The following is a 57,340-nucleotide window of genomic DNA, read 5'->3' as shown; positions in this document are numbered from 1 at the left end:
GACCTCTACGCTGGCTTGGGCCTATTGCCCGCCCCAGTATCAGGAAAATACCGTAGCGCCGGCATTCACTGCAGCCACCCAGACACTCAACGGCCTGGTGTCCGGGGTAGATGCTTCGCTGTCGGCCCTGCTTGAAACCGAGAGCCAGCGCCTGACCTCGGCCATCGCGATCCTGACCAAGCAGAAAGCCCTGGCGGCAAACCAGATCGCAGAAGCTGGGCACAATGCTGCCCAGCAAACGGCGACGGGGCTCAAGGTGCTGGCTCAGACCCAGCGGGTCAAGCAGTCACGCTTCGACTACGGTGGTGAATTCGGCCAAGGCTTTTCGCCTTGCTCGGTCTACGCGACGCGAACGTTGATCAGTGCCCGCGATGCCGACATGGGCACCGAAGTGCGCCAGCGGGTCAAGTCCGAGATCGTGGCGGCACCAGGCACCTACGCCGAGCCCATCAGCGCCCAGGCTGCGCTGGTCAAGGCGCGCAAGCAGTTCTGCACCCAGGACCAGGCAGATTCAGGCTTGTGCGAATCGGTCGGCTCGCTGCCGGGCGCCGACCTGACCGTGGCCACCCTGTTCGAACCCGTCATGGAAAACGAGCCGCTGTACCAGGCGAAAGTCGGGTTCGTCAATAACGTAGCCGGCCTGCCGGACGGCCCGGTGCCAGCATCGGCGGGCAAATCCGCAGCCACCGAAGACTATGCGCTTTCCAAGGCCCGCAAGGATGCGCTGGTGTCGCCGGCACTGGCCAGCCTCAAGGCAATCCAGCTCGACTATTCCGGCGTGGAAGGCACGGAAACAGGCACCGACCTGCCACTGGCCGTGCACTTTCGCAACGAGGTCAAACGCTACTCGGGCAATACGCCTCAATATGACAGCTGGGCCCGGGTCATGGCCGCACAGAACGAGCGAGGTGCGCTGATCGAGATCTTGAAGATCAAGGCGCTGGACCTGGCCATCCAGGAAAAGCAATATCGCCAGTACGAAAGCATGGAGGCTCAACTGGCTTCGCTGGTGTCCATGTCGGTAACTGCCGCGGGTGCGCAAACCCAGACCAGCCAAGCGGCAGCAGATGCCGCCAAGCAGAATGTGCAACAGAGCGTGCAGTGACGGAGCGCAAGGGATGAACAGAACGATCTTGCGCGGCCTCGCCGGCCTGAGCCTGCTGGCGTGTGCCCACGGCGCCATTGCGGACACCTGCATGGTGTCTCCCACCGACAAGGAAATTGTTTCCGGCCGTTTCGGCAAGTTCCGGGGTGGCGGCGCGGCCAACCACGGCTCGGCCAACCAGAAGGCACACATGCACGATGGCCTGGACTTTTCCACCAGCGGTACATCGCAACCGGTGTATGCCACCACCGAGGGCAAGATCACCTTCGCTGGCTCTCGAAGGTCTGCGGGTAATGCGATACTGATCCAGCGGGCCAATGGCGATATCGTCGCCTACTACCACCTCAGCGGCTTCGCCAACGGCATCAAGCAAGGCGTCACGGTCAAGCCGGGGCAGCAACTGGGTCTGTCAGGCAACACCCCCAGTACGTCCATGGTGAAGCACTTGCACTTCACCTATGGCACCACGAAAAAAGACGAGGCCAGGGCCAAGGCGTTCAGGGAAAATGCTCACCGAGGGCCATTCAACCCGGCGCAGTTGCCTTCCGCCGTGGTCAGCCCGCAGGCTGGCATTGGCTGGAAGACTGACCCGGCCCCCTATTTCTGCCAAACTTACGCCATCCAGGATGGTCATCCCGAGCATTACCCAATCCTCGGTAAGGACACCAAGGCGCAGCACCAGATCCTTTTCGGTAATGTACCTTCGGGCGGGGTTGCGCCAGACTCCACGGTTGAGCCTGTCCAGGTGGCAGCAGCCAACGCCGATGCAGCGCTGGCCGAAGCGGATGGCAAGACGCCCGCGATGTACTTGTCCGACGCTGATGGCTATGGTGCCTTGCCGACCGCTCCGATCGGTGGCTACGACACCATGTCGGTATCAGAAATGCTGGCGACCGAAGCCTCCCGGCGCTTCAGCGATGCCGAGTGGAACAACAGTATCACCCATGTTTCCAGCCGCGCCCTGTGGGTCGACTACAACCGGGCGGTAGGTGTCGGCAATTATTTGTCGGAAGCGATTTATCGCAAGAAGGAAAAAGTTGAAGCATTGCTTGCCGTTTACGCGTCGCAGAAATTGGCAGGTCAACGGATTCAGACCGATGGGGCCCAGCAGCGAGCCCAGAAAGGAGCTGTTTCCAGATCCATTGAATAACGCGGCGCCCACGAAAGGTAGACACAGATGGAACCCAAAGAACTCGATAAGCCTGATCAAGCCGTCGCTGATTCTGCTGCCGGGCAAACAGCCCAGCCAGGGCGGAGTTATGCAGGTATCTTGGTCCATCATGGCGCAGCGCCCTTGAACGAAAACGGTGACAGCGAAAACGTTTACAGCATCACCCTGAAAACCGCTGAAGGTAACCTGACCTTCCAGGATCCCAGTTTTGCCGAGCTCATGAACGACTCGTCCGTGCAGCTCGGCGACAGTGTGCGCCTGGATCACCAGGAAGGCGCCTGGAGCGTGCAACAGATAGATGCCGCTGCCTTGAAGGCATTCAATGCGCAGGCTGGTAATCCGCAAACGCCCGGTAGCGCGGAAGCGGCCAGCAGCAGCGCACAAAAAGATGCCGCTGACATTGATCCAAGCGCACTCGATGCGCTGATGAAGGTCGTGGGTGAGATGAAGGCGAAGGACGCTTCACTCGACCCGGAAGAAGTGCGGCGCATCAATGAATCGCTGAATGAACCAGCAGATGCTGCCGGCAGCAAAGCCTCCCAACACGCACAGCGCGAAAGTAACGGCGCAGAAGCGCTGCTGCAAGGCAGTGCAGAACTTGTGGGCGGCGTGGCGTCGTTGACCGGGGCAGCCCTGCAAAGCATTGGCAGAGGTGCAAGCGCCCTGGCCAATGCCTGGCGTGACGGCTCGAAGCCCGCGGAAGTCGAAGCTTCTTCCGCACCAGCAGGGCCTGACGAGATGATGGGCCGAGTGCAGGTCCTGCCCCGTCTGTCCGAGTACCGGGTGGACCAGGTTGAAAAAGCCGCCGGCAATTACGAGAAGGCACATACGGCGTTCTGGAACGCTGGAAACATGCCCCAGGTTCGTGAGCAGATCGAAGCACGTGCCGAGCAAACCGGGCTGACCGTGCCCGAAGTCATCGAAAAGATGAAGCCGGACGGCGAATTCAATGACCTGCATGAGACCTTCGTCGAGGCAGTCGGGCAGTCACCGGATGCCCAAACCCACAAAAAAGCCATGGACAAGGCACTCACCGGCTGGACCCGCCAGTACGGGCGGGCCCAGGAAGAGCTGCTTAACCCCGAAACCGAAGGCAACCCGCATTATGACAAGCTCAAGGCCCGCCTTGAGACCTCCAGCGAAAACATCCACGGCAATGCAGGTAACACTCCGGCATTCGAAGGGGAAACACAGTCGCATCTGGAGCGCCTGCAAGAGTCGATGCAGCGCATCTTCGAACGCTTGAAGGAGATGGTGCAAGGGGTCGTCAACATGGTTCGCAACAAGGCCGGGGGCAACTCCCAGGACAATGACATGGCGCCTTGACACCTGCTCGGGCCGCCAGGCTGTCCGGCCAGCTGATACCTAAATGGAGCCTTCAAGGCAGACGTATTCACCACGCAAGGAGAACGGAATGACCGAGTACAGCAGCTGGAAAGAAATCACCGCCACGCCGGAGGCGCACCTGGATTTCCTGCGGGTGATCGACGGCAAGCTGGAAGAAGGCCTGGGTGGCAAGAACCTGTATGAAAAGCTGTCCAAGGACATCACTGTGGAAGGCAAGGCCTTCAGCCAGGCCTTCCACCTGAACAAACTGGAAGCCAACTCGTACGGCTGGGATACCGACGAGACGCCGGACCCGGTGAAGCTCGAGATCGTCGAGTTGACCTCGAAGATCAAGGAGGCGGACCCAGGCTACGACCTGGCCCACTTCACGATCGGCTATGAGTACATGATCAGCGAGATGAAAGAGCGCGGCGTGGAAGTGAATGCCGGCCTGGACCACAGCGACCCAGTGCCGAAGAACCGCAGCGGCTCGGACTACGAGCCTGGCATGTGACGCCTGGAGGTACCTGTGAAAGCGATCATTTCCCTCACGCTGGCCTTCGGTATGTCGGCTCTGGTGAGTGCTGCCCAGGCCCAGGAAGCCCCCGTGGCCGAGGAGCAATGGCAGGAGCTACCGCGCAATACCACCATCTATGTGCCGGTGCCCAAGCAGGTCACGCCGGTTGCGGCTTATCGTTCGTGCTCGAACCGCTACGAAGGTGAGCGCTGCGATTTCTCCACCCCTCGCCAAGGAGTGATCGAAGGCACATGCCAGGCGCCGGAAATGCGACAGCCGCCCGCCTATGGCTACGAGATGCAGCAATACCCCGCCCAGGTGCGCACAGCCTTGGTTTGTATGCCCGTCGAGGACCCGGCTGCTGGCGGCCCGGACAACCCAGGCCACGAATCGCCCCAACCGCCCCCGACAGCCCCACCAGCGGAACAGCCAGCCCCCTAGCCCCTGAGGGCTGATCCATCAAACCTGGCGCGATCCCAGTAACGGCCTTGTGTCGCGCCTGTCATTCATGATCACGGGGCAGAGTCGTCGACATCCGGTCCGGGTGCAGCCGACTGCAACATGTCCATGATGAACCGCTGCGTTTCCGGCAGCTGCCTGCCGAACACCTCATCCTGCTCAGGGGCGAGCTGGATATCGCCTGCACGCAAACCCCGTGCGACCTGGTCCTGGTAGCGCGTCACAAAACGTTCGCGGATGTCACGCGCTTCGGGGCTATCGCCACCCGTCAGCTCTTCCAGTAGCCCTTGCACCGCCTGCATGAACACCAGGCTGCGCTTGTATTGCAGGTGCTTCAACCTGGACTGCTCGAGCGCAGCTGCGTAATGCATGTCCATCACCTCGAGCCTTGCCTGTAGCAACTCATTGCTGCTCTGCAAGGCTGCCAATGCTTCGGACTCGCTAGCCGTCGGTTTAGCGTCAGCGCGCTTGGCCGCGCCGGCGACCTCGGACAATTGCTGGTACATCAGGTCGATAATGGTTTTCTGGCGCTGCACCACCGTCCGAAGCTGCACCGCTTCCTCGAAGTACTGCCTCACGTGCCCCCTGAGCGGCTCCAGTTTCTCGTTGGCACATGCCACCCCTGCGTCCCAGCCTTGCGCATAGCCTTGAGAGCGCCCCTCATCGAAGCCCTCTTTACGACCTTGCTGGCGCCCCTGGCTGCGCCCGACATGCAGGTTGGAAATTGCATGATCGAGCGAGCCGGTATATCCACCATCCAGGCCGCCACCAGGTCTCCCCGCACCCCAGTTATGGTCCATATGCTTCCTCGCTTAAACTGCTGCCGCCCCTGGCGGCTGGATGTTTTCCAGAGCATCACTCACAACGTCGGGTCCGGCGCGTCATCCTGCGGCGTTGCTGCCGACTGCGCCATCTGCCCATGCTCCCTGTATCGGCGCGTCCCTGGAACATGCGCCGCTAGATTCTGGTCAATGCCAAACCCGATACTGTCCACCGGGTTCAACGCGTGGTCTTTACCTCGCTCCCAGCTGCTTGCTGGGCTTCGGCCTGAGGCAAGGCAAAATCGGCCAGCCGATGCAGGGCAACCGCCACCCAATCGCCACCGAAACGCTTGTCCTCCAGCACCGACTTCAGCGCCAGGATCGGCACACAGTGCCTTGCCTCGCCTTGGACATAAAAAGCAGCCATCCATTCGGGCAGCAAGTGTTTTATATCTTCGTGGGTTTCCACGCTGAACACCAACGCAAGAATACCAGGCATGGTTTTGACCTCCCGGCTGGGCAGCGCGTCAGCCAGCCAGAAGGCCACCTCGCCGAGCTGGCCGGCCTGGATCGGCAACAGGGCAACGACCTTGTGCCCGTCATGATCAACGACAATGCCTGGTTCAAGATCGAGCGTTCGCGCGCCGAAGCCGAGCGCTTCCCGCCGAATGGGCAGTGACTTGAGGAAATGCTCCAGCAGCGTATACATCTCGAAAGCGACCGGAATGTCCTTCTGGATGGCCGGCGCACTCTTGGCCATCACACTGACGAAGCCGCCACCCGCCTGGGCGAGAACATCGCCACTGATGGCCTGCGCCACGAAAGCCTCGAGTTCATACAACGAATACATGGTCCCACTCCCGCGCAACGGCTCGACTAGACTGAACTTCAACCTGCTGGCAGGTCCAAAAACCTCAGTCGTTCGTGTTTTGTATGTTTGCAGCCCAAACTTCAAGGATGTACCAATGACCCATCAGTTTCACTGTGCATTTCATCCCGCGCCGGGCAATGACGGTGGCGTGCTGAACATCGGCCCCGCCTCGGTCAGCATCGACCTGGAAAACCTCTGCCTGTTCGCCAATGTGGTCGGGCAGATCGAAAAGCGGCGGGCGGCCGGCGTAGCCAGGTCAGAGATTCTCGGCGAGTGGGTAGGCAGTGAAGACATCGACTGGGCGCATATCGGCTTTCACCCCTGCCGCGAGAGCTACAGCCTGCGTTACAACGGCGTAGCCTGGGAGGCGCCTGCCGACGCCACCATCGCCGCTGCCGCCGAGGCACGCTTGTTCCTCGATAACATGCGCCTGCAGGCCTGACCTGACGCGGCCCTTGCTGCCTAGCGAGCGAGGGCCGTATTCGCCTGGTACTGACCGAAGAACTTGAATTCAACCCGGCGGTTGGCTGCACGGCCAGCGGGGGTGTCATTCGCGGCGATGTAGTCGCCCTCCTGCCCCTCAGCGCTGATTTTCGCCGCTGCTACGCCACGCCGAACCAGGTACATCTTCGCCGCCTGCGCCCTGAGCAAGGCAACCCGGCGATTTGCCTCCATCGTGCCCACACTGTCGGTAAAGCCGACGATCTTCACCTGCAGCGCGTCCTGCGCCGAGCGCACCAGCACGTCGCCATCCTCGGCGCTGGGGCTGAAGCGTGAATGGCCGAACGCAAAATTGAGCGTCATGTGGTTGATCGAAGTCTGGATCTGGTCCTGCCGCGCCCTGATTGCCAAAAGCTCCTGACGGCTACCATTGGCGTCGGCCTCAGCCGCAGCCAGCCGCACCCGCAAGCTCTGGATTTCGCTGTTCAGGGCATTGATGGTCTGCTGCATTTGCGCGGTGTTCTGCCCTTGCGCCGAGGGTGCCACATAGGGCACCGGCGCGGCCGGGCTCTCCACCAGCTCGAACCCTGCGAAAGCCTTCGGGGCAAGTGCCACCGAGAGGGCGGCAAGTACCAGCGGCAGCAACCTGCGAGGGGTGGAAACGAGGGTGCTCATACATCTCTCCAATATCGCAGGATCACGAAAACGATGGCCGACCAGGCATACCCCAGCAGCAATACCAGGATGCCTGCCAGCAGGTAGATACGCAGGGGGTCCGTGGCATCCTGGCCCAGCGGCTGAAGCCCGGGAACCAGGGTGGCCGGGAACCAGGCGAACAGCAGCGCCACCAACGGTGCGAGCCACAGGCCAAGGCGCAGCTGACGATGGTCGCCCCCGCGCGTCCACCAGGCGTACCAACCCAGGCTGAGCAGGTAGGCAGGCAGCAACATGACGCTCAGCAACAGGGCTGAAAAGGACAATGCCGCGGCGTAGAAGCGCGGCGAACCTTGGGCCATTTCACCCATCAGGGTCGCCACCACCGCAATGGCAAAAGCAACCAGCGCCACCTGCAGAGGCACCGACATCAGCCACAGGGCTGCGCGACGATCGCCCACGGCCGTGAGGCCTGGCTTCACGGCAGGTGGAGGTAATGCGTAGGACATGCCTGGAAACTCCTTGTAAGGGTCAGCCGGACGGCCAGATTCAAAAGAACTGCCGCTGTGTGCCAGCCAACGTTCAACATCCTGTCATCTATCAAAATGACCTGTTAGAAAAATGTCGAAATTGATGGTGAGTATGAATTTGAGGCCTTTTGCCGTCAAGGTTTGAATCTTCGTCACGCGCAGGCTCTCACTTGACCAAGCGCAGGGCGTAGCGCACACTCGAGGCATGTAAAAAACATTTTTCTGACAACCAGAATTGATAGCACTTTGTCATCCAGAAGGATCTGCCGCATGAAAGCTCTGCACCTCGCCCTGCCGCTGCTGGTTTCGCTCGCCTGCACGTCGGCGTACGCCGCAAAGATCGATCAGGCCGAAGCCAATGCACGCATCACTCAGGCACTCACCTGCAAGCGCAACGTTTCGCCTGAACAATTCGAGGCACTGGTCAAGGCGGCCAACGGCAAGGCCATCGTGCAGGCCTCGGACCTATCCGACGGCGAGTACACCGTGCCGAACCCGCTGGACGTTTACGGCCGCGCCGTGACCAAGCTTGCAATGCACCCAGGCTCCAATGGTGAAGGTGACTTCGACACCTACTCCGGGGCGTTCACCGGCGAGAGCATCCAGGCAGTGGCCAAGCTGGCCGACATTCCCAAAGACGAATTCGGCCAGTACAAGAAAGAAGTCGGTAACCACGACCTGTGGCTGTATGAAGATGGCAACAGCACCTACATCAGCTGTTCGTACGACATGCGCACAGTGGTGAAGACCATCAAGAGCACAGCTCGCAAGGCAGCGGATGCGGTACAGCGCGCCACCCAGTAACACCTCGCGAACCTGTATGCGCTGAAAGGAGTCACGCCATGAGCTTCAGGACACTGGCTGCGAAGTTTCTGGAAACGGTCAAGGACGACCTGGGCATCCCTGCCCGTTTACGACGGGTCATTGCCGACACCCCCACGTTACGCATGAGGGTGGATGACCCCGCCGCCGTCATTGCCTCATCGAGCGTGGTGCGCTGGCATGAGTGGTCGCAGCGTATCGGTTTCGGCCAGGGCAGCGAACAGAACGGTGAGGTCAGGGGCTGGCGCGCCAGCGACGGCCATTACCACAGCGAGCATCGGCAGATCGCCGCACTGGCGCGGCTGGGCAAAACCGAAACCCTGCCTGAGTTCGCGTGTGACATCGGTGATGTGACTGGCCTGTCCGCCTCCAAATCCGAGCTGTACCGGTTTTTCTCCCTGCAACAGATGGCCGAGCAAGCCTGCCAGGCTTTTACCCGCGACATGAGCCAGGAGGGGCTTGCGCAGAACCTGCGCTGGCCGGAGATCGGCATCGTGCATGGCAGCAGCGACTTCATGGTGCGGTACGACTGGGATGATGGCCTGTACCTGGCCAACAGCGGCGGCTCGCACCACTTCGTCGCCGCCCGGCATATTGCCGGGCAGTTGCAGCAGCCGGTTGCGCTGCAGGGCCGCCTGGTTCGCAACGGCCTCGATGCCGGGGCTGCCGCTCAGCTCAACGATGAGTACGCCATCTATGCCGTGAACAAGGACGCGTTCTTCAATGATGCACTCGATGCCCTGCGCGACTTCAAGGCCACTCACTACTGGGGCGACCTGCCGCAACCGTACGACGACGGTATGGCGATCTTCCTGCCCAGAGAGGAAGCGCGCTCACGCAAGGTTGCGGAAATTTTCGCCAGCGAAGGGTTTACCGATGTAGGTGAAATGCTGGTGGAACTGGCGTCGCCGGATGCGGCTGTGGAGCGCCGGGCGCGCCAGGAAATATTGCGCGCGCGCATTGAAGCCCTGCCAGGCCTGGAAGCAAAAGCCGGGGTGGCACACCTCTTCGGCAAACACGCTGCAGCCGCCCTGCGCGATGAGCTGCCGACACAAGTGGACTGGCAAACCGTGGAGCAGGCCACCCTGGATGAAGCCTTCGGCATTCACCAACTCGACGCCCAAAGTGTTTACGAAGCGCTCGCCCAACATAGCCCGGGCGCCGTTTCGAGGCATTCACTGCAAACACTGCGCGCCACAGTCGATGGCTACGCGGCGCTGCATGAGCGCCAATTGGCCAACCTGCCTACGCCCGAGGCACCAAGCCCCGACTGAGTGCGGGGACGCCTGGTCACTCCGCATTCAACTCAGCCAGAGCAATATTGTCCAGCCAAGTGATGAATGCGCGCTGCGGCTTGCTCCTGAGCGCGAGCCTGCTCGCAAGCCCACGACAGCGTCGCCGAATCAGGAACATTCTCAGTGATAGCCTTTTTAGCGAGGAACCACAGGGCGCGCATGACAAACAGCGGGTCTTCAGTCAGTCGCGTATCCCCCGAGGCCTGCAGGTAAGCAACCAGCGCCTGGGTCGCACTGACCAATCCCTTGTCCTGACTGAACTGGACCAATGTACCCAGTGCCTGCGGATGCATTGAAGGATGAATCGTCAGCGGCGTGCAGCGTTCGGAATCGAGCAAATCCCAAAACGTTACGCCGTCCTTGCAGACCATGCCCACACGGCGACCACCCGCCATGTCATCGACCTCGATGAAGGTGCCTGGCTGGTATTTGTGGATTTTCATCTTCTCGCCCTTACCGATTGAATGGCCGACCACCGCCGGCAACAGGTGCATTCTAAGCAAGCAGGCAGCAAAAAGCCTTACTACCGTGCTTGGCGAAACTCAGCCTGACCATCAGGGCTCGGGAGCTTGCCAGGTAACAGTTCGCTGCAACTCAAGGGGGACTGGGCGGGCGACCATCGCACGCCCCAGCGGCTTGCCATCTTCCCCGGGAATTTCGTAATCATCCGTCAAACTGCCTTCCGGCCGCTCGGCAATCCATCGCGCTGCCTGCTTGAGGCCATCGTGAAGGAAACCTGCCTGCGCATCTTGTGCCACGTGCTGCATGTCGATTGCGATCAGGACACCGCACTCTCCAGCGAACGTCGGCGCCTCATAGGCAGCCTCCAGCTCGCCCACCACGTTGCCGTTGGTGTCGTGGAGCATGACCGGGTCACCCACACTCAGGGGGCCTCGATTGCGGGCATAGTCACCGGCATCTTCGACAATACGGCTGGCCTCGTACTCGAAGCCTAGGTCCGCAAAGGCCGATGAGCCTTCGTGGTCGATCCGAAGCACTGCATACCTAGGCGGCAGGCTCGGGGTTGGCAGCGGCACCTCTTCAAGGCCGAGCCGTTGAATGTGCGCTATCTCTGGCTTCGAGCCCGCGAGCAATAACGAGAGTTCAGCCACTTGCTTCCTTGACTGCGCAGCCTCTTGTGCCTCGAAGCGTTCTTGTCGAGCCTCTACTGTCCCGCTAAAGCTGCTATCGGGCTGGTAGTCAGGCAACGACGAAGAACCTTCGGCCTTGTCGCTCCACCCGAAGAAGTTCTGACCTAGCTCCTTGCCGATGCGTCGGATAACTGGCTCGCCGCGCGAACCATCATTTTCAAAGATGACTTTCCGGCCGCTCACCGCGTGATCGAAGGGCTGTTTCTGCCACTCCAGGCGCTCCAGAATTGTCCACCCCAGCACATTGGCCGTGCCACGCTCCGTCGGAAACGGTCGATTGTTGAGCACTGTCCAGGACCCGTTTTCCTCGCGCCTGAATGCTTCATTGCCTTTGAGCAATCGAGAATCGATCAACGCATCCTGCAACCGGTCAGGGTGCTTGATCAAAGCGTTGTATTGTTCGATGCGCTTCATTTCTTCCGGCGGCAACGGCCCCAATTCGACGCCAGCAGACTTCAGGCGATCGTACATGAAGGCCAGTGGACCAGCAGCCAGCAAATCGTTGCGGTAGCCGCCCCCAACTTGAGAGTGCGCGCCTGCGAACTTAATCTCTTCAACCCTTGAGTTGTCGTCGTTACGCAACGCGCTGGTCAGCGGAAACGTCGTACGATACTCATGCATTGCCACCAGGTGAGTGGTCGACTTTACGTTCCTGCTTATTTCCAGGTTCTTGTCAGGGTGGCTTTCCGTTATGGGCAAGCCGTAGGAGGCAACAGTGTCGAATATGGCGAGCTTGTTCACCTGCGCCTGACCAGGCGGAATCAGGTACTCCCGGGTCGCTTTCCACTGGCTATCAAGCTTAGGTACACCCCGATCAATGATCTCGTTCGCCAAGGCACGTGCTTGCGCTGCGCCGCGACTGAAGCCGATCAGGTTCAGGTCGACCTGCAGATCCTGGTTCTTGTTACAAAACGCGACAACGGCCTCGTAGGCTTGCTCGATACGGCTATCGCCACCGCGCCCGGTACCACGCTCGATCAGGGCAGTCGGTGTGCTGCGCTGATGGCTACCCACCCCGTCGAAATAGAGCTTTTCTGAAAGACCCAGGTAATGGGCGGAATCATAGGCGACGGGCGCATGGCCGGAGTTTCGGGAAAGGTTGGTACCTTTCGCCGCATCACACTCATAAAGACGGGCCACGTTGGTGTGGCTGCCCAACGGTTTGTCGTTGTCCTTGCTATTAGCCGTACCGTCAAAGTACACGCTAAAGTATACGGTCTTACTCATGTCATATCCCTATGAACAACTGCAAGCGTCAGCCTTCATTCAACTTCAGAATATGGGCCTTTATGGCCGCACCGGCCCGTTCGATAAAGTCGCCGAAAAACGCCTTGCCCAAGGCCCGCAACGGTGAGCCGTCCAATGAATCCGCAGCCGCCTCCACGGTGACAATGGCAAACTGCTCGGCAATTATTTCGACACTACGCTTGCGCATCCAGGGCTCGTCATACGGCTTCTGATACCACGTGGCGATCTGGTATTGAATGTCGTCCCTCTCAAATGCCTGGTACAGATGCTCGGCCAGCGCGATAACAGTTTCACGGATCAGACCGGGATCAATATTGTGCGCTTCAAGCAGTGCCTCCACAGGGGCGTTGGCAACTGCCATTAGGTCCCCAGTGGTGTAGCCTGGCATCGGTGGAAATACGCCGGGAGGCAACTCAACACCCGTGCCCTTGTTGTCGCCCAAGTTGTCTTCGTCTTGCATATGAACATCCTCATGCAACATACCAAATCCAGATTACCGAGGCTGCTTCAGTACTTGAAGCTTGCCCGCTCGGCTAGCCCGCTTGCTGCAACCGCTGAGCAGCAGCATGGTAAAGAATTGTCAGATCCTGCCTGGCACCCATTACTTCATTGTGAAAAACCGCAGAAACAAAAGGCGCCACCTTGAAGAAATCCGGCAGCACCTGCGGAGCGCTGGCATGAATAGGAAAAACCGGATTGGCCGGCGCAGCCAGCTGAAACTGATAACCAAACCCGCCCAACCCCGCGCGTTCGGACAGCGCCTGGGCGATGCACAGCACTGCCACCAGGCCGATTTCCGCCACATCATCAGCGTACAGTTCACCACCATCGTAGATAAACTGCTCACCGCGCACGATGGCCTGGTCTGCCAGGCCGGTCAGAAGCCGTCGAAGCTGGTCTTCCAGTTGATTGTCATCCATGCCAAGCCTCCGCCAAGCGATCCGAGTCAGGTATCAAGATACGCACACGATTGCGCGTCACCGTCCAAGACAACCCGGGGCGAGTAAAATTCCGCCCAGGCTAGCAAATTGCCATCTCTTAACTGCACCCACCCAGTGCCTGAATATCTGCATCCCCACATCGCTGCCGCTCATCGGCTTTCGCCGTCGTCGCCTTTGCCGTTTGTCGAGTCAGCCCCGGCCGGAAGCGCAGCCTCATTGAACTGTTGACCCTGTGCGCCGGCACTTTCCGCCTGCGCGTCAGGCGAGGCGTCCTGCTCTTGAGTCGTGTCGCTCCCGGCGGGGGCTGAGCCACCGCTCAGAGAATCCTGGTACGCCTGAATTCGCGAATCCGCGCCTTCGTTATACGCAGCCTTGCCCTCAGCACCTGCTGTGCTGAAGGCTTGCTTGTAGTCGGCCCCGGCGGCACCTGCTGTAGACGCCAGACCCGCGCCTGCAGTCAGCACACCGTTGGCAACGCCATCACGTACCCGCCCTCCCAGCGAGGCCGCCCCAGACTCGCGGAAGGAATCTACGCCAGCACGCCCAGCGGACAAGGCAACACTGCCGGCCCTGCGCATGGTCCTGCCGGTGGCAGCTGTGCCACCCGCGATGGCCCGCCCCAGCGCTACCCCAGCAGCGTCGGTGCGTTTTTCACCCAAGGTTCGTTTGTCTCCCGACTCAGCCTCGGCTTTTGCGCTCGAGTCGCCAGCGGCCGGTCCGCCAACCCCCTGACCGTTGGCGTTGACCAGCGCCGCTTTGTCGCCGGAACCACCACGGGACCCTCCGCCACCTGACCCACCGCCACCTGACCCACCGCCGCCTGACCCACCACCGGGTGAGGAGCCATCCGGCGGGGGCAGCTTGCCTTGATCACGACCCAGGCGCATGCCCGTGCCAGTACCACTGATGCTCCCCCCTGCGGCAGCAATGCCGCCGCGCATCTGGCCAGTCGCATTGGTCTCACCCAGGTCACCAATACCCGCGCCGATCCAGCGCAGCACCTGGTCAGGCAAGGTCTGCGGCAGGCCGAAGATCATGTACAGCACGGGCAGCAGCGTCAGCCCGAACACCATGAACCACCAGGCAAACGTCAAGAATTCCGCAATGACACCCACTCCCCCCGTCGAGGACACGACTGCACCGCGCATGGCGAAAAAGCCCGTGGCTATGTAGTCGATCACGGGGTCGGACACCAGCACCGCCGCGAACAACCCCAGAATCGCAAGCGCAGGGCGGGCGAACAGTGACAGCAGCAGTAAGTAACCTTGCGTCTGCGACCCCACGAACGTTCTGTCCGGCGTCATGTGCATCACAGCCCATAGCGGCGCAGCGATGATCGATTGCAATACGGCGAGCACCCAACCGACGAATACGATCATGAACAGCGTGTACGGCAGGCTAGGAAGGAAGACACTGAAGTAAAAGGCCAGAGGCTCGATGTAACTGGCCATCAACGCAAGCTGCTTGATTGGCACCTCGATCACCCAGTCCCAAAGCGGTGTGACGATCTTGTCCGCCTCCAGGCCGTTACCCAACACTTTTGCTGCGGAAACCGTACCCGCAAGCAAGCGCACAGCCGTGGTCGTGGTCTTGATCGCGACATCGGCAAGCAGGATCCCGGCGCGCGCAACGCTCAGATAGTCGCCCACGCACTTCATGCGGTTGAGCGAGCCCCCCATCTGTCCTGCCGTTCCGCAGAGCGGCGTCTGCCCGTTGCTGCCGGCACCGGTGGCAATCTGCACCACATTCAGCATCATTCCGTTGACGAACGATGACATCTTGCTGTCCATGTCTGCCCGCAGCGAACCCACGTTGATATCGGTTTTGGGGTCCTTGGGTATGAGGCTGGCAAAGTCTTCCGGCTTGGTAGTCTTGGCCTTGGTGTAAGTATCCTTCTCTTCAGCCTTCTTGTTTATTGCCTCGGTAACGGTGGTCACGCTATTGCTCAGCAACATATAACGCGCATCCACAGGCAAACCGACCAAAGACGGTGCGCCTACGGAGCCGACCGGTTCCGCAAGCACGCCTGCAATCTGGCCGCGTACCATGCCAACGCGCTGGAACCAACCGCCAGCGGCTGCCCAGCCATCGTCGGTGAGGGTTTTCAGGAAGTCTTTCAGCCCACTATCCACCTCACCCTGCTCGTTGTTGACTTCATTGACGAGCGCAGTGGCGATATGGTTCTCCCAGGTCTTCACAATCTGGTTGAAACGGTCGGAATCGACATCTTCCCAGCCTGAATCATTGATGCTCACAGGCCACGAGTCGACCCACGCGTCCAGATCTGCCATCAGGTAGCCGGCGGCTTCGATCTTCTGCCCTTGCACCTGCTGACGCACCTTCTCCAGGGCCTGGGGAATAGCATCGGATTTCGTCTGGGCCATGTACGAGGACAGCTTCACCGTACCGCAGAAAGGCTGACCACCGGCCAGGTTGGTCACCGCATTCCGGTCCTTGAGGAGGAAGGTGGACTCGAACCGGCCATCTATCTCGACTCGTTTGTCGGCAGCCTGCTTGCTGACGCCTTCGCTGATACTTTCGCTCTTGGCCTGAACTTTCGGCACGTCGGCCGGAGTGGGTCCCGCATAGATGGCATTTGCAGCCTTGGCACAGTAGGAAACGCCAATGTACTGGCGTGCGAAATCACGCAGCCCATAGAAGTTTCCTGCCTGGTTGACGCCCTGAACGATACCGTCTGCCGAGAGGACCCCGATGGCCATGCCAGCTTTATAGGTGCCATTGGCAAAGCCGATGCCCCACAGGGAAAACATCAGAACGATCAGCTGGATGAAAGAGAAACCGCTGGTGGTCGGCAGCAACACGGCGCCACCTGCCACGATCCGCACCGGCGTCCACAAGGACGACCAGCTCTTGCCCATTGCCTCGCCATCATTGGCCGTGTTGGTTACCCCCATCACCGCCACGTACGAGACGATCAGCGAGCCGATGATCAGGATGCCGCTGTTGAAGAAGCCGAACATGGTGGCAAGGATGTTCGCGCCCGACTCCACAGAGTTGGGGTCGGTGCCCATGACCAGCGAGTCGATGACCGGGCCGAATATCCTGCCAAGCATCGCGACCGACTGATCGGTACACGCGCTTGGGTCGCTGCATGGAGAAAACGGCATCTGAGCCATTTGTGATACCTACCTGAATCGAGTTGCGGACGGTTGATCTGAATCGTTCGCGACGAATTCCCCTTGGAATGCTCCGTCGTCCTTGAGTTGAGCTGTCGAGCAGCCCGGCAAGCGTTGCCTGCACAGCGTTGCTTTCGAGCCTGAGCCATGGCGTCACGCTACAAGCCGCGACCCATCAGATATCCAAAGCCAGGCAATCTTAAACCAGAAATCACTCATTTATCAAAATATTGTTATGAAAGAAAACTAACAAAAAACCGAAACAGGCCGACAAGTACTTGTAGCTACCGATGCCGCAAGGACTACGTAAGGAAATGTAAAGTCGTGTAAACATTGGCATTTTGCCACCAAATCAGCGATTAAAGGCGAAAAAACCGTGATAACCTGCACATCTGAACGAGAAGAATCCTTGCCGGGTTGATCTTTCTTCAGATGGTGCTTTCATAGGAAACTCAGCCAGTTTTCAGGCGTCAATTTAGCGTTGACCGAGGCATTTCAGGTCGCTTGACGGCGGTTCGGTAGGCAAAGCGCACGCCAGCGACGCTTTGCGCCAAAGGCAGTTGAAGAATTGACGGGAGACCCATGTTACGGGCGCTGGAGCCAGGCAGGCCCGATCAGCACAGGCATTGTGCTCGACGAGGAAGGCCCTGCTTTCAACGAGATCTACTGGGATACTTCAAGTAACCAAAAAAAACGATTTTTAAAGCGCACCCACAAGAATTGTGAAAGCAAAAATGCTAAGGTCATTCAAGCAGATGAACCCTTAGGGTTCGCATGGGTTTACCCGCAGCACGTCAGCGGAGGAGCTAACGAGATCCGCATGCCTGCGCGACGCAATTACGGCGAACCGCGCAGAGAAGCAGATACCGCTGAATGCAGACTGGTTCGGGCGCGTTCAAGCCCTGTGAAAAAACGACGGACATAGATGCAGCTATCAATACGCGATGCCAGCCGATTCGTGATCGGTGCCGGGTCCATGCGAGACAGAGCCATAGCGGCCTCTGGCAACCCGGCAATCAGCTTGGAAAACGTAGCGCAAGCCGCGTTACGGGAAGGTCCTGACGGCCAAAAAATTCGCCAGACGATTGACGCCCTGGGCGAGCAGGAATCGGCGTGGCTGCGTAATACGCCACCGCACACCCTGCGTTCCGACCGGGTCATGCAAAGCCGTAAAGCCGAGGCCGATGCATTCATAGCCATCCATGGCGCGGTGATCAGCGGCGTGGTGTTCGAAGCCGCAGGCGCAGGTGACAAGCGCGAAGCGGAAACCGGCCTGCGCCAATCACTGACCAGCGCCATCGAAGCAATCGACCAAGCTCCCGGCTCTCGAGCCGATCGAGAGGGGCTGCTGGCCAACCTGCGCGACCAAGTGATTGCAGTGGCCTCGGATGGCGACTTCATGAAGCAGCTATTACGCCATAGCGAACAAGCCTATCTGGCTGCCGACCTTGACAAGACATTTGCCCGTTACGCCAATCCTTCGCTGTCGCGCAGCGAGGACCTGGATGGGTACGGCCCCTAAGGACAAAACCATGCCGAACGCGCAGGACTTCCAGAGCTTCACCGCCTCCGTTTTTCCGTCACAAGCGGCGGAAATCGTCATTGCCAAACAGCCCGCACTGGCCGATTACGGCCAACAGCTACGCAGTGCCGTGAATCAGCTTCCACCGGAGGCCTCACGAGCGCTGCTAGGCGAATATGGTACGGCTTCGCCAGCGCTCGTCAGCGGGATTGAAGAAGCTATCGTGCAGCGCGAGTTTGCTCACGACCACGCAGCGCAGCAAGCAAACCTCAATCAGAATTGGCTGAACGCCGCAGATATGCATACTTCCGGCATCGACGAGGCGGTGGCGGCAGCAGACGATGCCTGGAATGCGGCGCCATAAGCGCCGCCCCCCGCCCCACCGATTCACAGAGACGGATTAGCGCACGGCGGCCTGCTGTGAGGCGCTCTTGTAGGTGCGCAAACCATCACGGCACGACATCGAAGCAACCGTGAACTGCACCTCATACTGCAAATACTCGTTCGCCGAGATAGTAGCCGGGCGCCGACCCCTGTCCTTTGTGGAGGTGTAGGCAAGCACTGCATCGCACGTGGTCCACTCACCGGATCGGGTGTTGAGTCTGCTTGCCTGCGAGCGCATCTGCGTCGCGAAACCGGCATCATCCATGACAACCGGAATTCGGTGAGGGGTGGTAACCACGGCCACATGCCGCCCACTTCCCTCGCCCATGAAGCCTGGCGTTATGGTGATGCTGCCATTGCTGTCGATGCGCGGAATTGCCGTGAAGCGCGCAGCAAACTGCTGCGTACTTGCCAGCTGGGCAAGGGTCTGGCCCTTAAGTTTGCCCCAGTAAGCATCAGGTGGGTTGCGCGCATCATAGCTAGGCGCGGCCCTGTCATAAGGGCTACCCGCCAGCTTCAGTTCCGCTTGACGCTGGAAATACCTGTCGCGACATGACGCATTGGTGTTCTTGTCCAGGTCCTGCCCGGATTTCGCACTGTAAAGCAAGGCGCTCGCGCAGGCGAAGTCGTATCGGCCATTGAAATACAGGTAGAGCCCGCTGCCGGCCAGGCTTTTGGTCGGGATCAAGTCCAGCTCGCCGCTGCTTGCCCCGCCACCAACAGCGGTAACAAGGCCGCTGGGCATCATCGAAGTCAGCGAGCTGACCGCTTCGTCCGAGAAACGAATCTTGGTCTTCCCGTCCGGCATCTGCTCGGTCGTGACACAGCCCGCCATTGCCACGGCGGCCAGCACGGGCAGGAGGAATTTACACTTGGTCATGCACGTATCCTTACTTGAAATGTCTGCTTGAGCGCATCAGAAGAACCGCCCCATGTCTTGCTGCTGCACCTTCGCCTGGCGGGTCTCGCGCAGCTGGCGCACCACGTCCCCTGTGCGCATCTCGACAGGTTCGCCACACGGCTCGCCCACCTCGACCACGTAGCCGTCACGGACCGACACCTGCACGAACTGGATGGAACGAGCCGCGGCCATGAGCGCGCGCTTTTCACCCTCGTCGACGAAGATACCCAGCGCCAGCGGCGGCATGCGCGAATCCATGAAGTTCACGCCCTCCACCGACAGGTACAGCCGGTCAGAGACGTAGGCAGCTTCGAAAGGCATGCACGAAGCCCAGGCTGCCTCGAATGGCTGGACACCGACATACAAAGTGTCGCCCTCCAGGGCAAAGCTGAAACGCCCACTTTGCATGGGCGAGAGCAGTATCACGCGGTCGTGCTCAGGATGGCGCAGCACTTCGTCCCGCTTGAAGTTCGCCGTCCAGCGCAGAAAGTTGGCATACCCCACCACCTGCCTGGCCGCCCGCGCTACACGGGCCCGCTCCCCTGCACTTATTGCCGGCCCGACGTCCTTATGGCCCTGGATCCCCATGTAAATCAGTCCTCGTGCTTTTTGCGTTTTTCCAGCATTCCGAAGAAGTCATCCAGAATCTTGTTCAGCATCTTCTGCGGCGTGTGGCCAAAGTTCTTGGCGTGCTCCGACACCCGCTCATGGTTGTCATTGCGCAAGGTGTAGGAGTTGGACGGGTCCTTTTTGCGGTTGCGGAACGAAATCAGCCCGGAACGGCGCGCCATCGACATCATGCGCTCGTAGTCCGTGTGCGAAATGTTGAATTTCTTGCGGATATCGACCTTGGTCAGGCGCTCGTCCGCCTTCATCAACCGCACCGACTCCACCATCAGGTTATGCAACTGGTTCAGCCGCACCAGGTGGTTGAAACCGCTGTCGATTTGCCCCCGCTCTACAGCCCCGCGATCGGTGTCCGGACGCGCCAGGCCACTCGAGAGGTTCTTCAATACGACCTCGTCGGACAAGTCGAGCGGGTTTCGGTTCTTCTTGGTTTCCTTGAAATCGGGTGATTCGCCGCTCAGGTAGTACACCGAGCCTTGTTTGGCGATTTCCACTTCCAGGAACGAACAGGCAACCATGAAGATGTCTTCGGTACAGAGCTTGCGCGACACGCCCTGCTGAATAGCCTCGCGGCTAAGCGGCTCGTCGGCAGCGCGCATGGCGGCCTGGGTATGCTTGGCCCGCTGGATGTCCTGGACCATGTTGAAATACGACTTCAGAGGCAGCACCTTGTCGGACAGGTTGACCAACGGGTGCAACTCTTTGACGGTGTCGGCCAGTACATCTGGCGAGGGGACCAGCAGCGACCTCAGGCCCTGGGCAAGGGACAATAACTTGGCCCCGTCTTTAACTTCATTCGCTGGTCGCATATACGTACCTAAGATTTCCAATCCAAAATAGTCTTAAAGTGCCTGCGCAGGCATACACACTCCGCTCAAGCAGAACAGCAGCACCAGGCTTCGTAGGCCCGGCCCGCTCTCATTCTCCAATCCTGGAAAAGATCCTCCTTCGGCACCGTAAGGCAGCATTCGGGCGACGCGAGAGGGCTCCCCGCCATTCTACGCGCCCGCAAACCAGCGAAAGGCATACCCCATCCGTGAAGCAGGAAGCAATGGCAATCATTGCGGCGCCAGGCACCCAATGTCGCCGCCCTGACCTGGATCAAGCCCCATGGACTGCAGGGTCTGCTTGGTCAGTTCCACCTGCGCCTTGATCGACTCAGGGTCGTTCGCCATCTGCTGCGCGACAGCATTTTCAATCGGCGCCTGGGAGGAAGCAAGATGAGACATGGTCGCCATCACCGCAATTACCACCAAAGGCGGCACCAGCCAGGCCATCGCGGTCTTGCGCCGGCGTGACCTGGCCTGGCTCTCGGCACTGCTTGCGGCCTGCTCGCGCAAGGCCTTGCGCGAAGGCTGCGGCGCTGCACCCTGGTACGGCGAAGCAGTCAACGGAACCGGGCGCACGACCTCTGCTGGCACAGACGCCCTTTCAGCTTCCTGGCGCTGGAAGTAGTCGTTCAGGGCCTCGTTCAGGCATTCCGAAAGGGCCTGGCGTACGGTGTAGGCAACCAGCGCAGGCTCGATATGGGTAAGCGCACCCTTGCGGTCTGCCTCGGCATGAAACACCAGTTGCAGGGCCGCCAGTTCGTGACTGACCTGCAGCCCGCCATCGCCCTCGATCGCCAGGCTGACGCTACCCTTGAGCACCCGCTGATGGCCATCGTCTTCAGCCGCGTCGAAGCCGACCACTACCAGCGAAAGCTGCTGGAACGCCCCGGTGATACGCACGGTACGGGTAGCCCGCTGTGCGTCATGGGGGCTTTGGCTGTCGAACACCACCAGCAGGTGCTCGCCCGAACCGAAGATGCGGATACTGGGGTCGAACTCAAAGTTCGGCACTTTGGCTTTCATGTACTTTGCTCCTTAAAGTTTTCCAAAGATGTCTTCAAGCACGACCGCCTGTGAAAGGCCGGTCATCATCCTTGGCTTCCCTGTACGGTGATCGATGAAGAACGCAGCCGGCACACCAGCCTGTTCCTTGCCGTTGTGTTCGAATGCGGCGAACAGAAACGCCAGGTTGGTGCTCAGCTGTTCGACGGTTTCCGGCGATGGCTCGGAGCGCACCTGCTCATGCTTGCCCAGCACCCGCGCCAGCATCTTCTGATCCTTGGCCTGCAGAATGGTGGCGGCCAGCGGTACGCCGTCTGCCGGGTTACCCAGCGCCGCGGACGGGATCCACTTGATGGAGTGGCCCTTGGCTGCGTAAGCCCTCGTCAGGTTGTATGCTTCGCGGCAGTACGGGCAACGCGGGTCGATGATGATGTAGACGGTATCGCCGATACCCCCCTTGCCTTCCTTGATGCCTGCCAGGGAGTCGACAGTTTTCATCGACTCCGGGATCGCGCCTTTGAAGCTGCCGTCCATGGCGGCGGCTTCGCGCACATTCGGCGCCTCAACGGGTGACATCTGCGGCGCAGCTGGCGCGGCAGCGACCGGGGCAGCAACAGGCGGCGCGACGACGGCCTGGGCAACGCCAGGCAGGAAGGCATCGGAGATATTGCTGCCGGTTTCGGCATTCCAGGCCACGCCGGTGAACAGCACCGCAGAGTCCGGCGTACTGAAAAGCACCACTTGATGGCCGTTCTTTTCAACAGTCCAGGCGGTCAGCCCGCCGAGGCCCACCGGCCGGGCGCTGACGATCCGCCCATAGCGCGACACCCGCTGCGCGGTCAGGTCATCAAGCTCCTGTTGGGCGGGGTTTACCTGTGCAGTGCCTTGAGCGGTGATGAAGGCAGAGAGGTCCGCCGGTTGTGCCGGGGCGGCATGGGCGACGGAAACCCCCGCCACAAGCGCCGCCAGCATGGCGACAGGTCTTGCAATCACACCCTTCATGGCTCGATGTCCTTATTAAGAATCCAATACGACCGTATTCTAACAAAAAAGCAAAAAAAGGCACCAAAAAAACAAAAAAAGGCCATCTATATAGATGGCCCTTTGCTTCTATCCAAACCTTCAAGACTGGCGCTTCAAGCAGCCCCCTCATCGAGCGCTGCCCCTTGTGCCGCGGCATACCTTTCCTGCTGCAGGTCCTCGTAGCGCTTCTTGTCGGCCTCGGAATACTTGTACGCAGACATCGCCAGCTCAAGACCGTTGACTGCCTTGTCCAGCTGGGGCTCCGCCAGTGATACACCCGCTTTGCACTCATACAGGAAATGCGACAGGATCCCCGGCGCTTCCGGGAAACCGGCCTGGCGCCCGATCGTCTGCAGGGCATACCACATGTCACGGTCAAAGAAACGCAGCCAGCGCATTTCTGCGGGGGGCAGCACACCCAGGCGGCGCGCCTGGAAGAACATGGCAAAGATGATGGTGCGGACAAATGCGTGCGCGTGCAGTATCGCACTGGCATTGGGGTGTTTGATGTACTTCTGGATGATCGCCCGAGGCTCTTCCAGCGGCACTTCGGGCTTCAGCCAGGCATAAAGATCGCCCCGCTGCTCGGCCTTGCCGACAGGTGCCTTGAACTGGTCCCAGCACCAGGCAACCATGTAGTCGCTGTCGGCCATGGCCGCCTTGAAAGCATTGTCATCCAGCGCTGTATCGGTGGCGACCACCCGCGGCAACGCTATCGCCACCAGCAGTGTTTCTGCCGGCGTCAGGTTGGCAACCCGGGTCCAGTGCTGGCCCAACTGGCGACGCATCACCTCGGTGGTTTTCTCGCGATCCAGGGTTGGGGCCCAGCTGCGATCCGATTGCTCCTGCCAACCACTGATCAGCAAGTGCCGGTAGGCAAACTGGCGGGAGGTCTGCGACATGCCGAACACGGGGTGGTCCAGCGGCTGTGCGATCAGGTCGAGTTCGGCGAACATGCGCAGGTGCGGGTACTGCGCCTTGTTCTCTTGCACAAAGCTCTTGATATTGTGCGTCTTGGTGAACCTGAGCTTGGGGTGGGTCTTGTTGATACGCAGGAACATGCGCACCGACAGGATCACCATCAGCAGCAGGAAAAAACCATTCATGAACAGCGACGACGAAGTGATTTCACCCCACGCGACGCTGGAAAAATCTCGCTGACAGGCACCGATGATGCCTTCCGGCGCACACATGCGCCCAACCCACTGGTTGATCGAGGCAATACCTGGCAGCGCGGCGAAGTCACCCAGCACACTCGGCAACCACAGCTCGACGTAGCGAATGTAGGTGTACACCTTGGCAATCTTGTCGTGAGCGAAGTACCAGGCACCCCACCCCCCGAGGTAAAGCACCGCCATGATCCCGAGCAAAATGGCGGGGTCATCCCAGGTAAAGCTCTTCTGCCCACCTCCCTGTTGCTTCATTCAACGCCTCCTCTGGCCGCCACAAAGACTCTGCCGGTCATGTCTGTCTTGCCAACTACCTGGCCAGTTCCTTGAGCAAATTGTGCGTGGTACGCACTCGCCCCACCATGAACACTGCGACTCGGCGGCACACCGCCCGCACGGTCATTTTCTTCACCACCTCGATGTAGACCAGGGCAAACGTCATGCACAGCGCCAAGGGCAGCAGAAACTTCCACAGCGCCGGTACCAGCAGCAACATCAACCACGGCAAGGCGGCGCTTGCGTTGATCACGAAAAAACGTGCGGGGGGAGCGCATCTGCTCCAGTGATACCGTCCTGTTGCCATAACTTCTCCGTAAACTCGTTGCAGTCAGCATTAATGGGCAGCCAGCACCTTAGCCGTGGCGCAGGTCGCGGGCAGTCGCCTCGCTGATCAGGCCTGCGGCCAGCAGGCGATCCGCCTCGGCAGCAAAGGTATGCCCTTCTTCACGCACGAACTCGGCAACCCGCTGGGTTACCCGACCCATGTCGGTCAGGTCCATCAAGGTGTCGCGCACCTGCTCGGTAAACCTCAGCCACGATCGCGCAGCGGTGCGTTTGCCATCCACCGTCGGCACAAGCTTCTGCGCCATCATGAAACGGCTGGTATCGACGAGGTCGTAGATGGCGGTGGCACGCTCCTGCTCCGGAAAGCGGGAAATCATCCGACGCATGATCGCCGCCACATCCTTGGCGTGCACCGTGCCAAACACCGGGTGCCCCGTCAGCGACAGCTCCACCGCCGCGCGAATGGTCTCCTGGTCGCGCAGCTCGCCGATTACGCACAGGCCAGGCGCACGTCGCATGGCCTCGCGGTTTGCCCGGTAAAAGTCTTTGAAGTGCGTGGGGATCTGCGACTGCACGAAGATCGAATGCTTGCTCTGGACCTTGTCGTAGGTGAATTCGATCGGTTCTTCATGGCTGATCAGGTTGCCCTTGATCGGCGTGTCGTTTTCCAGGATGAAGCGGTTGATGGCGGCAAAGGTGGTGGTTTTGCCATGGCCGGTGGCACCGGCCACGTAGACGATGCCATCACGCGGCGTGGCCATTCTGACGATTTCCTCGCTCAGGCCCACGTCCTGGATGCGTGGCGGATCATCGGGAATGGCCCGGATGACAATCTGACACGAGGTATCGCCATGGCACGCGATGGGCGAGGCGTTTACCCGATAGGCATAACGCAGGCGCGCACCGCGCGCATCCTTGCGCTCCGGGTCGAACAACTCGTAACGCTCGTTGACCGCCGTGCCGGAGACGATATCGGTGGTGGCGGTGTCCCGGTTGGCCGCCATCTTCAGCAGTTCGTTGACTTCCCCGACATCCAGCGCACGCCGGGTGACCGCATACATCCGCCCGTACTTCTTCACCACCACCGGCAATGCGGGCTGGATGAAAATGTCGCTGACGCCATGGGTCAGGGTTTCCAGCATCATGGCCTTGAACTGGTCGGCGCGATCGAAACGAAACGGGTCTTCGTAACTGGTCAGGCGCTCCAGGCGCTCGATCATCGCACCCGGCTCCAGCATCATCACGTCGTCGTGGAAGTCCTGCTTCATTGCCGCCCCCCTTCAACGCCCGCAGGCTGTCGGGCTGCAGCAGGCGATGGCGCCGGGCTGCCAGCGGCGGTTACCGGCGCACGGCGGGGCGGGTTGGCAATGGTCGAAGTAGCGATCGAACTGCGCCACACGTTCATGTTGTCGTTGAACTCGGGCAAGGCGGTGATGCGCAGCAGGGTTTCGTCCACCGCCATCGACCGCCCTTCCCGGGTAACCGGGATCGCCGCACCGGAGATGATCGGCATGGTGACCTGGCCGTGGCGGGCAAATTCATTGAAACGGCGCATACCATCGATATCGCGGTTCATCCGGTCGAAGCCGTAGGTCAGCATCAGGTTGGCCTGCTCGACCCCTTGTTGCCAGCCCTCGCGCACGGCCAGTTTCCACACCCGCTCTTCCTCGTCGGAGCGCGGCACCAGCGCCGAAACCAACGAGGTGCGGTCGAAGGTGGGCGGCGGGAAGCTCAGGTATTCGCGCCAGCTGGGCGGCACGGAGGAAAAGCGTGCCTGCGACTCGATCTTGTAGGCCGCCCCCGACAAGCGCAGCGTGTAGTCGCCGTCCTGGTTGTACAGGTGGCGCGCTTCGGTGATGACCGGCGGCACGACGCGGTCCTGGATCATCAGGCTGCTGAAGTCATAGACGGTGTCGAACTCACGCTCGCGCAGCTTCAGGGCTTTGTTGATGTTGGTCAGCTGCCACGCCAGGCCAGCCTTCACCCCCACCTGCAATGCCGCATCGAGAATGGCTTCGCCGCGCGCGGCCGATGCCTGGTTCTTCTCGTCACGCATGGCCTCGATAGCCGACCTGGCATCACCGGCGTCACCCTGCTGCTGCACGTAGGCGGGTTTGTCATAGAGGCGCTCGGCGTCCTCGAGAGTCATCGGGGGCATGTCCATCGCCATGTTCAGCCCCTCCCCAGCGCCAGCGGTACCGGCTTGTAGATCAGGCGCAGCGTGTTGGTGCTCTTGTCCAGCACCACATCGGCACCGGTATCGATCTGAGCACCCACATCCTTCAGTACGTTGATCGGCGTTGCCTTGCGCACCCACACGTTGATGGGCTTGAGATCGACGCGCTTGCCGCTCTCGACATAGGCGTAGCCATAACGGCTGGCGAAGGTCTGCAGAAGCTCCTGGGGCTTGCCAATGAAGTCGATATCGACCTGGTCGGTGTCTACTGCAGCCTGCCGCGAAGCCGCTTGCACACGGTCGGCGTTCAGCCGCGAAACGTAGGTGTGCTGAGAATTGACCGCTACCGACACCTTGTCGGCGATGATCCGGCTGGCAAACGCCTCGGTGTCTTCGGTAGTAGGCTTGGCAGAGCTGGCACAACCACCCAGCGCAACCAGTGCCACCAGCACACCGCCAGCCTTGCAGGCGCGTGCACCCATGCGTATTCCTTTCATGTAAAAACTCCTGAAGTTGTCTTGTTCATCGACCCGGGGTAACCCTCGCCCAGAAGCCTTGGCGTTCTGCGGCGGCCTGCGTTACTGGTAGCTGACCACCAGCCTGGCGTGGCGCTGCCGCTCGAGGTACTTGCCCCATTTCACCGCCAGCGGGATCAGGTCTTTCTTGTAGATGTCGTTGAATTTGCGGGTGCGCGAGTGGTAATTGGCGGCGCGGGTCCAGAAGTCCTGGCCATTGTTCTCGTCCAGCTTCTGGCGCAGCAGCCACGCCGCCAACTCCGCGTTGTAGCAACCGCGCCAGGCAACATCGGACTTGGTGATCGCCGGGTATGCGGCAAACACGCCTTTCGGACCCCAGTGGGTGGTATTGATCTGGAAGTGGCCGAGGTCGAAGGTGCCATTGCGGTTCGACACGCTTTGGCCGTTCTTGCCGCTTTCCTTGCTGGAGATGGCCAACAGCACGTTGGCCGGCACACCCTGGCGCTGCGCGGCCTGCACGACGCAGTCGATATCCGCAGGGCGCACGGCATAGAAGTCATCGGCCAATGCTTGCATGGCGCAACACAGCAGGGGAATGAACAGCCACTGGGGCCGTTTGCGCATCATGGTCAGATGATCCATTTCTGGTGCTGGAACCAAAACCAGAACGCGCCCTCGACAAACAGCTGCCCGGTCGAGACCTGCCAGCTGCGATAGGATTTCTTCATGCCGAAGACCCACAGCGCGAAGCCGATCGACAGCCAGTTGAGGGCAATCAGGATGCCCGCGCCGGTCGCCAGCATGTAGACGAACCCGGCAATCGCAGCAGCGCTGGCAATGAAGAACGCCCGGGAGTGCAAGCGGTGGTTACGGGCAATCCGGTCGATCTCGTCACGTTCGATGGTGGTCAACTGCGCCTTGACGCGCTCGTTGCGATAGCGCGCGGCATGCGCCTTGACCTTCTTGACGTCATCCTCTTCAAGCAAGGCGAAGTCGCAGTTGTTGCAACCCCAGCTGTGCAGGACACGCATCTTGCCATGCGGCCCCTGCTCGAACTCCTGGTGGTCACCTTCCGTTTTTAGCAGCACACCCCGCTCGCACTGGGGGCACGCTGGGCTGAAGTTGGAACGCCAAAGTGCCTTGATGTGCTGGTTGCCCATGCGCAGTTGATTCACGCCCAGCGCCGCCATCGGCATGGTGATGAACGCGAATTTCGCAGCTTTCTTCCCTGAACTGAACAGCCCCATCGCCTCACCCTAGCATGCAAAAATTCTTGTTTCTGATTATCTGTCAGATATCTATCGTCGTCAATTTATGACATCAAATAGTATCGCACGCCGACCGACGGCCCTGACGCCCAGCCTTACTCGTGCGGCTGCTCCTTCATCATCACGCGGCACTGGGCCTGCAGGTCATTCAACCGCTCGCGCATGCCGGCCACACCCTGAGCGCCGGGCTCAGGGGTTACGCTGTAGTTCGTTTGCCGGGCAATTTCTGCGCAGGTTTGCTCGATCCGCTCTTGTGCGGCCCACTTGTCCGACAGCGATGCAAAGCCTTCACCACGGGCCATCAGCTGCATGTCGAGCATCTGCTGTGGCACGACCATGGCCAGCTCACGAGCCCATTCATCGTCCAGCTCCTGCTCGTCTGCCGGCGCAACGGCTGGCGTCACTGGCGTCACGGCCAAAAGGTCGGCAACGGCCAGGATGCTTGCCTGGATCCCCTCCGGGCTCATGGGGTCAACTTGTGGCGCGGGCGCTGGAGCTGCTGTAACCACTGCCGCAACTGGCACCTCGGCGGGGGCCTGCGGCACCGGCTTCTCTGCCAGTGGTGCTACAGGAGCCGGCTTCTTCAGGTCGCCGGACAAATACGCCCCGAGCACGCCGAACGAGGCGTCCAGCCGGCCCAGCAAAGGCCGGCCAGGGTCGGCATAGTTATGCTCGAACACACTGTGCATGCGGGCAAAAGTTGGGTCACCCTTCACTACCGCGCGCACCCGTTTGGCGAAAGAGCCATCCTTCAGGCTGTCGACGAATGCCTGGCGCGACTGCCGGTTCTGCGGCAGGTCCGAAGGCTCGGGCGGCTCGACCGGAATGAAATCGTTGATGCGCATTTCCTTCGGCGCCGGGCCGGCCGTGTAGAAGCCCAGGCCACGAATAAGCGCCACGCCACCGGTCTTGCCATTTTGCGATTTCTTGCCGATCAGGAAGGTGAACTCGCCGTTCTCCTGCATGGCGACGTCGTCGTAGTTCAACCGGCTGCGCTGCTCGATGGCAATGTTGTCCGACTGCCGCAGTTGTTCGTTGCCGGCAGTACGCTCAAAGTTGCCCAGCATGGCCTGCGCAGACTCGGCCGCCGCACCCTGCACGCGCCGCCAGGTTTCCGATTCGGTGCCCGAGGTCAGGCGGCCGACGGCGCGAATGTTGGTGTTTTCCCAGGTGGCATCCGCTTCTTCGGCGCTGGATTTCTTCAGCGAGGAGAAGTCCTGCGCGGCGAAGGTGACACTGAAGCCCAGGCTACGCGCCTGGGCCGGGGCCACGGCAAAGCCGACCACGGCGTAATAGCCATATTCGTCGAGGATGGTGTAGAACGGGAACTTCGAGCCGGTCGGCCGGCTGTCGATGATTTCGCGCACTACCCCTTCGACCCGGTTGCCCAGGCAGCCGGCCATCATCTGCTTGATGCTGCCTACAATCATCTTGCCAAGCATGCGCATGCTGTCCGGTGCACGCTCCAGCGCCGGCAGCAGCACCACCAGCAAGCGGCGGTTGATCACCACATCGTAGAAGTCCACGTCACCGACGCGGGTCTTGAAGATATGGCCGTAGTTGAAGGTCAGGTCGTTGAAGATCCGCCCCAGCTGCATGACGATGTAGCCGTGCTGCTCAAGGGTCTTGGTTTCCTGTTTCTTGAACTTGGCCTTCTGGTAGCCCGGCAGCGTCAGCAGGTACGAGCGCAGCGGGGCGACGATCACATCGAACATCTCGCCGTACTTGCCGCCATGCTCCCACACCAGATCTTCGATGACGTTCAGCTCGAAATATTCCAGGTACTTCTCGGGCGACAGGTTGATGTGTCCCTTGTCCCGCAGGTAGGTCAGCGGCCGTGTCAGGGCTGCAACGAACATGATCGCCCGCCCCTTCCACATGTCACCGCCGCCGCCGGAATCATCCATCAGCGACACGATCAGCTCGATCAACATGCCCGACGAGGTGTTCCCCATCATGTTCATGTTGTTGGTCACCTTGTCGACCTGCTTCTCGACGAAGTCGCGGCCAGAGGTGATGAAGTTGATGATCAGCAGGTCATCTTCGCGGCCCAGGTAGCGCGACAGGCGGAAGATTTCCTTCTGCAGCTTGGGGTCACCCTTGCCGTCGACGTAGATGAAACCAGTGTTCTGCACCAGGGCGTTGAAGACGATACCGAGCAACAGCTCGGTGTTATGGGTGACCAGGCTGTCATCGGTGATGTACAGGTGATGCGGGTGATCGATCTCGATGCACTGGCAAGGTGCCTGACCGGCAGCAGTCACTTTCCACACCTCGGCCCAGCCGTTGAACTTGGCCGAGCCCCGCTTCTTGCGCACCTTGGGCAGCATCACCACGATGCCGCGCCCCATCAGCTCGCGAATGGCGTCGGTGGTCACGGTATGGGCTTCTTCGCTGCCATCCTGCCCGCGGGTAAGCACCCGCCACAGATGGTCACCCGTGGCTTGCGCCCGGCGCCCGTCACGCGTGGCCACGGTCCAGATCGGCTGGATGCCCTGCTCGATCACCCGCAGCACCGCAGCTTGCTTGCCATCGGGCGTGCACACGCTGTCGCCGACCCGGATGCGGCCCATTGGCACCCAGCCACCCGGGGTCAGCACCTTGGCATGCTTGGGCTGCGGCTTACCGGAGCCAGTGGTACCCAGCACCAGCTGGTGGGTGCGCAGGTCACTGTCGCCGGCGTAGATCTGCTCTTTGCTCTCCAGGTCATTGCCGAAGAGCGTCACGCCCTCGCCTTTCTTCTTGCCCTTGTACGAGCCGTCATTGACGTCCGCCAGCTTGGGCACCCGGTAAGGGAAATCGAACGTGCGGTTGTCGACGTCGACGAACTTGCGCTTGAACGCCCACGCCAGCAGCAACAGCAGCTCACCGGAAAAGGGCACCTTGATCGAAATCAGCGCCAGGACCGGTAGCGCGAAGGTTCCGAAAACCGCGCCATCGGCCGACTGGAAGAAATCACTGAAGCGCTGCCCGGCCAGGCGGGTATCCTTGCGCCTGCGGCTGCTGCTGATTTCATGCTGACGGGATGCGCCCTTGTACTGAGCCATCTGTCACTCCCTCACACTACGTCTTCGAATGCACTGGCGCTGATGTAGTCAGCCACCAGGTCTTTGGCGATCCGTGCGATCACCGACTGTTCCATGTCGTCATCGACGAACTCGACGTCCTTGAACGTCTCTCGCTTCAAGCGTTCGACCATGTCTTTGCAACCCCCTGACGGGAAGCGCCGGGCCAGCAGGGCCAGCGCGTCCGGGCGCGGCATGTGCTCGTAGAGCATGGTCCGCAGCTTACGGTCCTCGGCGGTTGTGGTCAGTGCCCACAGGCGCATCGGCCCGGCCGACATGGTGAACAGCTGGCTGTAGGTGGCATTCTTGGTCTCGAAGCGGGCCAGGAAGGTACAGCCATGCTTGTTCGCACCGTGCACGAAGTTGACCAGCGCATGCTCTTCGGTGTCGGACAGGCCGATGTTCTTCCGTAACCAGTCGCGGGTTTCCTTGGTGCCCGAGTCGAGGATGAAGGTGGCCGTGGCGATCTTGGTCAGCTGGCCGAAGTCTTCCATCAACTGCGAAGCCAGAATGATCTCCATGTTCCACTTACGGGCCTCGCGGCCATCGGTCTGCATCTGTTCCTGCAAGCCCACGTGGCCACCGGTCTTGTGGAATTCATCCATGCACATGACCTTGTATTCATCCACCAGGTCGGCCACCAGGCGCTCGTAGAACGGCAGGTACTTCTCGGTGAAGAACGGGAAGTCCTCCTTCGAGAAGGCCACCTTCTTCATGAAGCACTGGCGGGCGATCATGTACATCAAGGCAGTCTGCTTCTTGGCCGAAGCAGAGCCCTGCAACGCCACGTCCTGCAAGTCGAGGGCAACGATACGGGCACTGCCCACGTCGAAACGGGTGTGGTCGGCGAACACCGGGAAGTCGCCGACCGCCTCGCGAATGCCGAGAATGAACGCATCGACCAGGCTACGCCCTACCTCGCCGGAGCCTTCGTACTCGGCTCGCACCTCTTCGGTGGATGCCACTGCCACCAGGTCGTTGAGGGTAGGCACCGCATAGCGCTGGGTGACTTCCGCTTCGTACACCATGCCGGCATCGAACATTGCATCGACCAGTTCCCAGTAGGTGGTGGCCGGCAAAATGCGGAAGCCCAGCGCCGCCACGGCGCTGTCGACCACGTCGTTGTGGCCGGGCTTGTAGGTCTCCGGGCTGGCCCGCTCGATCTTGTCGTCCTTGCGCCGGTAGGCCAGGTCGACCATGCGGCCGACGAAGTTGCTCATCCCTTCATAGGGCTTTTCGCGTTCGGGCGGCGTCACCAGGATAGTGAGGAAGTTCTTGTTGAACTCGCGATCCTTCGGCAGCGGGTAACGCTGGCCAAGCGGCGTATCCAACGGGTTGATGCAGTCCTTGCGGGCGTTCTGCAAACGCTTGTACACCACTAGATGATGCAGCCGCGGCGGCAGGTTGTCGCGCACCAGGTCGCAGAAACCGGACGAAGAAATACCGATGTCGGTGATGCCGATGTAGGGCAACCCGGTCAGGCCTGGCATCAGGCACGATTCGAAGTGGTTGTTGTTCATCAACACCGACTTGCCCGAACCTGGCTTGCCTGCAATCAGGGTGATCCAGGTGGTCTGCTGCGAGGAAAAACGCTGGTACTTGAGGATCTTGCCATCCAGGCTGCGGTAGATGGTCGAACCTTCCTGGAACGGCGAAGCTGGCCGGGTCAGCGGCAGCATGGCCACTGCATCCCCCAACGGCGCAGCGGCCGGGTCGCCCATGTGCTTGGTAGTCAGGGCCAGGCAGTTGGACTGGAACGCCTGCATCGGGTTACCGGTACGCTCGATGAATACCGGCTGGCCCCAGGCTTCCAGGGTGCGCCAGAGCTTCGACTTGCGCAGCGCCAGTTCCTTAACGCCCTTTTCGTCCGGGCTGGCCCAGGTCATCGCGGCCACCTGCAGCTTGACCATGCATTCACCGTCACGCACGCGCTCGCGCAGTTCCTTGGTGGCGAGGTTGATGTTGCGGTTCTGCTCGGAGGTGACCGACAGCAGCTGGGCGAACAGGCTCTTCCAGGCCAACACGCTCATGCCGTCGGAGGACAGCATGATCGACACCGAATACGGCAAAGCGCGCGACACACCGTTCTCTTGCGTTTCCGCGCGATTGAGGCTGTTGAACAGGGTGTTGAAATATTGCGGTTCTGCCGGTGGAATCGACATCAGCAACGGCGCATACACGCGCGAGCCAACCCGCACGCTGGTAGGGTCCGGCAGCAGGCTGGTGCGCTCACCACTGCCGATTTCAGCCGAAGTGACCATGATCTGGCTGGGCAGCGTGGGGTACATGAACTCCGACATGTCGCCATTGCGCTTGCTGGTCTTCCAGCGCATGGGAATGGCGCTGCCCGGAATATAGGGCTTCCAGGTACGCGGCGTGATGTCGGGGTTCACCTTCGCACGGATGGCGCGGATCGCTTCACTGACGTCGAGCACATCCGCCGAGCAACCGAACTCGGGGGACGTCAGGTCTTCGGAAATTTTGGTGACAAAGGAAAGGTGGCGGTCCTTGAGGTAGGAAATGGGCCGCAGCAGGTTCTGCGCTTCGGCGGTGGCCGGCCACTCCGATTCCTTCCTGAACTCGTTCAGCGCCTCGCGCGCCATCGACCTTTCGGTCTGGTCGAGCAGCGCAGGTCGCGACCAGAACACCAGGTAGCATTCTTCGTCATACACATACTGAGCGTACTTGCTGACACCCTCGTTGATCAGGTGCCGCACGTTGAGGTTCAGCCGCTCGGCGGTTGCTGCCTGCTGCAAGGCGTTCTGCTCCAGCGGGGCGGTCGCATCCAGGTCGCGGCTGAAGACAATCTGCAGGTGATGGCCGCGCACCTTGAAATACACCGAGAGCGACGCTTCCAGCAGGCTGACCAAGCGTTCGAACTGTTCGCGCCCAAGCACGCTCTTGGTGCCGTTGAAGCGCACGATGGAAGCCAGCGAACCGTCGTTGGCGACGATGGCCTGCCCGCCATCGACCGTTTCCAGGTCGCAATAGTCCTGTACGTCTGCCTTGAGCTGGCTCAGCACCGTCAGGATCACCGCCTCGAGTTTGTTAAACATTTCCTTGTTCTCCCTTGCCAACGCTCTCAACGGCGAGACTGAGCAGCAGTACGAGCGGCTGCATCAAGCAAAATTCTTCAGTAACTGGCTGGTCAATGCCGACCAGTTAGCTGGCAAAAACAGCGCGCGGTTATTGGCCGCGTAGTATTCGAGTTGTCCATCTTTGAACGCGCTTTTGGTTGGGAACAGCCGTAACGGCGCCAACCATTCAGCGCGCTTGCTAAATTCTTCATCGCTGACAAGTTGCTTGCTTGCGAGGGTTTCCGCCACGCCAAGCACGGTGATGACTTCGCCACCGAATATTGCTTTCAGTGTGTCATTACCCCGAAACTTGAAAGCCGCCAGCAGGCTGGCCAGTTTTTCATTGACCGCCACGTCATCGAGCAACTCATTAACGTAGATACAGCGGGCAATGTTATTGATCTCGGTTTGCGTCAGTTCCTGCACGGCGACGAAAAAGCCGGTGTCATTCATGGCGCAGGCGCCAAGATGATGAACCTGACGACACAGGTTGCAGGCGGTGATCAGGTTTTCCTTGGTGCAGTTGTCGGCATTGCCGTCCAGTGCATGAAGTTCCTGAAACTTGGCAGACTTGAACCCGCAGAAGCGGCAGGTGTAATTGTCGCGCTGCCACACCGAAGTGCGAAGTTTGCTGTTTTCATCGCTGAACAGTTTGCGTTGGTCATCGTCCGAGCGCCACAGTGGCCGACGCACGCCAAATACCGGCTGGTTGGCAGTTCGACTGAGATAGCCACTCGACAACGTGGGCACCGTGTTTGCCCCGCGTTCAGAAGCGTTTGTTTCGCTCACGTCCGAATATTCCCGAAACTGTTCTTGAGGTGCGGGGCTTCACGCCCCGCCATAGGTTCAGCGGCGCACAGCCTTATTCGACCATGGTGTTGCGCATGATCCACATCACGGTACCGACACCCGCCATCAGGCCGCCGATGAACAGGCCGACAATCGCCGACATCGGCTTCTCACGCTCATCCTTGGAGGCTTTCCACAGGGTGTACAGCGAGATGGCGACAACCACGAAACCACCAATCGACACCAGCGAGATCAGCAGCGTGGCCCCACCCTGAGCGGTGTTGTCGATATTGGTCATGACGTCATCGGCCGTCTTGCCGCCGGAAGTATCCTGGGTCAGGTCCGTCTTGGAGATGGCGAATGCCGACGGGGCAGTCAGCGCAGCAATAACAGCGGTAGTTGCACGAACCTTGGCCGAATCGTAGGCAGCTTTCAGGGTTTTGAGTGCTTTCATGAGTGACGCTCCTTGGATTTCATGTTTCGAAACGCCGTTACGACCACGGCGTGAAAAGGCCAACCAGATTGAATCCGATTGTGTTGTTGAGTACATCGCTGAACCATTTGAAGTTCCACGCCAGGACACCGCCGATGATCCATCCGCTGGCGGTACCGAGGCCGGCTTGAGTTTGATTGTTGTAATAACCGTTTACCGTCAACCAACCTTTCACCATGGCGATCAAACCGACAACCTGCATGATGCCCAGCAGGGCCAGGGTTGCCAGTTGTGCCTGTTCTTGCAAAGTCGTCCCGGTCGAGGAATAGGACAGCATGCGCGAATTGGCATAATCCCCGGTCAGGGTTCGCGACATGATGCCCATCCACTCCAGCGTACCGATCGCCAGCAAAATAGAACCGATCACCAATTGCACACAGGCAGAGCCGACAGAAAATCGCTGCCGCCCCGCCACGTATTTCAATGCGTTGTCATGGGTGACACCCCATATTTCAATCAACGCAGCGCCGGTCAGGTAAAGGCCGATAAGCGCGGCAATACCTTGGCACATCATGATCGCTGTCGGGATGACCTTCCCGATATTGACCATTACATCTACTAGATCGGCAAATCCGGCCGCCATGACAACGTCCCTGTTTTAAAGAGCGGGTGAAGTAACCACGATGCCGCTGTCGCGATCCACGGCAAGCACTTTCAGTTCGCGCTGCACCGGCGGCAACGGGTCGCCAGCCTTGACGCTGTCTTCGCTATCGCCATTTTTTACCCAGGCCCGATGCCCGACCACTGCCTGTACCTTGTAGCCAGTGGATTGCGGGATGGGGTGAGCGCGCTTGGCGTACCCTTGCGCAACAGCAGGCGCCGGTTCCCTGCGCGGAGGCTTGATCACCTCCACGCGCTGACGGCTGTCTTCGTAGAATTTCATGCGCTGCTGCAGGTCGGACAGGTTGGTATCCAGGGCTTTGATCTGGCTCAGCAGCAACTGAGTATTGCGCTGCGATTCCTCGCGTACGATCTTCAGCTGTTTTTCGCTGTTTTCCTGGGCCTGCAGCGCCGCCTGGGCCTGCTCCCGCGACTTGGCCAGCTCGATGCTCAGCACATCCATGCGTGGCTGTTGCGCCGATTGTGCCTGGGCGGGCGTGATGCGCCTGGCCTTGGCCGCTGGCGACGAGGTCGCCTTGATCACGACCACGGCGAGCACGATGAGCGCCAGGAAGCTGCCGGCAAAAACGCCAATGAGTTTTCCGAACGACCAGTTCTTCATGTCGAACTCCTTATCGAGATTGATCGTGAACGTCTTGCAGGAAGAACAGGCCAAAGCCTTTGTTCGCAGGCGTTGCGTAGGTGGCCGGGCGGTTGAAGCCGCGGCGCACCTCGCCGGCGATGGCGGTGCCCATTTCACCGACCGACGAACCGATCACCTGCTTGGTCGAAGGCTCGGTAGTGGTCTGTGCCACGACGCCGCTCGGGCTGATGACCGTGGTACCCGCTGTCTGCTGGTAAGCCCGACCGTAGCCGGACAACAGCGAGGCAGCACCCAGGGCGAAATAACGCTCCATGGTGTGGTGGTCCTTGGTCTCGGCAATGCCCTGCTTGGCATCATCCTCGCGCAGTGCCACGGCGCTGATGCGCATGGTCGGACGAGGGTCGTTGACCGGCGGTGCAAGGATGGTGAACTTCACGCGAATGTTGTCGGGCGCCTGCTCGATCTTGCCGATCAGCTTGGAGCCGTTCCACTTGCCGCCTCGAATGGTCGCCAGCACGTCACCGCCATCATCGGTGTTCACCTCGGCATCGAGCGTGGCGTACATGATGGTACCGGTCTTGATCAGCAAGGCCCGGTCGGTATCACCCACGGCCTCGATGGCATTGGGGTCCTTGTCGTCCTTGGCAGTCCGCACCGCGGGGCCTGTCACACCGCTGCCAGCGCGTTCGGTCGGGTAGTAACTGACGGTGCTGAAGCTGCTTTTCTCAGCGAACCCCTTGGCACTTTCAGACTCGCCCATCAGCTGCTTGATCGACTTCAGCGTTTCGCTTTTCAGCTCGCTGACGTATTTATCGCGCTGCTCCTCGGCCTTTTTCAGCTCCTCCTCCAGGCGCCTGCGTTCCTGCTCCTGGGACTGCGCGTTGGCCGCCCCAGCCTGCTGCGAAACCGGAACCGAGTCACGAGGCGGCTGGCCAGCCCCGATGTAAACCTCAGGCGGCCGCTGGTTGCCGTCACTGTACGGCTGCCCGGGCACATTGAACTGGGCGGTCTGGCCACGGGCCCACTCCTTTCCGGTGGACTGGACGATGTTCGGATCGAAGCCAGGCTGATATGACATCCCGCGCTCGGCAGCCTGTTCGGCCTCCAGCGAGCTTCGCTGCGCACGGCGCTCTGCTTCGGCCGGGGAAATAGGGTCGATCGACACTTCAGGTTGCGGCGCATTCGGCACGTCCACCGTGGACGCCTTACCGGCAGGCGCGTTCTTCGAAGACATGCCGTTGTAGGCCAGGGCGCCCAGCGCCAGCACGACCAACCCGGCAGCAATCAGCGAGACCTTGCCGATACCGGACCCGAACACCGCCCGCAGGTTGCGCTGCATCTCATCGGACTTGCGCGCCTTCTTCAGGTGCGAGCCAGTCGGGCCGTCGCGGTCGGCTACCAGGTGCTCGTCCTCTTCATCGAAGCCCGAGTCGTTCGGCGGCATGTTGTTATCACTCATTGCAGATTCCCTTGCTCGATGAAGACGGTTACGGCTTGCCCGCCAGTCGTGAACGTGACGCTGTTCTGCAGGCCCGCATAGCGATACACCGACACACCGGTGGTGCTTCGCGCTGCGTTGGTGTAGGCCGGGTATTGCGCATCAGCCTTGGCTTTCACGTACATGTTCGGGCCATAGCTCCAGGCCTCGACGCCTTCCAGCCCGGTCACCTTCAGGCGGTTGGCCTCTTTCGGTGGCACACCATCCAGGAAGTAGGTCAGCGCATCGTCGATCGACGGCATCCGCAGCATCGCCACACTCGCTGCCGCATCCGGGTTGCGCCCCGGCACCTTGGCATCGACACGCATGTCCACTTCTTCCTGGCCGGCGGCCAGGATCAGGATGATCGGCGTAGCCAGGCCGCGCAGGGTGACGGTGACGTTGCCATAGGCCGCCGCTGTGGCGGGGTCCAGGGTGAGGATGTTGGTCGGTGCGGCAGTGCCGTTCTGACCGTTCTGCCCGCCCCGCTCGCGACCGTCGCTGAACAGCTCGCGGTTGATCGACACGTTCTGGATCATCCACGGCTGGCCGGCATAGTCGGAGAACACGATCGATGACTGCTGGCCCTTGCTCAGGCGAACGATGGGTGGCGATACCCCCGGGTCGAGGTTGAGTGCCAGCGTGCGGGTCACCGGCTTGGCCGGGCTGACATAGGCGGTGGCCTTCTGCTTTTCCCGCTCCAGCCACAGCTGCTTGATCAACTCGACTTGCGACGAGGTAAGCTGCGAGTCCTGCACATCGTTGACCGTGTCACTGATGACATCTTCAGGGCGCGGATAGACCACTTGAGCAGTGCTGGATACCTGCCGGCCCAGGCCGTTCATCGGCGGCTGGGGCGGAGCCTCGCTACCTTGCGCCGCGTCAACCTGCCCTGCGCCACCCTCGGCAGCGGGCGCAGTTGGCGCCTCGTTGGCAAATGCAGGCATAGCGATAGCGCTCGCAAGCAACGATGCGATCAGATGCTTCTTCATGGTCACTTCCTTGAGGTGTACGGCGACAGCTGAACAGAATCGACGGCAATGCCTTTGATGTTGGTGGCCGAGGCGGGGATCTGGACGATGGTCACGGCGGCGAGGAAGTCCTGGCGCGAGCGCGCCTGCTGGTCACCGCCGACATAGAACTCGATGGCAATCGGTACCTGCACCAGCCAGTAGTTCTGCCCGCTGGCCAGCACACCGGCCTCTTCGACCTGGGCAACCTGGGTGGCCATGGCGCGCAGGATCATCCGCCCCTTGAGCACGCGCTCCAGGTTGCCGGAATCGTCCAGGGTCTTCAGGAAGGCCTTGCGCCCCTCGTCGGTGTACCAGCGGGCGCCCGCAGCATTGAGGTTGGAGCGGTAGTTCACATAATCGTAGGAGTACGAATTGACCACGGCATCCTTGGCGTACTCGGCTAGGGTGGCCGGGGTGACGCGCGGGTTGTTCTCGGTCGAGACTTCACAGATGGCGTGGTTGTCAGTGGTCGGGATCCAGCGGTACTTCGGGTACCAGAACACCACCGCAGCAATGGTTACCCCAAACACGCACGTCAGCGCCAGCAGTTGGCCCCATACGCGCTTGTTGCGGCGCTTGAGGTCGAGGCATTCCAGCTGCAGGCGTTTGACTTCACGCACGGTGGCCGCTGCTTCACCCGGCGTTTCATCCAGCGCCAGCTCCAGCAGTTTCTCTTCGTCCGTGCCCCGCCGAGCCTCCTGCGCTTCGCCACCAGGGGTTCCGTGTTGGGTTTCCTTACTCGACATTGCGGATTTCCCCTGTCGTTCCGTCGTAGATGCAAATCGAGTCGGTTCCGTCATAGAACACGACATTTTCAAAGTTGGTTTGAGTCACCAGCCAGATGGCAGCAACCGCAACAAAAGGCAGCAGGCCTATGCACGCCCACTCGCCGACATTCAGCAAAACGCCAAGCAAGCGGTTGTAGCGTCGCAGTGCGCGAACATCCACGTCCTCCCCTGCACCGCTGCCCCATGACGTAGTGATAGACCCCAGCTCATCCATATCTCGCTCCATGCGGCGGCATTTTCATCCAAAACTTAGAAAGCTGCAACAGCGAAATTTTGACAGATTGAGATAATACCTGCAATCCGCGACGCATTTTGACACGCCAGCGCCAGAGCCTTTGACACTAAAGGGGGCAGATCAAGTGACCGCACAGGCAAAAAAAACCCTGCCTAAGTCAGGGCTTTTACCCAATAAAAGCTAAGAAAATCAAGGTCTTGTGATGGATCACCTAGCCATCAGGTTAGACTGAGTACTTGAGCACTGCAGGCTTTAAAAAATGAAGGCCTTCTGGTTATTTTGATGCTATAAACCTGACCATTCAGTCATGCGCAGAGGCCGAATGAGCCTGTTTTGAAAAGCCCTGTAAAAACTACAGAACCCAAGAATTACGTGGCTTACAGAGGTTTTGAAGGCCTGTCTTCCAGGTTGGCGGCGGAGGGGGTGCAACACATCCTTCATGACAATCCTGGAACTCGCTCCAGCTTTCCTTCCTGAGCTTCACCGAACGCCTACAACCTACACAGCGCGGATAAAAACCCTTTAAAATCAAAGGAAATGGCACTTTATAGGCGCTTTCTGCCGCTTGGCATGTTGCGTAGCTCAACCGCAGAATCGGCGGATAAAATCCGACCCAGGCGCATAGTCCTCTCGTCAGGGCAGCGCACCGGTATGGCTAAAATATGATTTTCCAACAAATACACAACTTTCCGCGATAGCGGCTTTTTGATATCAAACTGCCATCATTTTTGGGCGCCACGCAAATCCAAAGCTGCCGGGGCGGCGCTCTATCTCACAGACGATAAAAAACGTGCGACAACTCTTCAGCGCCGCCGCTTTTTCGAGACCAAAAAAAAGGGCACCCATCCACGGGTGCCCTCTGCCCTACCGCCAGGTGAACTCGATCACCCCATCGACCGCGCCGCCACCGGTTGCGCATGGCCGCGGGAAGTCACGATGCCCAGGAAAGAAATCACGATCGCCAGGCCCAATGTCGAGCTCACTTCCACCCGGTGCTCCGGGGTGTACATCATTACCGCCAGCGCCCCGGCGATGAAAATGATCACCGCCCAGGTCAGGTACGGGAACAACCACATGCGGAACTTCAGCTCGGTGTTCTCCCGCTCCAGCCGGCGGCGCATGCGCAGCTGGGAGATGGCGATAACCATGTACACCAACAGGGCGATGGCGCCGGAGCTGGCCAGCAGGAACTCGAACACGCCCTTCGGCGCGAAGTAGTTGAGGACTGCGATGGCCGCACCGATCAGGGTACTGCCGAACACCGCAGCACGCGGTACGCCGACCTTGGAGGTCTTGTTGAGGAACGCCGGGGCATCACCGCGCTTGGCCAGCGAGTACATCATTCGCGAAGCGATGTAGATCGACGAGTTCATGCAGCTGGTGACGGCCACCAGCACCACCAGGTCGACCATGAATGCCGCGTTGGGGATGTTCATGATTTCCAGCGCACGCTGGTATGAACCCACCACCGCCAGCTGCGGATCGTTCCACGGCACCACCGAGATGATCACGAAGATCGACAGGATGTAGAAGGTGCTGATTCGCCAGATCACCGAGCGGGTGGCCTTGGCGATGTTGCGCGACGGGTCGCTGGACTCGGACGCGGCAATGGTCACCGCCTCTGTACCGATGAAGCTGAACATCACCGTGATGAACGCGCCGACCACCGCCGACCAGCCCTTCGGTGCAAAGCCGCCGTATTCGGCCATCAGCCCGCTCAGCCCACTGACTTCGCGGTTGGGCAGCCAGCCCATCAGCGCGGCGAAGCCCAGGCCGATGAAGCCAAGAATGGCAGTGACCTTGAGGATGGCGAACCAGAACTCGAACTCGCCGTACTTGGCCACGCTGAACAGGTTGGTGCAGGCCAGCAGCAGCACCGACGCCAGCGCGAAGATCCAGCTGTCCACCTGGGGGAACCAGGCGTTCAACACATGCCCGGCGGCCAATGCTTCGATAGGAATCACCAGCACCCAGAACCACCAGTACAACCAGCCGATGGTGTAGCCGGCCCAACGGCCGATCGCCTGGTCGGCGTAGGTGGAAAACGATCCGGTGTCAGGGTGTGCCACGGCCATTTCGCCGAGCATGCGCATGACCAGTACCACCAGGGTACCGGCTACGAAATAGGAAATTATGGTAGCTGGGCCGGCTGCCGCAATGGCATGGCCAGAGCCGACGAAAAGTCCGGCGCCGATGATGCCGGCGATGGACAGCATCGTTACATGACGTGGCTTGAAACCTTGTGCAAGGTTGCCATCAGATCCCACGGTGTTCATTGATGTTGTTCTCTTTTTGCTGACACAAGGATGGACGGGCAGGCGTAGGCGAAAATATCTCCTTTGAAATCAATAAGTCGACACGTTGTTCGCGCGCTGTTGTTGATATTTGGCACGCGTCACAGAGCAAGGTGTCAGTGCGGTTCGGGGTTCATTTAAGCCCCGCAGGGCTGTGGCTAATTACACGAGAACGCCCCGGAACTGTTCGATCACGACAGGGCATTTCCAATAGCGCCAGATGTCGCGAATGGCATGCCCGATCGCGCCACCGGGCCATTTGGTGCTTTTGTTTTTCATTTGAATGTGTTGCCGGGGCCGATAGCTTCGCCGCGCGCCGACGCTCGATGAACCCGCTTCTGCAAGCCGCCAATAAAAAAGCCCCGGTCTCCCGGGGCCTCTGTTGCCAAGGCGTCTGCCTACGCCTGCCCGGTACGCTCGAAGCGCCTGGCCAGCAACAGGTAAGCGAGGATCCCCAGCACGCCATGGGCGGCCACGAACCAGAGTGCGTTGTGAAACGAGCCAGTGCTGGCAACCACGTAACCAATCACCAGCGGGGTGACGATGCCGGCAATGTTGCCGATGCCATTGAACACGCCACCGCACAGGCCGACCATCTTCTTCGGCGCCACGTCCGACAGCACCGCCCAGCCCACCGCAGCCAGGCCCTTGCCGAAGAACGCCAGGGTCATCAGGGCGATGACCGCCGCGTTGCCATCCACATAGTTGGCCAGCACCAGGCTGGTGGACAGCCCCATGCCGATGATGAACGGGGTCTTGCGCGCCCTGGACGGGTGCACGCCACGGCGGATCAGCCAGTCGGATACGAAGCCACCCAGAATACCGCCAGTGAAACCACATATTGCCGGCAGTGCGGCCACCCAGCCGGCCTCCATGATGGTCATGCCACGGCCCTTGATCAGGTAGATCGGGAACCAGGTGATGAAGAAGTAAGTCAGCGCAGTGATGCAGTACTGGCCAAGGTACACCGCCCACAGGTTGCGGCTGGTGAACAGTTGCGCAAGCTCTGCACGGGTCGGCTTGCTCTTGGCAGCCTTGCGTTCCTTTTCCAGGTCGACCAGGGCGCCACCTTCGCGCATGTATTCCAGCTCTTCACGGCTCAACCCAGGTGCGCTGTGGGGCTCATGGTACAAGCGGAACCAGAACAGGCTCAGCAGCAAGCCCAGAAGCCCCATCCAGATGAACACCTGCTCCCAGCTCATTGCATGGGTCATCCATGCCATCAAGGGGGCGAACACCACCACCGCCATGTACTGCGCCGAATTGAACAGTGCCGATGCAGTGCCACGCTCCTGGGTCGGGAACCAACAGCTGACGATGCGCGAGTTGGCCGGGAAGGCCGGCGACTCCACCAGCCCAAGCATGAAGCGCATTGAAAACAGTGCCACCGCTGCCGAGACGCCCGCCAGCCCCATCCAGCCCACAGTGCCTTGCAGCAAGGTAAACAGCGACCAGAGGATCAGGCTGATACCGTACACGCGGCGGGCACCGAAGCGATCGAGCAGCCAGCCCCCCGGCACTTGGCCGAGGGCGTAGGCCCAGGCGAAGGCAGAAAAGATCATGCCCAGCATGACCGGATCGAGCCCCAGGTCCTTGAGCACCTCGGTGCCGGTGATCGACAAGGTGGCGCGGTCGGCGTAGTTGATGACGGTAATGACGAAGATCAGCGCCAGCACCAGGAAGCGATGGCGACCGATCCCGGCCACGGCCTGCGGTGCGGCAACGGCGGATTTGCTGTTCATGTGGACCCTCTTGCTTCTCGATGGAAGCGATTGTTCTTGTACGCAGAAGGGGTGGCCGCAAGGGCCTTGTAGTACCTGTACCGGCGAAAGGGGGCTAACTGTCGATCACCCGATTCGGTGGCACTTCACCTCGGAAACAGGCCTGAAGGTTGTCCAGCACCATGCGCCCCATCTCCAGCCGGGTCTGCAGCGTCGCGCTACCCCGGTGCGGTTGCAGGCTGACCTGGTTCAGGTCCAGCAATGCCGGCGGCACCCGTGGTTCATCGACAAATACATCCAGCCCTGCCCCGGCGATACGCTGCTCGCGCAACGCTTCCACCAGCGCGTCTTCATCGACCAACTTGCCACGTGCCACATTGACCAGGTAACCCTGTGGCCCCAGCGCCTCCAGCACCTCGGCCGTCACCAGCACTTGCCCGCCGTCAGCAGAAGCGGCCACGACCAGGACATCCACCGAGCGCGCCAACTCAACCAGATCCGGCTCATAGCGATAGCCCGTTCCTGGCTGCTCGCGCCGGCCGTTGTAGGCGATGCTCATGTCGAAGGCGGCGGCACGGCGAGCGATGGCCTTGCCCACCTGGCCAAGGCCGACGATGCCCAGCGCGCTGCCACTGACCCTGCGCGCCAGCGGCAGGTCGACCTTGCCCCACAAGCCATCGCGCACCAGCCGCTCCCCCTCGCCCAGGCGACGCAGGCTGCTGATGATCAACCCCATGGCCAGGTCGGCAACGTCGGCCGTCAACACCCCCGGGGTGGTGGTGACATGGATGCCGCGGCTGGCCGCATGGCGCAGATCCACCGCATCGGTACCGATGCCACTGATGGCGATGATCTCAAGGGCAGGCAACTGGTCCATCAGCGCGGTGGACAGGCCTTTGGCACCGCCGGTGACCACGCCGCGAATACGCGGTGCGGCTTCGTCCAGCAGCTGTTGCGGGTTGTGCTGCTGGTACAACCGATGCACGTGGTAGGCGCTGACCAGTTGGGCATCGATCGCCTCGGGTACGGGCTGGGTCAGCAGCACTTCAATGGGGGTGTGATTCATCGCGGGCTTCCGGCATTGAGAAGACATGAGTCGATGCTAGGCCTGCATTTGATACAGGTCTAATATAGATGCTGGATTGAATAATTCAGGATTTGAATCGTGGAATTGCACCAGCTGCGCTGCTTCGTGGCCGTGGCCGAAGAGCTGCATTTCGGCCGCGCTGCCACCCGCCTGCACATGACCCAGCCACCGCTTAGCCGGCAGATCCAGCTGCTCGAGCATGCCTTGGGCGTGCTGCTGCTCGAACGCAACAACCGTCAGGCGCGGCTCACCCTGGCGGGCGCAAGCTTCCTTGAGGATGCCCGGCGCATTTTGCAGATTGCCGAATCAGCCAGCCACTCCGCGCGGCGCATCGCCCACGGCGAAGCAGGCCGCCTGACCCTGGGTTTCACCGCCGTTGGAGCGTACAGCATGGTCCCCCGTTTGCTGGTGCACGCCGGGCAGACGCTGCCGGACATCGAGCTGGTGCTCAGCGAGCGCGTCTCCAGCACCCAGGTGCATGACCTGGAAGCAGGGCTGATCGATGTCGGGCTGGTGCGCCAGGTACTGCCCAGCGCGCGCGTGGAGTACTTGCCAATCCACCGCGAGCCCTTCGTCGCCGCCCTGCCCGCCGGGCACGCGCTGGCGAACCACGAACGGCTGACGCCCAGCGACTTCGACCAGCAGCCGTTCGTGATGTACAGCGCCAACGAAGGGCGGTATTTCCATGACCGTATTGCCAACCTGTTTGCGCGGCACGAAGTGCAGCCGCGCTACCTGCACCAGTTGGGTCAGACTCATTCGATTCTGGGCCTGGTCAATGTGGGACTGGGCTGTGCCGTGGTGCCGGCCTCTGCCCAGGCACTGCGCCTGGAGCAGGTGGTATTCCGGCCGTTGGAGGGGATGGAGCAGCAGGCAGAAATCTTCCTGGCGTTCTGCCGGGACAGCCCCAACCCGGTGCTGGGGTCTTTCGTTGCAATGGCGCGGGCCTTTTTTGAAGCCGCTTGAGGGCCTGCCACCCCCACAGGCCCCACACCAGCCTGAAGCCAGGTGCAATCCCTGTGGGAGCGGCTTTAGCCGCGAACACCGGCGGCCAGCCGCCTTAGCGTACCAGGCAAGGCCGTTTGTTATCGAAGCTCCAACCCGGGATCAGGAACTGCATCGCCACGCTGTCATCGCGCGCGCCCAGCCCCATGTTGCGGTAGCACTCATGAGCCTTGGCCAGCTGGTCTTCGTCCAGTTCCACGCCCAGGCCCGGCCGCGCCGGTACCCGCACATGCCCATCGACAATGCGCAGCGGATCACGCGTCAGCCGCTGGCCATCCTGCCAGATCCAGTGCGTATCGATCGCAGTGATATCCCCCGGCGCAGCAGCCGCCACCTGGGTGAACATCGCCAGCGAAATGTCGAAGTGGTTGTTCGAGTGCGACCCCCACGTCAGGCCCCAGTCGTTGCACATCTGCGCCACCCGCACCGAGCCCTGCAAGGTCCAGAAGTGCGGGTCGGCCAGCGGGATGTCCACCGATTGCAGCTGGATCGCATGCCCCATCTGCCGCCAGTCGGTGGCAATCATGTTGGTGGCGGTGGGCAGCCCGGTGGCCCGGCGAAACTCGGCCATCACCTCACGGCCCGAGTAACCATTCTCGGCACCGCAGGGGTCTTCGGCGTAGGCCAGTACATCGTGCTTGTCACGGCACAGGGCGATGGCTTCCTTGAGTGACCACGCGCCATTGGGGTCGAGCGTGATGCGCGCTTCGGGGAAGCGTTCGGCCAGGGCGGTTACCGCTTCCATTTCTGCTTCACCCCGCAGTACGCCGCCCTTGAGCTTGAAGTCGCTGAAGCCATAGCGCTGCTTCGCCGCTTCGGCCAGGCGCACGACCGCCTCAGGGGTCAGGGCCTTTTCGTGGCGCACGCGAAACCAGTCGTCATCGCTATCGGCTTCGTGACGGTAAGCCAGGTCGGTCTGCTGGCGGTCGCCGATGTAGAACAGATAACCGAGCATCTTCACCGCATCGCGCTGCTGGCCCTCGCCCAGCAGCGCCGCCATCGGCACATTCAGGTGCTGGCCGAGCAGGTCGAGCAATGCCGACTCGATGGCCGTCACCGCATGCACGGTGATACGCAGGTCGAAGGTCTGCAGGCCGCGACCCGCCGAGTCACGGTTGGCGAAAGTCTGGCGCATGGCATTGAGCACACGCTGGTAATGGCCAATCGGCTGGCCCACCACCAGGCTACGTGCGTCCTCCAAAGTCTGGCGAATTTTCTCGCCGCCGGGCACTTCACCCAGGCCAGTATTGCCGGCGCTGTCGCGCAACACCACCACATTGCGGGTGAAGAACGGGCCATGGGCGCCACTGAGGTTGAGCAGCATGCTGTCGTGGCCAGCCACGGGGATCACGCGCAAGTCGGTGACCACTGGGGTGCTGGCATGTACGGCGGGATTGGTCTGCATATTCATGGTTGTTGTCTCGCAGTCATCAATGGGTATGGCCCAAGGCCGAGGGGGCCTTGAGGTCATCGGAAGGGGTGCCCTTGGGACGGGTGCGTACGAAGAAGATGGCAATCGCCGCCAGCACCGAGGTCACCGCCAGGCCATACAGGCCGCCCTGGATCGACCCGGTCTGCTGCTCCAGCAGCCCGAAGGTGGTAGGGGCGACGAAGCCGCCGAGGTTGCCGACCGAGTTGATCAGGGCAATGACTGCCGCCGCGATACGCGCATCCAGGTAGCCCTGAGGGATAGGCCAGAACAGCGAAGACGCCGACTTGAAACCGATGGCCGCAAAGCACACCGCAACGAAGGCAAAAACCGGCCCGCCGGTGGTGGACATGAACATGCCAATTGCAGCGATCACCAAGGCGCCAGCCACCCAGGCCTGCTGGAACCTCCAGCGTGCGGAACCGGCAGCAAAGGCGTACATGGCCAGGATCGAGATCAGCCACGGGATGGAATTGAAGAAGCCCACCTGCAGGTCACTGAGGTCGCCCATGCGCTTGATGATGCTGGGCAGCCAGAAGGTGGCGGCATAAATGGTCAGCTGGATGCAGAAGTAGATCAGGCAGAACAGCACGATCTGCCGGTCCTTGAGCAGGCTCCAGGCCGATGGCTTCACTGCGCCGATCGCCTCGCGCTCAAGCTGCTCGCGGTCGATGGTCGCTACCAGCGCCTCCTGCTCCGCCTGGTTCAGCCACTTGGCGTCCTGCGGCTTTGAGTCGAGCCAGAAGAACACAAAGAAGCACAGCGCCACCGAGGCCATGCCTTCAATGAACAGCATCCACTGCCAACCATGCAGGCCCAGGCCCTGGATCTGCATCAGCGCCCCGGCCAGCGGCCCGGAAATCAGCGAGGCAAGTGCAGAACCGCTGAGGAAGATAGCAATCGCCTTGCCGCGCTCTGCCGCTGGCAGCCAGCGGGTGAAGTAGTAGATCACGCCAGGGAAGAAGCCTGCTTCGGCCACCCCGAGCAGAAAACGCAACACGTAGAACTGGGTTTCACTCTGCACGAAGGCCATGGCCGTGGCCACCAGCCCCCAGGTGAACATGATACGGGTCAGCCACAGCCGGGCACCGACCTTTTGCAGCAGCATGTTCGAAGGCACTTCGAACAGCGCGTAACCGATGAAGAACAGCCCGGCACCAAAGCCAAAGGCCGCAGCGCTGATGCCCAGGTCGCTTTCCAGGTGCGGGCGGACGAAGCCAATGTTGACGCGGTCGAGGTAGTTAACGATGAACATGATGACGAACAGCGGCAGGACGTGGCGCTTGACCTTGGCCACGGCACTGGCCAGCGCGTCGCCTTCATTCCGGGCAGACGGAGCGAGGGTGTCGTTCACTTGCGGATCTCCCACTAATTGTTTTTGTGCGGGTCGGGTTGTCTGACATGGCAGTGGGGAGGAGCTTATTCGCAGCGAGGTTGTACGACAAGATCATTAACGTCGGCAAAATAGCAAAATACAAGCTGTCACAATGCCAATTTGATCCTAACGTGCAAAAACAGATCAACTACATGCTGAATTGGATGCGCGAAAAATCGGCAAAAAATATTTCTATCGATTAACTTGTCGTACAAGCAAATCAAGAAGCGGATCACACATGGAACCCGAACACGCGCGCAAACGCGGCCACAGCCGTGCCCATGACCTGGTTTCCAGCCTGACCCAGCAGATTTTGCTGGGCACCTTCAAACCAGGCGACAAACTGCCTTCGGAAAACACCTTGGTGCGCGAGCACGGGGTCAGCCGCACAGTGGTTCGCGAAGCCTTGTCGAAGCTGCAGGCCTCGGGGTTGGTGGAGCCGCGCCACGGGATCGGTACGTTCGTGATGGAGCGCCAGGCCCAGGCCGGCCTGCGCGTTGCGGCGGAGAGCGCGGCGAATGTGCGCGACCTGCTGGAGCTGCGTATTGGCCTTGAGGGCCAGGCTGCCGCACTGGCCGCACTGCGTCGTGACGAGGGGCAACTGGCGCGCATGCGCCAGGCGCTGGATGACTATCAGGACCTGGCCGCTGCCGGCGACAGCTGCATCGAAGCCGACCGGCGCTTTCACCTGTTGATTGCCGAGGCCACCGGCAATCTGTATTTCACCGAGATGCTGCTGCAACTGGGTAACGGCCTGATACCGCGCAACCGCATGGCCCTGGCCGAGCGCGGGGGAGCCAAGCTGGCGCGGCAAGCGTACTTGGCCAACCTGGAGCATGAGGCGATCCTCAATGCCATACGCCGGCAAGACCCGGATGCCGCGCGTGCGGCAGTGTGCCTGCATCTGTCCAACAGCCGGGACCGGTTACTGCCGGACTGACTGTCAGGCAGTGCAAGGCCTCGGGTTTGATGCTACGAATAGCATGGCGTGCAGGGTGGCCGTTACATCCAGCTACCCTGCCCTCACCAAGTCAGGCAGATCTTGCCAAAATGCCGGTTGCTCTCCTGGTAACGGAACGCCTCGACGATCTGTTCCAGCTCGAAATGCTTGTCCACCACCGGCCGCAGGCCATTGGCATCGATCGCCCGCACCATCGCCTGCTGCTGCGCCCGGCTGCCCACCAGCACGCCTTGCAGGCGAATCTGCCGCACCAGCGCCTGCACCAGCGGCAACTGCCCAGCCACCCCAGTAAGGATGCCGATCAGCGACACATGCCCGCCAATGCGCGCAGCAATCATCGACTGCTCCAGCGTCGCCGGGCCACCCACTTCGATCACATGATCAACGCCACGGTTGCCCGTTAGCTCGCGTACTTTCTCGCCCCAGGCCGGCGTGCTCTTGTAGTTGATCAGGTGATCGGCCCCCAGGGCCTTCAAGCGCTCCAGCTTGGCATCGCTGGACGAGGTGGCGATCACCGTAGCACCCGCCAGCTTGGCGAACTGCAGGGCGAAGATAGACACGCCACCCGTGCCCTGCACCAGCACCGTATCGCCGGGCTTGAGGTGGTCGTCGCTCATCAGCGCACGCCAGGCGGTGAGGCCGGCGGTGGTCAGGGTGGCGGCCTCGGCGTGGCTGAAGCCCTTGGGTGCCAGGGTAAAGGCGGTGGCGCGGGCGGTTACCTGCTCGCGCGCGTAGCCATCGACGCCGTCACCCGGCACCCGGGCAAAGCCCTCGACATTGGCCTGGCCATCGAGCCAGTCGGGGAAGAAAGTGCTGACCACATTGTCGCCGACCTGGAACTCAGTGACGCCAGCCCCCACCGCAACCACCTCGCCGGCGCCATCGGCCATGGGGATGCGTCGCTCGCTTGGGCCCCACATGCCGCTGACCACGGCGAAATCGTGGTAGTTGAGGGAACTGGCGTGCAGGCGCACGGTGATCTCGCCCGCTTTGGGGGCCTGGGCCTCGCAGGTGCCGACCTGGACCTTGTCGTAGCCGCCGCCAGGTTGTACGTAAATGGCCTTGCTGCTCATGGGTGGGTCTCCGTATCAGAGCAAAGAATGGGGTTCAGCATAGACAGATCCGGCCCTTTAGCGGGCATGCCTGCGAAGAGGCTCCCATTGCCACACGCATCAGCCCAGCATCACCTTCAACGCTCGGCAATCCGCCGCATGCCAATCCACCAGCTCCGGCCAGGGATTGTCCGGCAGGTTCACCAGCACCGTGCGTGCCCCCGCCGCCCGCCCACAGTCCAGGTCAAAGCGGTAGTCTCCCACCATCACCAGTTCGCTCGGGGTCACGCCCCAGGCGCTGGCAATCTTCAGCAGCCCATCCGGGCTCGGCTTGGGCGCCGCCTCGTCACGCCCGAGAATGTGTTCCACCGGGAAGCAGTCCGCCAGGCCAATGGCCTCCAGCGTCACATGCGCCAGTTCACGCGCATTGCGGGTCAGAATACCCAGCCGGCACCCGCGCCCGGCCAACTCGCGCACCAGTTCCACCGCCCCGCTGGCCGCCGTGGAGGCAGTTGCCAGATCCCTTTCGTGCGCCAGCAACCAGGCATGCTTGGCCGCCGCTTCGTCTGCCGGCAAGGCCGCCAGGTGGGTGAGGATGTCGTGTTCGGCCGGGATGCCCAGCGCCACTCGAATGGCGGCAAAGTCGTGCACGGCCACGGTCAGGGTGCCGTCCATGTCGAACACCCAGTTGCGCACCTCGCCCAGGCTCATGCCCAGTCCTTGCGATAACGAATCAGGCCTTCCTGGGCCGACGACGCCACCAGTTGCCCGGCCTGGTTGAAGATGCTGCCGCGGCTGAAACCACGGGAATTGCCCGCCCAAGGGCTGTCGGTGGCGTACAGCAGCCACTCATCGGCGCGCAGGTTGCCGTGGAACCACAGCGAATGGTCGAGGCTGGCGATCTGCATGTCGCGTTGCCACACCGACTTGCCATGCGGCAACAACGAAGTGGTCAGCAGGCCGAAATCCGAGGCGTAGGCCAGCATGTACTTGTGCAGGGCCGGCACGTCAGGCAGGTTGCCGTCAGCGCGGAACCAGGCGTACTTCACCGGGTCGCCCGGCTTGGGGTTGAACGGGTCACGCTCGGTGACCGGGCGGATCTCGATCGGCTTGGCGCACAGCACCTTGTCGCGAATGCGCTCGGGCAGCTGGTCAGCCATGGCCCGCGCCAGCTCCACTTCAGTGGGCAGGTTTTCCGGGCCGACCACGTCAGGCATCTGCGCCTGGTGTTCGAAACCCTCCTCGTCGTACTGGAACGACGCGCTGCAGGTAAAGATGGTCTGGCCCTTCTGGATCGCCGTTACCCGTCGGGTGCTGAAGCTGCCGCCATCACGCACGCGGTCCACCGAGTACACCACTGGCAGGGTGGCATCGCCCGGGCGCAGGAAGTAACCGTGCAGCGAATGCACATGGCGCGCGTCCTCGACCGTCTGGCTGGCTGCCGACAACGACTGCCCCAGTACCTGCCCGCCGTACAGCTGGCGGAAGCCCAGGTCCTGGCTGCGTCCACGGAACAGGTTCTCCTCGATGGACTCGAGGCTCAACAGGTCGACCAGGTCGTCCAACACATGACTCATCGGGGGTTCTCCGTAGGAGCGAGCCTAGCTCGCGATGCGCCGCCCGAGCGGCGCTCGATTTCACAGGCGCTGAACGTGTAACGGGCAAGCGCCTTCCAAGTGGGCAAATGATACAGCGTTTGTCATTCGCGCCGGGCATGGCCGTGCATTCAGGCGCGCAGGGTACGCTCCCAGTGCGCACGGTCGATGCGATACAGCACATGCGGCCGCAGCGGGTGGCCCTCGGGCAGGCGGGGGTGTTCGAAGCTGCCGTGCACGTCTTGCTGCATGCCAATGGCCTGCATGACCTTCTGCGACGGCAGGTTACTCGCGGTAGTGAACGACACCACCTCTTCCAGGCGCAATTGGGCGAAAGCACAACGCAGGCAGGTCCACGCGGCTTCGCTGGCAAAACCCAGGCCCCAGTGGCGGCGGGCCAGGCGCCAGCCAATCTCCACGGCAGGGGTGAAATCGGCGTCGAAGCCCACGTGCAGCAAGCCGGTCATGCCAATGAACGCACCGCTGTCCTTGCGCTCCAGGGCCCATAAACCAAAACCGTACTCGTTGAAGTGCCCGCGTATACGGCCAATCAGCGCGGCAGCCTCAAGGCGCGTCAGCGGCGCAGGGAAGTAGCGCATTACCTGTGGGTCGGCGCACAGCGCGGCGAACTCGCGCAAGTCATCGTCATGCCATTGGCGCAGCACCAGACGTGCGCTTTCCAGTTGAAGGATAGGGGTCATCGGGCCTGCTCCGGTTGTGCCGTCTTGCAGTTTACAGCTTAGGCGTGGGCAAGGGTTTCACCCACCCGGCAGCAGCCGAATGCAATTTTCACACGCCCTTCACCGACCCCCGACAGGCCGCTTAGGAAAATGCCGCCATCTCTGCCGTGCCTGCCACGGCCATGCCAATGGAGCAACGCATGCTATCAAGCAATACCCTGGGGCATTCTGCCATTCACGCCCGGCGCAAGCGCCGCCTTGGCCGCAAGGCTTTGGGTGCCGCCCTTGGCCTGTGCATGGTCATCGCGGCGTTGACCACCTGGCTGGCGACGAGGACGCACATCGTGGACCTTGGCAAAGAGCAACAACTGCGTGACAGCGGCCTGCTGCAGGAATGGGCCGACGGAGCGGTGATCGTGATGATCCGCCATGCCGAACGCTGCGACAGCGCCCCCGGCCCTTGCCTGGACGACCCCACCGGCATCACCGTTGCCGGTCGCCAAGCCGCCAGCCGCGTTGGTAAAGGGCTGCGCCAACTGGGCCTGAACAACGCCGACCTGTTCAGCAGCCCGAAACTGCGCACCCGGCAGACTGCGCACTTCATACTTGGCCAGGCAGTGGCCAGCGAGGACTGGCTCGAGAGTTGCGACAACCAGTTCGTCAGCAACGCACTGGCGCACAAGCGTGCCGGGCACAACCTGGTGCTGGTGACCCACAACGGTTGCATCGACCATTTCGCCCGCCAGCAGAACGTCGTGGGGAATGAGCGTGCAAGCGGCTATGCCAGCGCGCTGTTCGTTTCGGTGGATGGCAATGGCAAGACGCGAATCCTCGGCCGCCTGAACGAGCCCGACTGGCAGCGGGTACTGGCCAGCGCTGCGCAGTAGCACAACCGATCACTCAGGGCGCCATGCCGGCATTGGCGAGCCGGAGATTGGGCAGCAATGCCGCCCCAGCCATGGCAAGATCAGCACTGGCCCTGATTGCGACCTCCACCCATGCCGTTGCCGCTGATCTACCACGAAGACTACAGCCCGGAGTTCCCCGCCGAACACCGCTTCCCGATGGACAAGTTCCGCCTGCTGCACGACCACCTGGTCGACACTGGGCTGACCACCGACCAGGCCTTGCTGCGCCCGGAAATCTGCCCCAACGATATCCTCGCCCTGGCCCACGACCGCGGTTACATCGAGCGCTACATGAACGGCGAACTGTCCCGCGAAGACCAACGCCGCCTCGGCCTGCCGTGGAGCGAGGCACTGGCCCGGCGTACCGTGCGCGCGGTGGGCGGGTCGCTGCTGACCGCCGAGATGGCGCTGCAGCACGGCATCGCCTGCCACCTCGCAGGGGGCACCCATCACGCCCACTACGATCACCCGGCCGGCTTCTGCATCTTCAACGACCTGGCCGTGATCAGCCGTTACCTCCTGGAGGCCGGCCGGGTGCACCGGGTGCTGATCTTCGACTGCGACGTACACCAGGGCGACGGCACCGCGCGCATCCTGCACGACACGCCAGAGGCGATCACCGTGTCGCTGCACTGCGAGCAGAACTTCCCGGCGCGCAAGGCACAAAGCGACTGGGACATCCCCTTGCCCCGGGGCATGGGCGACCACGCATACATGAAGGTGGTGGACGACGCCCTCAACTACCTGCTGCCGCTGTATCAGCCCGACCTGGTGCTGTATGACGCCGGCGTCGACGTGCACAAGGACGACGCCCTCGGCTACCTGCAACTGACCGACGCCGGCGTCGCCGCCCGTGACGAGGCGGTGCTGCGCCACTGCCTGGGCCGCGATATCCCGGTGGTGGGCGTGATCGGCGGCGGCTACAGCAAGGACCGCAGCGCGCTGGCCAGGCGCCATGGCATCCTTCACCACAGCGCCGCGCGTGTCTTGGGTTGTTCACAATGACTGTGGAACCGCTTGTGGATAACCTGCGGGAAAGGCGCTGTAACCCTTAGCCAGCAAGGCCTGCAGAATACTGGTTATTTTTTGACCAGTGCTTCCATGACCCACGCTGCGCTAGAATGGGCATCTTTTCCACAGCCCGCTACCCACCATGCCCGATCTCAACCCCGCCTCCCCTCCCCTCGCAGTCGTCATCGGTGGCGGCCCGGCCGGCCTGATGGCCGCTGAAGCCCTGGCCCAGGCAGGCCTGGCGGTGGAAGTGTTCGATGCCATGCCTTCGGTAGGGCGCAAGTTCCTGCTGGCGGGTGTCGGCGGCATGAACATCACCCACTCCGAGCCCTACCCGGCGTTCGTCGCCCGCTATGCCGAGCGCCAGGGCAACATCGAAGCCCTGCTGCGCGACTTCGACGCCGACGCCTTGCGCCAGTGGATTCACGGTCTTGGCGTCGAAACCTTTGTCGGTACCTCGGGCCGGGTGTTCCCCTCCGACATGAAAGCCGCACCGCTGCTACGCGCCTGGCTCAAGCGCCTGCGTGAAAGTGGCGTAGTTATCCACACCCGTCACCGCTGGTTGGGCTGGAATGCCGACGGTGCCTTGCGGATTGCTTATCCACAGGGCGAGCGCGCGGTGAAGGCTGCAGTCGTGGTACTGGCGCTGGGTGGCGGCAGTTGGGCGCGATTGGGTTCGGACGGCGCCTGGCAGCCATTGTTGGCCGAACGGGCTGTGGATATCTCGCCTATACAACCCAGCAACTGCGGGTTTGAGGTGGAAGGCTGGAGCGCCTTGCTGAAGCAAAAATTCGCGGGCGCGCCATTGAAGAACATTGCCCTCAGCGTGCCCGGCAGCGCACCGCGCAAGGGCGAGTTCATCCTCACCGCACAAGGTGTGGAAGGCAGCCTGGTATATGCCTGGTCGGCGCCAGTGCGCGAGGCCATCAACCGCGAAGGCCAAGGGGTACTGCTGCTCGACCTGCTGCCGGACAAGCCTGTGGACAAGATTGCCCAGGCACTGGCCAAGCCACGTGGCTCGCGCTCAATGGCCAAGCATCTGCACAGCCAGCTGGGGATTGATGGGGTGAAGGCGGCGCTGCTGCGCGAACTGACCGATCAGGCGACCTTTGCTGACCCAGGGTCGCTGGCCCGGGCGATCAAGGCATTGCCGATCACCTTGGTGCGTACGCGGCCACTGGATGAAGCGATCAGCAGTGCCGGCGGGGTCCGCTTCGAGGGGCTGGATGAGGGGTTGATGGTCAAGGCCGTGCCGGGGGTGTTCTGTGCCGGCGAGATGCTGGACTGGGAGGCGCCGACCGGGGGGTATCTGCTCACGGCGTGCTTTGCCAGCGGCTTGCGCGCCGGGCGGGCAGCGGCGGATTGGGTGCGGGCCTCCTGACCGATTGCCGAGGCGGCTTCCACAAGTACTGCGTCAACCTCCAAATGGTGCAGTCCCTGTGAGAGCAACTGTCTTGCTCAGCGTCTAGCATCTAGCGCGATCTCCTGTGGGAGCGGCTTCAGCCGCGAACACCGGCGGAGCCGGTGCCATGCACCGTGTTGGATGCTTCGCGGGACAAGCCCGCTCCCACAGGTACCCCGCAGGCTTGAGGCTGATGCAGTACCTGAGGAAACAACTGGCTTGCTCAATTTCTAGAATCTAGCGCAATCCCCTGTGGGAGATTCTATGGTTTTCAGCAAGCCAATTTCCGGCTTTTGGTGACGTATTCG

Annotated in this window: 55 protein-coding genes (1 of these 55 cut by a window edge); 15 read left to right on the top strand and 40 right to left on the bottom strand. The window is 61.2% G+C overall.

Annotated features, from left to right (window positions below):
- The 5 genes from E8E68_RS20475 to E8E68_RS20455 all read left to right on the top strand — a co-directional run.
- On the top strand, positions 1-1,105 hold the 3' portion of the coding sequence (locus E8E68_RS20475; RefSeq protein ID WP_266031201.1) for a hypothetical protein. 71 nt of this gene lie to the left of the window's left edge; only the last 1,105 of its 1,176 coding nucleotides appear in the window; the start codon falls outside the window, past its left edge; it ends in the stop codon at positions 1,103-1,105.
- A gap of 13 nt (positions 1,106-1,118) precedes the next feature.
- Positions 1,119-2,255, top strand: a complete 1,137-nt coding sequence (locus tag E8E68_RS20470; RefSeq protein WP_110746366.1) for a M23 family metallopeptidase — start codon at positions 1,119-1,121, stop codon at positions 2,253-2,255.
- A 144-nt stretch (positions 2,256-2,399) separates the two neighbouring features.
- On the top strand, positions 2,400-3,602 hold the full coding sequence (locus tag E8E68_RS20465; protein ID WP_280344209.1) for a hypothetical protein: 1,203 nt from the start codon (positions 2,400-2,402) through the stop codon (positions 3,600-3,602).
- Positions 3,603-3,690: 88 nt separating this feature from the next.
- Positions 3,691-4,116, top strand: coding sequence for a hypothetical protein (locus E8E68_RS20460; RefSeq protein ID WP_266031196.1), 426 nt, complete (start codon positions 3,691-3,693; stop codon positions 4,114-4,116).
- 15 nt (positions 4,117-4,131) lie between these two features.
- Positions 4,132-4,560 carry a hypothetical protein gene (locus E8E68_RS20455; protein WP_280344204.1) on the top strand — a complete coding sequence of 143 codons (429 nt, stop codon included), beginning with the start codon at positions 4,132-4,134 and terminating at the stop codon, positions 4,558-4,560.
- Positions 4,561-4,631: 71 nt separating this feature from the next.
- Here E8E68_RS20455 and E8E68_RS20450 read toward each other — a convergent pair whose 3' ends face one another.
- Positions 4,632-5,378, bottom strand: coding sequence for a hypothetical protein (locus tag E8E68_RS20450; protein ID WP_280344201.1), 747 nt, complete (start codon positions 5,376-5,378; stop codon positions 4,632-4,634).
- Between the two features lie 199 nt (positions 5,379-5,577).
- Positions 5,578-6,159 carry a hypothetical protein gene (locus E8E68_RS20445; RefSeq protein WP_280344198.1) on the bottom strand — a complete coding sequence of 194 codons (582 nt, stop codon included), beginning with the start codon at positions 6,157-6,159 and terminating at the stop codon, positions 5,578-5,580.
- A gap of 145 nt (positions 6,160-6,304) precedes the next feature.
- Here E8E68_RS20445 and E8E68_RS20440 point away from each other — a divergent pair, with 145 nt between their 5' ends.
- Positions 6,305-6,652, top strand: a complete 348-nt coding sequence (locus E8E68_RS20440; protein ID WP_014592445.1) for a hypothetical protein — start codon at positions 6,305-6,307, stop codon at positions 6,650-6,652.
- A 20-nt stretch (positions 6,653-6,672) separates the two neighbouring features.
- On the opposite strand, the gene E8E68_RS20435 is transcribed toward E8E68_RS20440, so the two are convergent.
- Positions 6,673-7,326 (bottom strand): OmpA family protein, encoded by a 654-nt coding sequence (locus tag E8E68_RS20435; protein ID WP_280344193.1) that lies wholly within the window; start codon positions 7,324-7,326, stop codon positions 6,673-6,675.
- Positions 7,323-7,814: a hypothetical protein gene (locus E8E68_RS20430; protein WP_280344190.1), complete on the bottom strand. Its 492-nt coding sequence runs from the start codon at positions 7,812-7,814 to the stop codon at positions 7,323-7,325. The genes E8E68_RS20435 and E8E68_RS20430 overlap by 4 nt, the downstream gene beginning before the upstream one ends.
- A 291-nt stretch (positions 7,815-8,105) precedes the next feature.
- Between E8E68_RS20430 and E8E68_RS20425 the strand changes: the two genes are divergently transcribed.
- Positions 8,106-8,639, top strand: a complete 534-nt coding sequence (locus E8E68_RS20425) for a hypothetical protein (RefSeq protein ID WP_266031185.1) — start codon at positions 8,106-8,108, stop codon at positions 8,637-8,639.
- A gap of 38 nt (positions 8,640-8,677) precedes the next feature.
- Positions 8,678-9,931 carry a DUF6685 family protein gene (locus E8E68_RS20420; protein ID WP_266031183.1) on the top strand — a complete coding sequence of 418 codons (1,254 nt, stop codon included), beginning with the start codon at positions 8,678-8,680 and terminating at the stop codon, positions 9,929-9,931.
- 32 nt (positions 9,932-9,963) lie between these two features.
- On the opposite strand, the gene E8E68_RS20415 is transcribed toward E8E68_RS20420, so the two are convergent.
- The 5 genes from E8E68_RS20415 to E8E68_RS20395 form a co-directional block, all read right to left on the bottom strand.
- A complete protein-coding gene (locus E8E68_RS20415; protein ID WP_266031181.1) occupies positions 9,964-10,395 on the bottom strand; it encodes a hypothetical protein in 432 nt (143 codons plus the stop codon).
- A 111-nt stretch (positions 10,396-10,506) separates the two neighbouring features.
- Positions 10,507-12,330 carry a DUF2235 domain-containing protein gene (locus E8E68_RS20410; protein ID WP_266031179.1) on the bottom strand — a complete coding sequence of 608 codons (1,824 nt, stop codon included), beginning with the start codon at positions 12,328-12,330 and terminating at the stop codon, positions 10,507-10,509.
- 28 nt (positions 12,331-12,358) lie between these two features.
- Complete coding sequence (locus E8E68_RS20405) at positions 12,359-12,811, bottom strand: hypothetical protein (RefSeq protein ID WP_266031177.1); 453 nt, start codon at positions 12,809-12,811, stop codon at positions 12,359-12,361.
- A 73-nt stretch (positions 12,812-12,884) separates the two neighbouring features.
- A complete protein-coding gene (locus E8E68_RS20400; protein ID WP_110746335.1) occupies positions 12,885-13,271 on the bottom strand; it encodes a hypothetical protein in 387 nt (128 codons plus the stop codon).
- Between the two features lie 170 nt (positions 13,272-13,441).
- Positions 13,442-16,429 carry a DotA/TraY family protein gene (locus E8E68_RS20395; RefSeq protein WP_280344184.1) on the bottom strand — a complete coding sequence of 996 codons (2,988 nt, stop codon included), beginning with the start codon at positions 16,427-16,429 and terminating at the stop codon, positions 13,442-13,444.
- 976 nt (positions 16,430-17,405) lie between these two features.
- Here E8E68_RS20395 and E8E68_RS20390 point away from each other — a divergent pair.
- Together E8E68_RS20390 and E8E68_RS20385 are read left to right on the top strand one after the other, a co-directional pair.
- Positions 17,406-17,951 carry a hypothetical protein gene (locus E8E68_RS20390; protein WP_280344181.1) on the top strand — a complete coding sequence of 182 codons (546 nt, stop codon included), beginning with the start codon at positions 17,406-17,408 and terminating at the stop codon, positions 17,949-17,951.
- Positions 17,952-17,961: 10 nt separating this feature from the next.
- The gene (locus E8E68_RS20385; protein WP_110746328.1) at positions 17,962-18,315 is read left to right on the top strand and encodes a hypothetical protein; all 354 of its coding nucleotides are present in this window, start codon (positions 17,962-17,964) and stop codon (positions 18,313-18,315) included.
- Between the two features lie 36 nt (positions 18,316-18,351).
- Here E8E68_RS20385 and E8E68_RS20380 read toward each other — a convergent pair whose 3' ends face one another.
- The 25 genes from E8E68_RS20380 to E8E68_RS20260 all read right to left on the bottom strand — a co-directional run bounded on the left by E8E68_RS20380 (position 18,352) and on the right by E8E68_RS20260 (position 45,593).
- Positions 18,352-19,215 carry a hypothetical protein gene (locus E8E68_RS20380; protein WP_110746326.1) on the bottom strand — a complete coding sequence of 288 codons (864 nt, stop codon included), beginning with the start codon at positions 19,213-19,215 and terminating at the stop codon, positions 18,352-18,354.
- 36 nt (positions 19,216-19,251) lie between these two features.
- The gene (locus tag E8E68_RS20375) at positions 19,252-19,824 is read right to left on the bottom strand and encodes a hypothetical protein (protein ID WP_266031174.1); all 573 of its coding nucleotides are present in this window, start codon (positions 19,822-19,824) and stop codon (positions 19,252-19,254) included.
- A gap of 5 nt (positions 19,825-19,829) precedes the next feature.
- Positions 19,830-20,633, bottom strand: coding sequence for a hypothetical protein (locus E8E68_RS20370; protein ID WP_256590642.1), 804 nt, complete (start codon positions 20,631-20,633; stop codon positions 19,830-19,832).
- Positions 20,634-20,921: 288 nt separating this feature from the next.
- Entirely contained in the window at positions 20,922-21,716 is a 795-nt protein-coding gene (locus E8E68_RS20365; RefSeq protein ID WP_266031173.1) for a hypothetical protein, read from the bottom strand.
- Positions 21,717-21,728: 12 nt separating this feature from the next.
- A complete protein-coding gene (locus E8E68_RS20360) occupies positions 21,729-22,697 on the bottom strand; it encodes a hypothetical protein (protein ID WP_266031172.1) in 969 nt (322 codons plus the stop codon).
- Between the two features lie 134 nt (positions 22,698-22,831).
- Positions 22,832-24,142, bottom strand: coding sequence for a type IV secretion protein (locus E8E68_RS20355; RefSeq protein WP_266031171.1), 1,311 nt, complete (start codon positions 24,140-24,142; stop codon positions 22,832-22,834).
- Between the two features lie 55 nt (positions 24,143-24,197).
- Entirely contained in the window at positions 24,198-24,416 is a 219-nt protein-coding gene (locus E8E68_RS20350) for a hypothetical protein (protein ID WP_266031169.1), read from the bottom strand.
- Positions 24,417-24,519: 103 nt separating this feature from the next.
- On the bottom strand, positions 24,520-25,719 hold the full coding sequence (locus E8E68_RS20345; protein WP_014592463.1) for an ATPase, T2SS/T4P/T4SS family: 1,200 nt from the start codon (positions 25,717-25,719) through the stop codon (positions 24,520-24,522).
- A complete protein-coding gene (locus E8E68_RS20340; protein WP_266031167.1) occupies positions 25,716-26,609 on the bottom strand; it encodes a type IV secretory system conjugative DNA transfer family protein in 894 nt (297 codons plus the stop codon). The genes E8E68_RS20345 and E8E68_RS20340 overlap by 4 nt, the downstream gene beginning before the upstream one ends.
- 14 nt (positions 26,610-26,623) lie before the next feature.
- A complete protein-coding gene (locus tag E8E68_RS20335; protein WP_223279199.1) occupies positions 26,624-27,124 on the bottom strand; it encodes a DotD/TraH family lipoprotein in 501 nt (166 codons plus the stop codon).
- Between the two features lie 81 nt (positions 27,125-27,205).
- Positions 27,206-27,730 carry a transglycosylase SLT domain-containing protein gene (locus tag E8E68_RS20330; RefSeq protein WP_266031165.1) on the bottom strand — a complete coding sequence of 175 codons (525 nt, stop codon included), beginning with the start codon at positions 27,728-27,730 and terminating at the stop codon, positions 27,206-27,208.
- 2 nt (positions 27,731-27,732) lie between these two features.
- The gene (locus E8E68_RS20325; RefSeq protein WP_280344166.1) at positions 27,733-28,350 is read right to left on the bottom strand and encodes a hypothetical protein; all 618 of its coding nucleotides are present in this window, start codon (positions 28,348-28,350) and stop codon (positions 27,733-27,735) included.
- Positions 28,351-28,466: 116 nt separating this feature from the next.
- Positions 28,467-31,418 (bottom strand): type IV secretion protein DotL, encoded by a 2,952-nt coding sequence (locus E8E68_RS20320; RefSeq protein WP_280344163.1) that lies wholly within the window; start codon positions 31,416-31,418, stop codon positions 28,467-28,469.
- A gap of 11 nt (positions 31,419-31,429) precedes the next feature.
- Positions 31,430-34,492 carry a type IV secretion protein DotO gene (locus E8E68_RS20315; protein WP_110746303.1) on the bottom strand — a complete coding sequence of 1,021 codons (3,063 nt, stop codon included), beginning with the start codon at positions 34,490-34,492 and terminating at the stop codon, positions 31,430-31,432.
- 63 nt (positions 34,493-34,555) lie between these two features.
- Positions 34,556-35,302 carry an HNH endonuclease gene (locus E8E68_RS20310; protein WP_110746300.1) on the bottom strand — a complete coding sequence of 249 codons (747 nt, stop codon included), beginning with the start codon at positions 35,300-35,302 and terminating at the stop codon, positions 34,556-34,558.
- Between the two features lie 73 nt (positions 35,303-35,375).
- Entirely contained in the window at positions 35,376-35,756 is a 381-nt protein-coding gene (locus E8E68_RS20305) for a hypothetical protein (protein WP_110746298.1), read from the bottom strand.
- A gap of 37 nt (positions 35,757-35,793) precedes the next feature.
- Positions 35,794-36,378, bottom strand: a complete 585-nt coding sequence (locus E8E68_RS20300) for a hypothetical protein (RefSeq protein WP_019097480.1) — start codon at positions 36,376-36,378, stop codon at positions 35,794-35,796.
- Positions 36,379-36,393: 15 nt separating this feature from the next.
- Entirely contained in the window at positions 36,394-37,017 is a 624-nt protein-coding gene (locus E8E68_RS20295; protein WP_266031160.1) for a hypothetical protein, read from the bottom strand.
- 10 nt (positions 37,018-37,027) lie between these two features.
- A complete protein-coding gene (locus tag E8E68_RS20290; RefSeq protein WP_266031159.1) occupies positions 37,028-38,458 on the bottom strand; it encodes a DotG/IcmE/VirB10 family protein in 1,431 nt (476 codons plus the stop codon).
- Positions 38,455-39,468, bottom strand: a complete 1,014-nt coding sequence (locus E8E68_RS20285) for a DotH/IcmK family type IV secretion protein (RefSeq protein ID WP_266031158.1) — start codon at positions 39,466-39,468, stop codon at positions 38,455-38,457. Before E8E68_RS20285 ends, E8E68_RS20290 begins: the two co-directional genes overlap by 4 nt.
- Before the next feature lie 2 nt (positions 39,469-39,470).
- Complete coding sequence (locus tag E8E68_RS20280; RefSeq protein ID WP_266031156.1) at positions 39,471-40,235, bottom strand: DotI/IcmL family type IV secretion protein; 765 nt, start codon at positions 40,233-40,235, stop codon at positions 39,471-39,473.
- Positions 40,225-40,491, bottom strand: a complete 267-nt coding sequence (locus E8E68_RS20275) for a hypothetical protein (protein ID WP_110746287.1) — start codon at positions 40,489-40,491, stop codon at positions 40,225-40,227. The genes E8E68_RS20280 and E8E68_RS20275 overlap by 11 nt, the downstream gene beginning before the upstream one ends.
- A gap of 905 nt (positions 40,492-41,396) precedes the next feature.
- Positions 41,397-42,788, bottom strand: coding sequence for an amino acid permease (locus E8E68_RS20270; protein ID WP_110746284.1), 1,392 nt, complete (start codon positions 42,786-42,788; stop codon positions 41,397-41,399).
- Between the two features lie 416 nt (positions 42,789-43,204).
- Positions 43,205-44,548, bottom strand: a complete 1,344-nt coding sequence (locus E8E68_RS20265; protein WP_014754540.1) for an MFS transporter — start codon at positions 44,546-44,548, stop codon at positions 43,205-43,207.
- Between the two features lie 94 nt (positions 44,549-44,642).
- Positions 44,643-45,593 carry a 2-hydroxyacid dehydrogenase gene (locus E8E68_RS20260; protein ID WP_280344148.1) on the bottom strand — a complete coding sequence of 317 codons (951 nt, stop codon included), beginning with the start codon at positions 45,591-45,593 and terminating at the stop codon, positions 44,643-44,645.
- Between the two features lie 99 nt (positions 45,594-45,692).
- Here E8E68_RS20260 and E8E68_RS20255 point away from each other — a divergent pair, with 99 nt between their 5' ends.
- Entirely contained in the window at positions 45,693-46,580 is an 888-nt protein-coding gene (locus tag E8E68_RS20255; protein ID WP_266031153.1) for a LysR substrate-binding domain-containing protein, read from the top strand.
- Positions 46,581-46,674: 94 nt separating this feature from the next.
- Here E8E68_RS20255 and gudD read toward each other — a convergent pair whose 3' ends face one another.
- Both gudD and E8E68_RS20245 read right to left on the bottom strand, forming a co-directional pair.
- A complete protein-coding gene (gene gudD / locus E8E68_RS20250) occupies positions 46,675-48,030 on the bottom strand; it encodes a glucarate dehydratase (protein ID WP_280344142.1) in 1,356 nt (451 codons plus the stop codon).
- 19 nt (positions 48,031-48,049) lie between these two features.
- Positions 48,050-49,402 carry an MFS transporter gene (locus E8E68_RS20245; protein WP_280344140.1) on the bottom strand — a complete coding sequence of 451 codons (1,353 nt, stop codon included), beginning with the start codon at positions 49,400-49,402 and terminating at the stop codon, positions 48,050-48,052.
- Positions 49,403-49,661: 259 nt separating this feature from the next.
- Here E8E68_RS20245 and E8E68_RS20240 point away from each other — a divergent pair, with 259 nt between their 5' ends.
- Positions 49,662-50,363 carry a FadR/GntR family transcriptional regulator gene (locus E8E68_RS20240; protein ID WP_110746269.1) on the top strand — a complete coding sequence of 234 codons (702 nt, stop codon included), beginning with the start codon at positions 49,662-49,664 and terminating at the stop codon, positions 50,361-50,363.
- Between the two features lie 83 nt (positions 50,364-50,446).
- On the opposite strand, the gene E8E68_RS20235 is transcribed toward E8E68_RS20240, so the two are convergent.
- The 4 genes from E8E68_RS20235 to E8E68_RS20220 all read right to left on the bottom strand — a co-directional run bounded on the left by E8E68_RS20235 (position 50,447) and on the right by E8E68_RS20220 (position 53,732).
- The gene (locus E8E68_RS20235) at positions 50,447-51,457 is read right to left on the bottom strand and encodes an NAD(P)-dependent alcohol dehydrogenase (RefSeq protein WP_280344136.1); all 1,011 of its coding nucleotides are present in this window, start codon (positions 51,455-51,457) and stop codon (positions 50,447-50,449) included.
- 99 nt (positions 51,458-51,556) lie between these two features.
- Positions 51,557-52,147, bottom strand: a complete 591-nt coding sequence (locus E8E68_RS20230; protein ID WP_280344133.1) for an HAD family hydrolase — start codon at positions 52,145-52,147, stop codon at positions 51,557-51,559.
- Entirely contained in the window at positions 52,144-53,013 is an 870-nt protein-coding gene (gene tesB / locus E8E68_RS20225) for an acyl-CoA thioesterase II (protein WP_110746262.1), read from the bottom strand. Before tesB ends, E8E68_RS20230 begins: the two co-directional genes overlap by 4 nt.
- A 149-nt stretch (positions 53,014-53,162) precedes the next feature.
- Positions 53,163-53,732, bottom strand: a complete 570-nt coding sequence (locus E8E68_RS20220; RefSeq protein ID WP_110746260.1) for a GNAT family N-acetyltransferase — start codon at positions 53,730-53,732, stop codon at positions 53,163-53,165.
- Between the two features lie 179 nt (positions 53,733-53,911).
- On the opposite strand from E8E68_RS20220, the gene E8E68_RS20215 reads away from it, so the two are divergent.
- The 3 genes from E8E68_RS20215 (at position 53,912) to E8E68_RS20205 (ending at position 57,011) form a co-directional block, all read left to right on the top strand.
- Complete coding sequence (locus E8E68_RS20215) at positions 53,912-54,598, top strand: histidine phosphatase family protein (RefSeq protein ID WP_280344127.1); 687 nt, start codon at positions 53,912-53,914, stop codon at positions 54,596-54,598.
- A gap of 111 nt (positions 54,599-54,709) precedes the next feature.
- Positions 54,710-55,624 carry a histone deacetylase gene (locus E8E68_RS20210; RefSeq protein WP_110746256.1) on the top strand — a complete coding sequence of 305 codons (915 nt, stop codon included), beginning with the start codon at positions 54,710-54,712 and terminating at the stop codon, positions 55,622-55,624.
- 148 nt (positions 55,625-55,772) lie between these two features.
- Positions 55,773-57,011 (top strand): TIGR03862 family flavoprotein, encoded by a 1,239-nt coding sequence (locus E8E68_RS20205; protein WP_266031139.1) that lies wholly within the window; start codon positions 55,773-55,775, stop codon positions 57,009-57,011.
- The last annotated feature ends 329 nt before the right edge of the window (positions 57,012-57,340 follow it).

The sequence above is a fragment of the Pseudomonas sp. BN607 genome, from assembly GCF_029871175.1.
Taxonomy (GTDB): Bacteria; Pseudomonadota; Gammaproteobacteria; order Pseudomonadales; family Pseudomonadaceae; genus Aquipseudomonas.
This window is presented reverse-complemented; position numbering and strand designations above follow the sequence as displayed.

Bases quoted from the DNA above. Each gene is read 5' to 3' on its own strand.
- E8E68_RS20235 (WP_280344136.1), bottom strand. From the start codon at position 51,457: ATGAGCAGCAAGGCCATTTACGTACAACCTGGCGGCGGCTACGACAAG.
- E8E68_RS20215 (WP_280344127.1), top strand. From the start codon at position 53,912: ATGCTATCAAGCAATACCCTGGGGCATTCTGCCATTCACGCCCGGCGC.
- E8E68_RS20335 (WP_223279199.1), bottom strand. From the start codon at position 27,124: ATGAAAGGAATACGCATGGGTGCACGCGCCTGCAAGGCTGGCGGTGTG.
- E8E68_RS20315 (WP_110746303.1), bottom strand. From the start codon at position 34,492: ATGTTTAACAAACTCGAGGCGGTGATCCTGACGGTGCTGAGCCAGCTC.
- E8E68_RS20430 (WP_280344190.1), bottom strand. From the start codon at position 7,814: ATGTCCTACGCATTACCTCCACCTGCCGTGAAGCCAGGCCTCACGGCC.
- E8E68_RS20285 (WP_266031158.1), bottom strand. From the start codon at position 39,468: ATGAAGAAGCATCTGATCGCATCGTTGCTTGCGAGCGCTATCGCTATG.
- E8E68_RS20240 (WP_110746269.1), top strand. From the start codon at position 49,662: ATGGAACCCGAACACGCGCGCAAACGCGGCCACAGCCGTGCCCATGAC.
- E8E68_RS20450 (WP_280344201.1), bottom strand. From the start codon at position 5,378: ATGGACCATAACTGGGGTGCGGGGAGACCTGGTGGCGGCCTGGATGGT.
- tesB (WP_110746262.1), bottom strand. From the start codon at position 53,013: ATGAGTCATGTGTTGGACGACCTGGTCGACCTGTTGAGCCTCGAGTCC.
- E8E68_RS20440 (WP_014592445.1), top strand. From the start codon at position 6,305: ATGACCCATCAGTTTCACTGTGCATTTCATCCCGCGCCGGGCAATGAC.
- E8E68_RS20325 (WP_280344166.1), bottom strand. From the start codon at position 28,350: ATGGGGCTGTTCAGTTCAGGGAAGAAAGCTGCGAAATTCGCGTTCATC.
- E8E68_RS20340 (WP_266031167.1), bottom strand. From the start codon at position 26,609: ATGCCCCCGATGACTCTCGAGGACGCCGAGCGCCTCTATGACAAACCC.
- E8E68_RS20260 (WP_280344148.1), bottom strand. From the start codon at position 45,593: ATGAATCACACCCCCATTGAAGTGCTGCTGACCCAGCCCGTACCCGAG.
- E8E68_RS20395 (WP_280344184.1), bottom strand. From the start codon at position 16,429: ATGGCTCAGATGCCGTTTTCTCCATGCAGCGACCCAAGCGCGTGTACC.
- E8E68_RS20345 (WP_014592463.1), bottom strand. From the start codon at position 25,719: ATGAAGCAGGACTTCCACGACGACGTGATGATGCTGGAGCCGGGTGCG.
- E8E68_RS20210 (WP_110746256.1), top strand. From the start codon at position 54,710: ATGCCGTTGCCGCTGATCTACCACGAAGACTACAGCCCGGAGTTCCCC.
- E8E68_RS20405 (WP_266031177.1), bottom strand. From the start codon at position 12,811: ATGCAAGACGAAGACAACTTGGGCGACAACAAGGGCACGGGTGTTGAG.
- E8E68_RS20385 (WP_110746328.1), top strand. From the start codon at position 17,962: ATGCCGAACGCGCAGGACTTCCAGAGCTTCACCGCCTCCGTTTTTCCG.
- E8E68_RS20220 (WP_110746260.1), bottom strand. From the start codon at position 53,732: ATGACCCCTATCCTTCAACTGGAAAGCGCACGTCTGGTGCTGCGCCAA.
- E8E68_RS20415 (WP_266031181.1), bottom strand. From the start codon at position 10,395: ATGAAAATCCACAAATACCAGCCAGGCACCTTCATCGAGGTCGATGAC.
- E8E68_RS20460 (WP_266031196.1), top strand. From the start codon at position 3,691: ATGACCGAGTACAGCAGCTGGAAAGAAATCACCGCCACGCCGGAGGCG.
- E8E68_RS20410 (WP_266031179.1), bottom strand. From the start codon at position 12,330: ATGAGTAAGACCGTATACTTTAGCGTGTACTTTGACGGTACGGCTAAT.
- E8E68_RS20380 (WP_110746326.1), bottom strand. From the start codon at position 19,215: ATGACCAAGTGTAAATTCCTCCTGCCCGTGCTGGCCGCCGTGGCAATG.
- E8E68_RS20305 (WP_110746298.1), bottom strand. From the start codon at position 35,756: ATGAAAGCACTCAAAACCCTGAAAGCTGCCTACGATTCGGCCAAGGTT.
- E8E68_RS20320 (WP_280344163.1), bottom strand. From the start codon at position 31,418: ATGGCTCAGTACAAGGGCGCATCCCGTCAGCATGAAATCAGCAGCAGC.
- E8E68_RS20280 (WP_266031156.1), bottom strand. From the start codon at position 40,235: ATGTCGAGTAAGGAAACCCAACACGGAACCCCTGGTGGCGAAGCGCAG.
- E8E68_RS20425 (WP_266031185.1), top strand. From the start codon at position 8,106: ATGAAAGCTCTGCACCTCGCCCTGCCGCTGCTGGTTTCGCTCGCCTGC.
- E8E68_RS20300 (WP_019097480.1), bottom strand. From the start codon at position 36,378: ATGGCGGCCGGATTTGCCGATCTAGTAGATGTAATGGTCAATATCGGG.
- E8E68_RS20230 (WP_280344133.1), bottom strand. From the start codon at position 52,147: ATGAGCCTGGGCGAGGTGCGCAACTGGGTGTTCGACATGGACGGCACC.
- E8E68_RS20355 (WP_266031171.1), bottom strand. From the start codon at position 24,142: ATGAAGCAACAGGGAGGTGGGCAGAAGAGCTTTACCTGGGATGACCCC.
- E8E68_RS20470 (WP_110746366.1), top strand. From the start codon at position 1,119: ATGAACAGAACGATCTTGCGCGGCCTCGCCGGCCTGAGCCTGCTGGCG.
- E8E68_RS20270 (WP_110746284.1), bottom strand. From the start codon at position 42,788: ATGAACACCGTGGGATCTGATGGCAACCTTGCACAAGGTTTCAAGCCA.
- E8E68_RS20375 (WP_266031174.1), bottom strand. From the start codon at position 19,824: ATGGGGATCCAGGGCCATAAGGACGTCGGGCCGGCAATAAGTGCAGGG.
- E8E68_RS20275 (WP_110746287.1), bottom strand. From the start codon at position 40,491: ATGGATGAGCTGGGGTCTATCACTACGTCATGGGGCAGCGGTGCAGGG.
- E8E68_RS20435 (WP_280344193.1), bottom strand. From the start codon at position 7,326: ATGAGCACCCTCGTTTCCACCCCTCGCAGGTTGCTGCCGCTGGTACTT.
- E8E68_RS20295 (WP_266031160.1), bottom strand. From the start codon at position 37,017: ATGAAGAACTGGTCGTTCGGAAAACTCATTGGCGTTTTTGCCGGCAGC.
- E8E68_RS20420 (WP_266031183.1), top strand. From the start codon at position 8,678: ATGAGCTTCAGGACACTGGCTGCGAAGTTTCTGGAAACGGTCAAGGAC.
- E8E68_RS20330 (WP_266031165.1), bottom strand. From the start codon at position 27,730: ATGATGCGCAAACGGCCCCAGTGGCTGTTCATTCCCCTGCTGTGTTGC.
- E8E68_RS20360 (WP_266031172.1), bottom strand. From the start codon at position 22,697: ATGAAGGGTGTGATTGCAAGACCTGTCGCCATGCTGGCGGCGCTTGTG.
- E8E68_RS20290 (WP_266031159.1), bottom strand. From the start codon at position 38,458: ATGAGTGATAACAACATGCCGCCGAACGACTCGGGCTTCGATGAAGAG.
- E8E68_RS20400 (WP_110746335.1), bottom strand. From the start codon at position 13,271: ATGGATGACAATCAACTGGAAGACCAGCTTCGACGGCTTCTGACCGGC.
- E8E68_RS20205 (WP_266031139.1), top strand. From the start codon at position 55,773: ATGCCCGATCTCAACCCCGCCTCCCCTCCCCTCGCAGTCGTCATCGGT.
- E8E68_RS20265 (WP_014754540.1), bottom strand. From the start codon at position 44,548: ATGAACAGCAAATCCGCCGTTGCCGCACCGCAGGCCGTGGCCGGGATC.
- gudD (WP_280344142.1), bottom strand. From the start codon at position 48,030: ATGAATATGCAGACCAATCCCGCCGTACATGCCAGCACCCCAGTGGTC.
- E8E68_RS20390 (WP_280344181.1), top strand. From the start codon at position 17,406: ATGCGAGACAGAGCCATAGCGGCCTCTGGCAACCCGGCAATCAGCTTG.
- E8E68_RS20365 (WP_266031173.1), bottom strand. From the start codon at position 21,716: ATGAAAGCCAAAGTGCCGAACTTTGAGTTCGACCCCAGTATCCGCATC.